Source organism: Phycisphaerae bacterium, assembly GCA_041652575.1.
Lineage (GTDB): Bacteria > Planctomycetota > Phycisphaerae > Sedimentisphaerales > UBA12454 > UBA12454.
This window is the reverse complement of sequence record JBAZHC010000011.1, coordinates 57,305-111,679: the sequence shown is the minus strand read 5'-3', so window position 1 is coordinate 111,679 and position 54,375 is coordinate 57,305. Positions and strand designations below refer to the sequence as shown.

The following is a 54,375-nucleotide window of genomic DNA, read 5'->3' as shown; positions in this document are numbered from 1 at the left end:
GCTTATGATGATTACCAGCAGATATTCGATGCTGCTTCGATGGCATGGAACAAAATCTCATCAAATCAATTCCAAACAATCTGCAATGCCACGTGGTTAAAGCACGAAAATTAAATGGAAAGCGTATAAGTATCTAAGTATCTAAGTATCTATGCTCGTATGCAGTATACTGCATACGAGCATAGTAATATAAATTTATTGCTTAGTTGAAGCAATACTTCGTGTTTATTCGTGGTGAAATTTTCAATCTGTGTTGTTCCGTGTCTGAATATCTCTGTGTTCTCCGTGTTCGGCGCCTGCCCCGTGAGATGACGCTTCGGCTATCTCATCGGGGTGGCTAAATAATTCATGTCCATTTTTATCCGCTGCAGGTGGACGTGGTGAATTAAATCCGCATAATCCGCGCAACTTGTCCGCCATAGTCCCTTAGCGACGGTGGATCGTGGTTAATTTCACGATATAATTTCTTGACTTCAAATAGGTATTGGAATACATTATAGGGCTTGAAATTGTTGCGAATCTTCGCAATTAACCATAAGCTATAAATATTTGTCAGAAAAGGAATTAGCGAAAGTACACAGTAGTCAGAATACAGTAGCCAGTAGGCATAAAAAATCATTCCGACTTTTCGGGATTCCTTATTCTGTGTTCTGAATTCTAATGGATTGAACTATGGACGAACCAAAAAAAACGGAACGGGTTGAAGACATACGGATTCTCGAAGAGATGAAGAATTCGTATATGAATTACGCGATGAGCGTTATAGTTTCGCGTGCATTGCCGGACGTTAGGGACGGCTTGAAGCCCTCGCAGAGGCGAATAATGGTCGCGATGAACGACTTGAATCTCGGCCCTCGCAGCAAGCACAGAAAATGCGCAAAAATCGTCGGCGATACCGGCGGTAATTATCACCCGCATGGGGACCAGGCGACGTATGGGACGCTGGTTCGAATGGGTCAGGACTGGAATATGCGGCATACACTGGTCGACCCGCAGGGAAATTTTGGAAGTATCGACAATGACCCGCCGGCAGCGATGCGATATACCGAAGCTCGGATGTCGGCAGAAGCGATGGAAATGCTCGACGATTTGAATCGCGATACAGTAGATTTCGTACCTAATTACGATGAAACGAGGACCGAGCCAACGGTTCTGCCGTCGAGGTTTCCGAATTTACTGGTAAACGGCTCGACGGGCATCGCGGTTGGAATGGCGACGAATCTTGCGCCTCACAATTTAGGCGAGGTCTGCGATGCACTGCTATTGGAGATAAAAGACCCGAACTGCGGGTTTAAGGATATTATGAAGGTACTGCCCGCACCGGATTTTCCGACCGGCGGAATCATTTGCGGCAGAAAAGGAGTTCGCGATGCGTATTCGACCGGCAAAGGACATTTGACCGTTCGCGGCAAGGCTGATATCGAAGAGACCAAGAAGGGCCGAAAGCATATCGTCATCACCGAAATTCCTTATATGGTCGTCAAGACATCGATTGTGGCGAAAATTGCGGAATTGGTGGAAAATGATTTGCTGCCGGAAGTCAGCGACGTCAGAGATGAGTCGGACAGAAACGGAATGCGAATCGTCGTCGAACTTAAAAAAGACGCCGAAGAACAGGTCGCAATCAATAAACTTTATAAGTACACGCCGCTGCAAAGCACTTTCGCGGTATCAAATGTCGCACTGGTCAATAACAGGCCGGAAACACTCAATATAAAACAGATGCTCGGACTGTTTATCGACCATCGCAAAGATGTAATCCGCAGACGCACGAGATTCCTTCTGAAAAAATGCAGGAACAGGGCACATATCCTTGAAGGCCTAATCCTGGCGGTAAGCGATATCGACGAGATAATAGAGCTGATAAAGAAATCGCCTGACGCACCGACGGCAAAACTGAATTTGATGAAAAAGCCACTGCGGCTGGTCGAATCAGAAACGCTGAAAAAACTGCTGCCGGCAGAATTCGCAAAACAGGCGACTTCGGAAGACCAGTTTTTGACGGGGCCGCAGGCCGACGCGATTTTGAGTATGCAGCTTCAAAGACTGACAGGTCTTGAAATCGAAAAACTCGGCAAAGAATACGCCGATATTGTCGAGGAAATACGCGGCTACGAGGCGATTCTGGCCGATGAGAAACTCGTGCTGGATATTATCACCGAAGACCTTTACGAAATTAAGGAAAAATACGCGGATAAACGCAGGACGGAAATCGCCGAAGAAAACGAAGAATTCAACGTCGAGGATTTTATCGCCGACGAGGAAGTTCTCGTTACGGTAAGTCACGGCGGATACGTCAAACGAATGCCGGTCGATACCTACCGCAAACAGGGAAGAGGCGGCAAGGGAATAATCGGCTCGGATACGCGCGAAGGCGATTTTATCGAATCGCTGTTCACGGCGTCAACACACGATTACCTGATGGTGTTCACAAATCGCGGCAAGTGCTACTGGCTGAAGGTGTATAATATTCCGCAGCTTACGCGGCAGAGCAAGGGCAGAAGCATCGCCAATCTTCTGAATATGGGCGACCAGAAAATCGCGTCGATTATAAACGTCAACAAATTCGACGAACGAAACCTCGTGATGGCAACGCGAAACGGCGTTATTAAAAAATCTGCGCTGGAACTTTACGCAAATCCGCGGGCAAGCGGAATCATCGCGATAAAACTCGACCCGAACGACGACCTTATAAGCGTCGCACTGACAAACGGTCAAAACCATATTATTCTCGGCACCAAAGACGGAATGGCCGTGCGATTCGAAGAATCACAGGCAAGACCAATGGGACGCTCGGCACGAGGCGTTAAAGGAATTAATCTTCGCAAAGGCGATTGCGTCGTGGATATGGTTGTGGCGGAACAACAGGCATCGCTTCTGACGGTCTGCGAAAAAGGATACGGAAAACGAACGGAACTGGAAGATTACCGGGCGCAGCATCGAGGCGGTATCGGACTAATCAATATCAAGACCTCCGACCGCAACGGGAGCGTTGTCGCGATAAAGACCGTTAAAGACGACGATGATATTATGATTATCACCGCAAAGGGAATTATCATCCGAACAGGACTGGATGAACTTCGTGAAATAGGCAGAAATACGCAGGGCGTACGCCTTATAAAACTCGACGAAGACGATAAAGTCGTCGCTGTCGAACGAGTTGTCAAAGAAGATAAAGACGAAGCAGGCGAAACGGCAGCGGCGGAAACGAATGAGCCGACTTCAGCAGAATCAGTCGAGGAACAGCCGAATGATGAGGCTGACGAAAAGCCGGAAGTAAAGGAATAAGTAAGGTGCTTCTTGGGACGAATTTTTTTCACCACAGAGGCACCCCCTCTGAATTTTATTTTCAAGGAATAAAATTCCAGAAGATTCGGGGGCTTCCGCTTCGCTTCAGCGAAGACACGAAAAAAATTTTTAATTCTTATTTTTTAATTTTAAATTGTGGAATTCGGCCTTTGGCCGAGGCCTGATTTTATTGTTTTTAGCCACAGAGAACACAGAGCGCACAGAGGAATATTAAATGAGTGTTAAGATAAGAAGTTCAGAATTTGTAATTCCTAAAGATAATCCTTTTGCCAACGATAAACTTGATAGGAAAAAATGTGCGGACTCTCTGACAAATTTAGTACAAAATATATCCGGCCAATTAGTTATCAATATAAATGGCGGATGGGGTACAGGTAAAACGGTTTTTTTGAAGATGTGGAAACAAAGCTTGCAAAATAGCGGTTTTACCACAATTTACTTTAGTGCATGGGAAGATGATTATTGCGATGATGCTCTCATAGCCCTAATTGGCCAAATATGGAAAGACCTTAAAAACTCAGATTTTAAGGAAATTGCCCAAACAGTAAAAAATTGTGTGGCTCCAATATTCAAAAATACTGTTTTTAATGCCGTACGAACAATGAGTGCAGGTGTAATTGATTTAGACGAAAAACAATTACATTCAATTTCTGAAAAGGCAGTTGATGAATATCTTGTTGCCGGCGAAAAACTACAGGATTTAATGAAACGTCTTGAGGAACTTGCTCAAAAAATATCCAAGGATGGCAAACCACTTGTTATTATTGTTGATGAACTTGATAGGTGCAAACCAATATTTGCCATAGAACTACTCGAGAAGATTAAGCATTTGTTTAGTATCGCAGGTATAGTATTTGTTCTTGGGACAGATAGGGAGCAACTTGGCCATTCGATAAAATGCATCTATGGCCAAGATATGGATGTAAATGGTTACCTGAGGCGTTTCATTGATATGGAATTCATTTTACCGGTACCAAATATTGAAGTTTTTTGTTCACATATTTTTAACCAATTTGGCCTTAATGAGTATTTTCAAAAGCGTCTTCAAGCAACCAAGGGACAGTTGGATGATAAGCGTATTTTGAGCGATATCTTTGCAAAACTTTGTGCTTGTTTTCAATTCTCACTAAGAGATATTGAACATTGCTGTAAAATGTTTGTTCTTGCCTATATGAACACAAAGGAGGATCATTTCATATATCCACCTCTACTTGCTGTTTTGGCAGTATTAAAGTTGGCTAACAGTAAATTATACCATCGATATGTTACTGGAAAATGTAATAGCGAAAAAATAATGGAGTATATTCTTGAACAACCTCAAGGAGAAGTTCTCCTAAATACACGTCAAGGTATTTTTGTTGAAGCGTATCTTTTTGCAGCTTCTCCCCAAAATTGGCGTGATATTGCACATTATCAGATGACATTGTTGTATACAAAAAAGGAACTGACACAACCCGAATATTTGTCAGAGAGGATTAAAAAGATGTCTTCTGAAAATTTGGGGGAATTATTGGACAGATCTATGCGTCTGATTAATAATTTTGAAGGTGAAATTACAAATTCTACACTCGGTTATCTTAGTAGCAAGATAGAACTTGTCTCGCTGATGCTTGGATATATAGAATAGAAAGAACAACGCCGCCCCGAGTGGCGGCGGCTAAATGAGATTACAGGCGGGGCAAGTTTTCAATTGAGTTTGAAAGAAAAAGAGATATAATTCGGGCAAATCCGCCATGGAATGGCTGGTTAAATATCCTCGCCTCAAGCGGCGGGGGCTAAATATATTATTCTCCCTGCGCTATCGCTTGGGCTCTGAACCCAGAAATAACGTCATAGATATATCATTGACAATTCTGATTTCCTGCCGATAATATCAATTAAAACAGGTAAATGATTGAATCCTGATGAAATAAAAGGAGTGAAATTATGAAAAAACTGATGGTGATTTTTGCGGCGATATTTGGCATTTTCTGTATGGTGCAGGAAGTCGCGGCAGGGGAAAATATCAAAATCAAAGTAATAAATCCTCTGAATGAAAGCAGAAGCTGTGAGACGATTTCAATCGATTTAAGCAAACTGGCGGATTCGACAAGCTCACCGCAGGCCGGTTTTGAAAAAATTAAACCCGCTGTTTACAGCGATAATCTGAAAAAATTCATTCCCTGTCAGTTAATGGACGAAAACGGCGACGGGACAAACGATGAATTAATCTTTCAATCGGATTTCAAAGCGAAACAGGTTCAGTTGTTCGAGATAACCGAGGCTAACGCAACGAATCAGGTTCAACTCGAATACGGAGCGGTCGCCAATTATATACCGCAGCGAAAAGACGATTTCGCGTGGGAAAACGATAAACTTGGGTTCAGAATGTACGGGCAGGAACTGCAGAGGACCGAACTGACAAGCAGCGGAATCGATGTCTGGATGAAAAAGGCCAAAAGGCCGGTGATGCTGGATTTGTACGCCAAGGGGCACGATTATTATCACCATGATAACCCAATGGCTATCGATTTTTATAATATCGGGTCAACGCTCGGATGCGGAGGACTGGGAGTATGGTTCGATGGTAAACTGCTGATGTCGGAAAATTATTATCAGTGGAAAATAATCGCAAACGGGCCAATCAGGACGATTTTCGAACTGAGCTACAAGCCGTGGGATATGGGCGGCAAAAAAATCGGCGAAGTAAAGAGAATCAGTCTCGATATAAGCTCGAATTTTAACCGTATCGAAAGCAGATTCGGCGCTGATGTGAAAGATATTACGTTTGCGGTCGGAGTTACGAAAAAAGAAAGAAACAGAAAAGCAGCGTATTCGAAAAATAAACGCGTACTTAGTACATGGGAAGACGCGGAGCCGAGGTTTGGCATAATCGGATGTGGAGTTATCCTGCCGAAAGAGGCGGCGATGGGAAAAACCGCGGATGACGGGGAAAATTACCTTTTACTTGCGAAAGCGAAAAATAATTCGATTGTCTATTATGCCGGCGCCGGCTGGAACAGAACAGCAGGGTTCGAAACAAAAGAGAAATGGAACGCGTTCGCTGAAAATACCGCAAAACTGATTGCGAATCCATTAGTTATTAAAATTAAATAAAACCATGAAAATTCAGTCACAGATTTCACAGATTTTAAAATAAAAAGTAGAAAAAATGTCATTGATGAAAAAAACAGATACAAAGCCGATATACGTCGTCGCGGGCAAGGATGAATTTCTTGTCGCCGAGCAGGTAACGGCACTGGTTAATCAACTGCTGACGCCTGAACAGATGCAGATGTGTCTTTGGCGGGCCGAGGCCGATAAGGTTACGGCGGTGGAGATTTTCGATGAGCTGAGGACTCTGCCGTTTCTGGCGGAAAAACGCGTGGTTGTTCTTGCCGATGCCGATGATTTTGTCAGCGATAACCGGGAGCTTCTCGAAAAATATTTTGAAAATCCTGCGGCCAGCGGTATTTTAATCCTGACGGTCGGGAAATGGGCGTCGAATACCCGGCTTGCGAAAATTCTGCCGAAGAAGGGGCAACTGCTCGAAGTTTCCGAATTAAAATCAAGCTCTCTTGTTTCTTATATACGCGATTACGCCAAGGACAGGCAGGGCAAAAATCTTTCTTACGACGCGGCGCAAATGCTTATCGAACTTTCCGGCGACGAGCCGGGGATGCTTCGGTGCGAAATAGATAAACTGGCGGCGTATACCGGTTCGGCGAAAATAATAACTGAAAAGGATATCGCCGAGCTTGTCGGACGAAACAGGGTGTTCGGGGCGTTCGAGGTTATCGATTCGATGATGGCGGGGGATATAGGAAGGGCGATTGAGCAGCTTCGCAGAATGTTCCAGGCTGATAAGGAAGCCGAATATACGGTGGTGGGGGCGTTCGCATGGCAGTTTCGCAGGATGTTCAGCGCGGCGGCGCTTGTGCAGAAAGGCGAAAAGCCGGACGCGATAGCGAGAAAATTGCGTATCTGGAACCAGCAGGAGTTTTTTAGTATTATTAAGAAGACGGGTCTGAAGAGAATCGGCGATTTGCTGAGGCAGCTTGCCGAGATAGATTACGGAATTAAGACCGGCAGGGCAACGGCACAAACGGCAATCGAATCGATGATTGTTCAGTTCGCAGGAAAATAAAGTCTAACCAAACCCCCGGCACCCGCCTTCGATAAATCTACGGACGGACAGGCAGGTCCGGGGGCTAAACAAAAAATATGGCAGAAGAAAAACGAGAAAGAAAACGCAATAAACGCAAAAAGACTGTTGCCGAACAGTGGCTTGTCTATGTGCTGCTGCGCATTTTGCTGTTCTTTATCTGCCTGTTTCCGGTCGAAAAGGTTTTAAAATTCGCACGATTTCTCGGCAGGGCGATGTGGAAACATTACACCAGAGGAAGAGAACGGGCGATTGAAAACCTGCGGACGAGTTTTCCGGATAAAGACGATAAATGGATTGAGGAAACGGGAATACGCAGTTTTGAAAATCTCGTAATGCTGACGGTAGATATTGTTTTTTCACCAAGGCTGATACGAAAAGAAAACTGGGAGCAGTATTCCTGCTACAAAAACGTCGAGCGTGTAAAATGGATGATGCGGGGCAAACAGCCTTTGCTGCTCGCGGCGGCGCATTACGGCAATTTCGAGATTATGGGATACCTGATGGGCGAATTCGGATTCGATATTTACAGTATCGCAAGGCCTTTCGATAATAAATTTCTGAATAAATACCTTTATGACGTCCGGCAGAGAAACGGGCAGAAAATCATCGATAAAAAAGGCGCTTCGGAAAAGATGGAGCAGATTGTCAAACAAGGCTCGGCACTGTGTTTTATCGCGGACCAGAACGCGGGCAAAAAAGGAATATTCGTGGACTTTTTCGGCAGAAAGGCAAGTACATACAAAAGCCTCGGACTGCTGGCGATTCAATATAACCTGCCGATAGGCGTCGGCGTCAGCAGGAGGGTCGGCGACCGGTTCTTTTTCGAGATTGAAATTGCCCGGCTGATTATGCCGGACGAATGGAAAGATAAGGACGACCCGCTGCTGTGGATTACGCAGGAATATACGAGGGCGTTCGAGGATTCGATTCGCAAAGACCCGACACAATACTGGTGGATTCACCGCAGGTGGAAAACAAGGCCGAAAAATGAGCCACAGAGATAATTTATTTTTTAGCCACAGAGAACACAGAGCTCACAGAGATATATTTTAAAAAATTTGTGTTTATTCATATTAATTTAAGGTTATAATTTCTCATAAATACATTTAAACGGAGAAAATTATGGCTGAACCACAAAAAAGCTGGGAACATCGCCTGGGCAAACCTACCGATTCATTGGCTGTCGATTTTGTCGAATCGCTTTCGTTCGATAAGCGGCTCTATAAATACGACATCGTCGGCTCAATCGCCCATGCGGAGATGCTCTGCGAACAAAAACTCCTGACGAAAGACGAATTCAAACAGATTAAAGAAGCCCTGATTGAGATTTCGCACCAGATAGCCGAGGGCAAATTCAAATTCGATAAGACCTACGAAGATATTCATATGGCGATTGAGGCTGCGCTGATTGCGAAAATCGGCGATGCGGGAAAGAAACTGCATACTGGCCGAAGCCGGAACGACCAGGTCGCAACCGATATGCGGCTGTGGATGCGGGACGAAATAGAAATAATCCAGGCTAAAATCGCGCTGCTGCAAAAAGCATTCGTAAAACTCGCTGAAAAATATGCCAGCGACATTATGCCTGCATATACGCATTTTCAGCGGGCCCAGCCGATTTCCATCGCGGCGTATATTTTAAGTTTTGTCGAACAACTCAACCGGGATTTTCTGCGTTTGAAAAACTGCCGACTGCTTTTGAATCTTTCGCCGCTCGGAAGCGGGGCGATAGCGGGCTCATCACTGCCTCTGGATAGAAAGCAGGTCTGCGGACTGCTGGGCTTTTCGGATATTACATATAATACGATGGATTCAGTGTCGGACAGAGATTTTTGCGCGGAATTTATCTTCGATTGCAGTTTGATTTCGGTGCATTTGTCGAAACTGGCGGAAGACTGGATTGTTTTCTCGACGACAGAGTTCGATTTTATTCATATCGATGACGCGTTCTGCACATCTTCGAGTATGATGCCGCAGAAGCGCAATCCCGATATGCTCGAACTTATCCGCGGCAAAACGGGGAGCGTTTACGGTTCGCTGATGGCGATTATGACGATTCTTAAGGCGCAGCCAAGCGGCTACAACCGCGATTTGCAGGAAGATAAGGTTCATACCTTTAAGGCTTCGGATACGATAGAGGCCTGTATCGATATGGCGCGGGCGATAGTCGAGAACACGACCTTTAAGACGGAAAAGATTTCAGCAGGTCTGGACAGGGGATTTCTCGACGCGACTGCGATGGCGGAATATCTCGTTAAGAAGGGCATACCGTTCCGCACGGCACACGGGATAGTCGGCAGTCTTGTCGCTCAATGCGAAAAAGAAAACAAAAGCCTTGCCCAGACAAGCATCGAAGAATTCAGGAAACATTCCGAAGTTATCGGTGAAGATATTTATCAGTGTTTGGGCGGAAAAAATGTGGCGAATTCTTATGCGACCGCAGCGGCGGCGTCTCCTGCGCAAATGGCCGAGCAGATAAATTACTGGAAAAAACAGTTGGAAAAATAAACGCGTGGGCTAAAGCCCACCCTACATGGGTATGTAAATATTTTGGGCTTGAACTAATTAATAAACGTAAGAAAAGGTAAATTTAACATGCGGATTCCTATTCCCATATCCCTAATTATAGGATTATTTTTAGTATTGATAGTTACAATGCAACTGTTTAATAAACGGCTTGCGGAGATATATCGTACCTTCAAACACAAAAGGGCAAAAATAAAAAGACGTAAAAAAGCCGAGGCAATTATTGTCGGGAAATTAAGTTTGAAAGACCAAGAATTTTCAGACTTGCTAACGGAGATAATGATAGATTGCAAAGAAGAGAGGGGCTCTAATGCTAATGAAGCAGTTTTACAAAAAAATGCTGAACTGCTAAAAAAATTATTTGATATTGATACAAAAAAAGACTAATGATTGTAGGGTGGGCTTTAGCCCACGCGGATTTTTAAATAACAAGAATTATCCAATGAGTAATTATCGCAGAGCAAATTTTCCAGGCGGCTACTATTTTTTTACAGTTGTAACATATAATCGTAAGAACCTGTTTCATCAGGAATCCGCAAGAAATTGTTTACATTGTGCCTGGCAGCAAGCACAATATAAACGTTATTTTGAAACAGTCGCTCTTTGTCTTTTACCTGATCACCTGCATTGCGTCTGGAAATTACCCGATAATGATGCAGATTTTTCGACCAGATGGGCTTTAATAAAAGCTTTATTTACAAGGGCATATTTAAAGCAGATGGACACCAATACTGTAATTAATAAATCGAGAGCAAAACATAGAGAGGCAACTATATGGCAAAGAAGGTTCTGGGAACATCAAATACGAGATGAAACCGATTTACAAAACCACATCAATTACATTCATTACAATCCTGTTAAGCATAATCTTACAACAAATGCCAATGATTGGCCTTGGTCAACATATCCTCGATTTACAGGACAGAACTGTTATAATGTCATAGAAGTGAAATATCAAATACCCGATGATATAAATTTTGGAGAATAAATGTTCCGCGTGGGCTAAAGCCCACCCTACATAAATTAAAAATGAGCAGCGGTGAAACAGAGCTTGTTCGGTATTTTGCGGCTAAAGGAAAATTAAATTCCGCGAAATTTCCCATTGGTATCGGCGACGATATGGCGCAAATCAAATTGCCAAATGGCGATTCTGTTCTTATTACCACAGATATGCTGCTTGACAGTGTGCACTTCGATACGAAAAAAGCGACTCTCGAACAAATCGGCTACAAATCAATGGCGGCAAGTTTAAGCGATTGTGCGGCGATGGCGACAATTCCACTTGCGGCGGTCGTGTCGGTCGCGCTGCCGAGGCAAACGCGTGGGCTAAAGCCCACCCTACTACTTAAAAGACTGCACAAGGGAATACTTGCCGCGGCGAAAAAATATGACTGTCCGCTTATCGGCGGGGATATGACAAGCTGGAACAAGCCATTGGCGATAAGCGTGGCGATGTTAAGCACTGTCGGCAAAACAAAACCTGTAAAACGCAGCACGGCTAAAACCGGCGATGTAATTTGTGTAACCGGAACACTCGGCGGGTCTCTGGCAGGGAAACATCTTAAATTCGAGCCGCGGATAAAAGAGGCACTTGCGATTGCCCGCGCCGGTGCAAATTCGATGATGGATATAAGCGATGGGCTTAGCACAGACTTAAATCATATATGCAGATTAAGCAAAAAGGGCGCAATTGTCGAAGCTGATAAAATTCCGGTTTCGAGAAATACCAAAACATTGAGTAATGCTCTCAATGACGGCGAAGATTTTGAGCTGTTGTTTACGATACGAAAGAAAAATTTCGAACGATTAAGAAAACAGTGGCGGTTTAAAACAAAACTTACCGCTATTGGGGAAATTACCGGCGGAAATTCTGTAAAAATAAAAATGCTTAATAAAAAAATAATAGACCTGAAACCAAGTGGATACGATCATTTAGTAAATGAATAAAACAACAGAAATAATTTCAGATTCGGCGGAAAAGACTTTTGAGATTGGCAAAAAAATCGGGTCATTGCTCGAAGGCGGGGAAGTCGTATGTTTCACGGGGCCTTTGGGCAGCGGGAAAACCACTTTGATAAAAGGCATCGCGGCGGGGGCGGGAGCGGCAAATCCGCAGCATGTTAACAGCCCGACTTTCGTAATGGTCAACGAATACCAGGGCAGATTTACTATTTTTCACATTGACGCTTATCGAATAAATAAGATTTCGGAATTCGAGGCTTTGGGGTTCGAAGAATTTATCGGGCCTGAGTCGGTTGTTCTTGTCGAATGGGCCGATAAAGTGGCGGGGGCGTTTGAGGGACTTGACTGCATATATATAGATATGCGGCATAATGGAGAAACGAGCCGGCGAATCAAAATTACCGGCCTGAACATACATCCCGATAAACAGGGATTGGATATCTGATTTTTTTCATACCGATTTGGCATTTCAGTTTTTATTTCGTACGTATTTACCCGGTGTCCATTGCATCTGGAGAGTTTGTTTTCGGACTTATTTTAAAATAACAATTGAAGTTTTATGGGGCGTTAAAGAATGATTTTTAATCAAAAAAGGGCAAATAAAACAACAGATTAAGTCCTTTGGCAGTCTAACCGATAGCAATTACAGCAATATTAAGAGCAAAAAGTGTCGTTTGAAATTTAATAATAATTAAAACCTTTACTAGTATAGGAGAAGAACAAATGAAAAAGAAAAATGGTTTTACATTAGTGGAAATTTTGATTGTCGTGGTCATCCTCGGCATACTTGCTGCGATAGTAATACCGCAGTTCAGCGATGCGAGCGAAGAGGCCAAGCTGTCAAGCCTTGTAAGCGACCTGCAAACCGCTCGTTCGCAGATTCAGCTTTATAAGGTTCAGCACAGCGGCGGACTGCCTGCTACGGTAAGCGGCGTTACTTTCGCTCAGGCGATGACAGGTTACACAAAGTCTGACGGCTCACTTGCCTCGACACAGGCTCCGGGCGTCGGCGTTTACGGTCCTTATCTGCAGCAGATACCCAAGAATCCGTTCGTCAGCGACAGTAATACCGCAGGAACGGTAACTTCAGGTACGGGTACACCTGCCGGAGATGCGAGCAGCGGATGGTATTTCAATACCACAACCGGCGCGTTTAACGCGAACGATAGTTCTGCTCACGCTGCTCTGTAAGAACCCAGACGGCGAAGCTCCGGCGGATAAAACCGGAGAAAACATACAGGCTGGTCGGTCTGGCAATTGCAAGACTGACCAGCCATTTTTTTTATGTTAGCCACGAAGGCATCCGCCGTCGTCTCTAAGGGACTATGGCGGGACAGGCCAAGGCACGAAGTTAAAAGAAGATTATGATAAAAACTACGACAAAAAATGAGGGGTTTACTCTTGCTGAGGCGCTTATCGCCCTTGTTATTCTGACGATAGCGGCAGCGGGACTGATTCTTCCATTCGCATCTAGCGCCGCTGTTCAGCAGCAGGGCTGCAATGAGACAATTGCCGCCAAACTGGCGGCCGACCTTGCCGAACAAATTATCAACACGAGCTTCAGCCAGATAGTTCCCACTTACGGCAGCTATTCAGAATCCAAAGGGCAGGTAAAAAACGCATCAGGCGTTGTTTTCACCGACTCTATTTACGCTAATTTCAGCAGAGGAGCCGTTTGCGAATATGTGTATATGCCACAGCAGACCAATATCGGAACGCCGACTTTTATCAGGATAACCGTCAGTGTCTATTATGACGGCCTTAAACTTGTCGAAGTTGTGAGACTGAAAAGCAAAGGGCAATGAAAAGAACGAATAAATACAGAGGTTTTACGCTTGCCGAACTGCTTATGGCGGTATGGGTGACGAGTATAATCCTTGCCGCTGTGGCGACATTGTCTTTCGCGCTTGGTTCAGCAAACACTTCTTCTGATAATACTTCAGACCTCTACAGCAGAATACGTTATACGACTGTGCGCGTATCGGAGATTTTAAGGAGCAGTAAGCTGATATGCGCAACCTTCGGCAGCAGTGCAGCAATATGGCGGGCGGACGACAACGGCGACAACCAGATAAATCCGGGCGAAATAATCTATCTTGAAACTGTTAACGGTAATTTAAATCTGGTTAGTTTTCAGCCGCCTGCGGCCTTGGTCGGAATAACGGGGTCGCTTACAGATATATCAAACGGTCAGGCCAGGACATGGCTTGGAGCAGCCTGCCAGGTAAATACTGTTACCCTGGTTAATAATTGCAATAATGTTTCTTTTACGACGGACCAGGCGCCGCCGTTTTCGAAACAGCTCAATATCTTTTTCAGCGTCAATCAGAACGGCATCGCCCGGAATTATCAGATAAGCGGCAAGCTTCGATGTTACGCCGATTATCTGCTCGACAGCAGCGGCCTGATTGATTCTGCAGATGACGATAACTGATGAAATACGAAAAAAGACAAACCCGCAGCAAAGGAATTGCTCTTTTAATTATCCTCGTACTCGTGGCGACAATAGCCATTGTGGGACTTGGTTTCATAGTCCGCGGGGATACGGAACTGCTTTGCGGACAGAATATGGAGCTCAAGGCCGATATGGATTATCTTGCCGAGTCCGGTCTCGAACAGGCCAAAGGACTTATTATGTATCCGCACGACCTTGCGGATGAATATTTTACAGGAGCATCGGCCCAGCAATTAGTCAGCGGGAATGATTATTACGATGTAAGCGTAACGAAACTTTCGGAACTTAACTGGCAGATAACATCGTCGGCGTACAGGCGAGTCGGCGGTGTCAATGCCGCTCAAAGCAGCTTTACCGCCAATATGAGGCTCGACCCCGATGTGGGATTCTGGTCGGGGGCTGCTGTTATGCTTTATCAGGGTATGAATATAGCAGGCGATGCCTACTGCAACGGCGCCGTCAAAAATAACGGCGTATTGAACGGCGATTGTTTCGCGGATTCGCTTTCGGGCAACGCGATAACCGGTCAGATAAAAGCTAAAACCGCTTTGCAGCTCAATAAACCTGATATTACCTGCAATTTGCTTACCTCGAACTTTTCAACACAAACGATAATCGCAAATAATCTAAATAATATAACTTTAGGCAGCCCATATCAGGTTTTTTATAAAAACGGCGATTTGGCTATCTTAAGTAATGTTACCATCAACGGCTGTCTTGCGGTAAACGGCAATTTGACAATTACCGGCACAACAAACGTTATTACTGCCGCGAAAAATACTCCGGCCATTTACATAAGCGGCAACCTTATAATAAAAGAAGGAGCTTCGATTACAGCTACCGGCCTGGTTTCCGCTGACGGACGAATTGAAACGCCGATTTATAATACATCCGCAAGCATAACAGGCGTACTTTTTACAGATGATGGAATCAGATATATTATTTCTGATTATTCAGGTTCCGGCTACGATGGTATTGTAAACGGCGATTGTACATGGGTGGACGGCATTTTGAACGGTGCGGTTAATTTTGATGGCGATGGCGATTTTGTAGATATAGGAAATCCATCGGAACTTAATATTAATAAGAAAATCAGTGTTATGGCATATATAAAAGTAAACGCCTTTGACCGCAGTTATCAGGCGATAGTTACCAAGGGCAATTCGAGCTGGCGATTGCAAAGGTACGCAAATACGAACTATATAGAATTTACCTGTTCAGGTACTTACGGCGGCTCTATTCACAGCAGTATAAGCGTCAATGATGGTTTATGGCATCATGTCGCCGGTGTTCGTGATGACAGCAGGATTCGGCTTTATATCGATGGGGTATTAGATACGTGGCAATTCACCGCTGGTGAGTTCAATACAAATTCATATCCGGTATATATAGGCGAAAATTCCGAGCAGACGGGAAGATATTTTAACGGCGCCATTGATAGTGTACGTATTTATAAGAGAGCACTGTCAGCGTCTGATGTTTGGAATGTTGTTTACGGTATTGGTTCGACAAGCGAGATCGTTGGTTTTTGGTATATGAACGGCGGGAATTGCAGCACGACAGTAACTGCCGCTCCGGTAAAGGCGGCGGTCTATCATTGGCCCGGCGGCGTGAAGGACAGATGGTCACCCGCGGCAGGAGCATTTTACAAAACGATAACGAGAAATCCGTAAAATCCTGTTTTGTTATCGGGCATTCCGAATAAACATTTCAGAATCGGTTCTTAATTACACAACATCGAAGAATTCCATATCAAAAAAATCTCACTGCGGCCTTTAATGACTTTGCAGAGTCTAACGGTTTTGCCCCGTAAACAGGCCGCCAGGCACCCTGCAGACGCTATGGTAAAAGATTTTTTTTGCCGCCGCGAGGACCGATAATAAATTCTGAAAATACATTCCTGCGATAAAAAACCGCCATTAAGGCAGTTAAGCTGAAGTTCTCATAAGACGAAAAATATAATGTGTTAATGCGGATTTTCTGCATTTAGAGATTGAAATATGGGAAAAAACCATAGAAACGCTTTAACGGCATTTACCCCGTTAGAGAAAGCTGCTGATTTTAGTCAACGGTCATTACCGTATGACTTAAATCCGCTATTATCACAGATTTTTATAAAAAGAAAATCTCTAACGGGGTTTACGCTGTTAGAGGTGATTATTGTGTTGATGATAGTCGGCATCGTCGCGGCGATAGCAGTACCGATGTATGTCTCTGCCGCTTCGGTGCAGTTAAGAACGGCGGCCGATATGGTCGCATCTGACCTTGAGTATGCGAAAAGTATGGCGATAAGTACAGGTAAAACTCATTCTGTTGTTTTCGATACCGTGGCGGAAAGCTATTGCATTAAGGATTCCGCCGGGCAGGTGATAGCTCATCCTGTTCGTATCGGGACTAATTACGTTATAAATTTTGCCGGCGACAACAGGCTTAACAAGGTTGATATTGCAATAACTAATTTCGCCCCGTCGAACACGGTTAAGTTCGATAACATCGGGGCGCCTTTTGACGGTTCGGGCAACAGCATGGTTGACGGTTTTGTGCAATTGCGCTGCGAGGGCAATATGATGAAAGTGAAAATTGCACCGGTAACGGGATATGTAAGTATTGAATAGCGGATTAAAAATATGCTTGATTTTCTAAAAACAAAAACAAGTCCGATAGGACTGGACATCGGCAGGAATTCGATAAAGATGCTGCAACTGCATTCCGAGGGCGGCAAGATAATCGTTACCGCAGCCGACGAGGCGCATATAGCCCCTGAAAACTCGGATGACAGTCAGGAAAGGACCGAAGCCGTGATTGCGGCAATCAGCGATATCCTGGCCAGGAACCGATTCCAGAAAAGGGAAGTTATTTCCTGCCTGCCGAGTTCGGATTTAATTATCAAAAGTCTCAGGCTGGATAGCTGCAACGAGGATGAAATCGAAAAATCACTCAAGGCGGGTATGATTGAACGTTCGGGCCTTAAAGCGGAAACTCACGAGATAAGATTTATTTCCGCCGGAAGTATCCGGCAGGGCGAAGAAGTTAAAAACGAAGTTATTCTGTTTGCCGTCGATAAGGAGGCTCTCAGTAACCATATCGATATGCTTGAAAAAGCCGGCGTAACTCCTGTAGCGATTGATACAGTACCGTCGGCACTATTCAGGAGCCTGCAGCGGTCGCTTCGCAGAACCGCCGACCAGGAAAAGGCAAATGTTTTTGTAGATATAGGGGCAAGCTGCACCACCGTCATTATCGGCAGGGCAGGCGAAATCATTTTCGCAAAACAGATAAATATTGCCGGCGAGCAGATAAACGGTCAGATTGCTTCCAGACTCGGTATCGGTATCGAAGAGGCGATACACCTGAGAAGCAAACTCAGAGATGAAGCCGAATCGCAGGAGATAGAGCCTGCCACAAGACAGGTTGTTATAGACAGTATGTATTCGGTTATCGATGAGCTTGCCAAGGAAATATCGCTTTGCTTCAGATATTACGCGGTGACGTTCAGAGGACAGCGGCCGAGCCAGATTGTTTTCGCCGGCGGCGAAGCTTATGAAGAAACTCTTATAAACGCCATTAAACGTCATTTGGGAGTGGAAATAGAAATTACCGAACCTTTAAGAGGATTCGATGTTTCGAATGTTCAGTTTCCTGCGGATAAAAGAGCGATGCTGTGTGAGTGGGCCGTGGCCGCAGGTTTGTGTCTTAAGGGTTTGCATTTGACAGATAAACAGAGGGCGTATGAAAGAAATTGATTTTCTACCGGACTGGTATCGACAGGGACGCATGCAGCAAAGGAAGCACCGCGAGTTCTATATCGCGCTGGGCCTGATTGTGTTTATTATGTTTGTCTGGAGCGCGTTCGCCAACGGCAGGGTCGCGATAGTCAAGGCCAGAAACGCTACGCTGCAAAACGCAAGGCTTATACAGGCCCGTTCGGAAGAAGAATATGCTGTGGCCGAAACGGAATATCAGCAGTTAAAGTTGAAATCCGATGTTCTTAAGTCGGTCGGGTCCAGAGTTGTCGTTTCGAATATACTTGCGGAACTTACAAATTTGCTCGACGGGAAGGTTGTTCTGAAAAAAATCGAGATAAAAGCGGAGCCTTTCGAATATCAGGACAAGCAGACGGGCATAACAGCCGTCGCGGCGGGGCAGAGTTCGCCTTTCGAAAAAACTGAAAGATTTAAAATTGCTGTTAATGGTTTCGCCCCTGACGCGACAGAGGTCGCCGAAATTATTAACAGGCTCGAACAGTCGGATTATTTCTTTCAGATTGTGCCGGGTTATTCGAGAAATGTAACAGTCGGAGAGTATCAGGCAAGCGAATTTGAAATAAGCTGCTATCTTGCGAATTACAAACGGAATTAAAGGGTTATGCAGGTAATAAAAAATAAACAATTTGTTATGTCGATTGCGGTAGTGACACTGGCGGTGGCTTTTGTGTTCCTGCAGTATCTGCCCCTGAGCAAAAAAGCCAAAAGTCTGAGTACCGCCAACGCGCAGCTTATAGCGGATAACACTGCTATCAACGCACGTGTCGATGTATTGCCGCAGCTATATGTGCAGATTGAAGAAATGAAACAGCAGATAGGAAATTTCGACGCGAAAATACCGCTCGGAAGGTCGCACGGCACATTTCTGCAGAAGCTTGCCGAGGTAATGCAGCAGCATGGTCTGACGGAACTTGTTATTCAGCCGGGCAGTGAAATCGAGACTCCAAGCCTGTCAGGCATACCCGTTAATATCCGATGCAGCGGAAAACTGGTACAGATTTTCAGGTTTTTCAAGGCGATGGAATCCTTCGAAAGAGTTGTCCGCGTCTCGGAAGTTTCGCTGGCTAACGACAATAAACTCGATGGTATTCTGATAATGAACGCAAAGGTGGAAATGTTCTACAGGACACAATAAATGAAACCGCCGGTACATAAAAATATTGACAGACAAAAGTCGGCGACAGCCAGAAATACGGCTCAGCGTAAAAAGCTGATTGTGGCCCTGCTGCTGATGGCTGTTATGGCTGTGATGTGGATAAGGGTTTTTGCGGGCAAAAATAAACCTGCCTCGGCATCGGCGGCTGTTTCGAGTGTTGTCAATCCGCTTTTGCCGCAGGCGCAGAGCCAGAAAATGGAATATATAGAATTGCCGTATATACCTCAAAGACATGATATTATCGCAAACGATTTCTTTACGACCAAAAACTTCAAAAAGTTTAAAAGACAGGACCAGTACACAACGAATAACCGGCAGGTCAATCTGGCAGAGACAATGGATGAAAAATTCGATACTCCTGCCGCTGCAGCCGCCGCAAGTCTGCGGCTTATTGCGATTGTTAACGATAAAAAACCGCAGGCGTTTATTGAAAACAGACTTTTCGAAAAGGGGCAGAGCTTCAGATTTAAATTTGACGGCCAGGTTTACCGTTTCAGGGTTACCAAGATTCTGGCCGACAGAGTCGAACTCGATTGTAACGGAATAATTATTACCAAGAAAATTCCTCAGCCTTTTTAAGGACTGAATAGTAAAGGAAGAGAATATGAAACGGAAAAAAATAAAAGTAAAAAGAAAAATGAAGATAGACCGCGGAAATCTGATATTCCTGTGCGTAATCGCATTGACCGCTTCGGTTGCAATCGTAATCGCTCAGACAGAACCGAACGATTTGCCTGCCGAAGATGAATCTGTACTGCTCGACCAGCAGGATAGCGGTCTTGTATTCGCAGATGAAATACAGCATTCAGAGCCGGGCGAAACATTCAACAATCAGACGGTTCAGTCTATTAATTTCAGGCAGGATATGTCGGTAAGAGACGCGTTGCGGTTCCTCGCCGCCAAGTACAGGAAAAACATAATCCCGTCGGCGAAAGTCAACGGCAGCCTTAACGTTACCAATCTTTACGAGGTCACTTTCGAAGAGGCATTGGGCGCCGTACTCGGAAGAGATTACCGCTACGAAATCGGCGACAACTTTATTAAGGTTTATGCCGCCGATGAATACAACCAAATGATTAACGATAATTCCCGAATGACCAGCAGAGTTTTTATCCTGAACTATGTCAACGCCGCTGAAATAAAGGCGCTGATAACGCCGGTACTCAGCGAAGCGGGCAAGGTCGGCACGACAAGCGCCGCCAGTACTGATACCGAAGCCGGCAAAGGCGGCGATTCGATGAGTATGAAGGATTCGGTTGTCGTTTACGATTTTCCCGAAAGACTCGACCAGATTGGAGCGATGATTAAGGAAGTGGACGTAAAGCCGCAGCAGATAATGATTGAAGTTACGATTCTAAAGGCGACGCTTACCGAGACAACGCAGTTCGGCATCAACTGGAATACTATAGGCGGCGTTACCGTAACCCAGGCAACCAATGGCATAACGGTCGGATTTGCAAGCGCCCCGGCAGATATACCCACTGGAACCGGCCTCAATGTCGGTTTTACCAATGACAATCTCGTATCATATATTACCGCCCTTGAGGGCATTACCGATGCGACGGTTCTTGCCAATCCGAAAATTATGTCTCTTAACAAGCAGGCCGGCCATATAAATATCGGCAATGAAACCGGCTATACCGAGAGCACAACGCAAAGCGGAACCAGTACGACATCGTCAATAAAATTCCTTGAAAGCGGTACGCTTTTGAAATTCAGGCCCTTCATCTGCGACAATGGATATGTCCGTATGGAGATTAATCCGGAAGAGAGCACCGCCTCTACCACAACTTCCGATGACGGCAGTATTGTTATACCGTCAAAGACCATTACGCAGGTTAAGACCAATATAATGGTAAAGGACGGCAAGACTATAATTATCGGGGGCCTGTTCAAGGAAGACCTTACCAGTGCCGATTCGCAGGTGCCTGTTGTGGGCGATGTGCCTGTGCTCGGGTCGCTTTTCAAAAAGACCAAGGATACGAACATTCGTTCGGAACTTATTATATTGATAACACCGCATATTATCAATGACCCTGAAGAACTTGCGGCCGCATCGGAAGAAAAAGCAAAAGATGTCAGCCGGCTCGTTGAAGGTTCGAGAAAGAGAATCAGCTCAATCGCGAGAGAACGTATTTACGAAGAAAACTACGCAAAAGCCGTCAGGTATTATTCCGAAAAGAATTACGACAAGGCTCTTGCCGAGCTGAACTGGATTATAGGATTCAGGCCTGATGTTCTTGAGGCCGTCCAGTTGAAGGAAAAAATTCTCGCGGAAACCAAACCGGATGAATACGAAACGCTCGAAAGAATTATGCTCGATAATATCCGTAAAGAGCAGGATGTTATGTGGAAACGGAGATAAGGAGCAGTTATGGCCGGCATAAGAAAAATTAAGATAACAATTATTGCTTTGAGCCTTGTTGTTTTGACAGGCTGCCAGGGCAGTCATCTGCAGAAGAAACAGGAGATGCAGTCGAAATGGCAGAAAAGCAGTTCTGAAATCAGACTTTCCGCGGCAGAGGCGCAAATCGAATCCGGCCAATACGCCCAGGCCGAGGCCGCCGTAAGAAAAAGCCTTGATATGGGATTGAACCTGCCGCAGGCAAACCTGCTGATGGGCAAGATTGAACTTGCCAGGAGCAATTTCGAACAGGCGAAACGCTATTTACAGAACTATGTGCGTTTAGATGAAAAGGACGACAACGGCTGGTTTTTGCTCGGGCTTTCCTGTGAACGTCTCGGCGACGATTTGTCAGCGATGAAATGGTATAAAAAGGCATTTGAAATCTCGCCGAACAATACCGATTACATACTTGCCGTCGGCCGAATATATATGGCGGACGGGAATTTCGAGCAGGCTGAATCTTTTTATTTGGAGAAGATGGCGTCAAATCCTGCCGATACTGAATTAAAAGTTGCTGCCGCGCAGATGTATCTTGCGCAGGACAAAAAAGACAGGGCTTTGCAGCTTTATGAGCAGGCTTCAATGCTAAGGCCGCAGAGCGGCGATCTGCTTGAAGCGCTTGGCTCGTGTTATATTATGACAAAACAATGGGACAAAGCGTTTAATGTCCAGCATAAATTATATTCACGCTGCGTTTTGCGTGAAGAAAAAACAAGGTATCTGAAAACTATGGCGATTACAGCGATGAATGCCGGCAATTACAGTAACGCGGTGAAATATTATTCATCACTTACCTCTCAGGATAGAAATAACGCCGGGCTTTGGCTTTCGACGGGACAGGCCGCTCTCGGCGCCGGTTTACTGCGTCAGGCGATTACCTGCAGTCAGAAAGTTCTCGAACTTTCGCCTGAGACGAAAGAGGCCTGGCTTTTAAGCGGCTCGGCAAATTACAAAAACGGTAATTTCCTCCAGGCGGCCGCCGATTTTCAAAAAGCCGCCGACGTTTCTCAGTACGCTAATTTTGCCTGGCTGATGACCGGCCGATGCTATGAAAAGCTCGGCAGGGCTCAACAGGCACAAACTGCTTATAAAAAAGCCGAACAATTTGAAGCCGACAGCGAACTTGGACAGCTTCTTGCCAGCGCGAATGGAAAGGGTTAATAGTGTTTAATAAAAATTACATCTTCCTTGCGGTACTTGCATTTGTGATATTGATTTTTATTGTCGCAATGCCCCTTGGCGGTACGAATAAGTACGAGACAATAGCCTGCCTGGCGGGTATTGGTACTGCCGGATGGCTTGGCTGGAAACTTTTTGTTCAGACGAAAACATTCATTGCTCAAATTGCCAACCTGCAGAACGACCACAAAAGTCATCGCGAAAAGACTTCGCAGAGCACAAAGGACGTCAAGGACCTCAGGCTGCAGCTTCAGCTTTTGAAAAGACAGAAACGAAACACCGAAGCCATTATTTACAGTATTTCAGATGCCGTTATCGTTACCGATGCCAGCGACAGATTGATTATGGCCAACGAGCCGGCGGGAAATCTCTTCGATTTCGATGCCAAGCTGGCCGTGCTGAAACCGCTCGAAGAACTCGTCCATAACAAGGAACTGATAAAACTTATCGAAAACAGCAGGAACAGCAGGACAAGGCATGTAAAACACGAACTGCAGTTCGATTCCGGAGAAAATACCGAGACCTATGATTGTATTATCTCGTGCATTTACGACGATGACGACCATGTCTGCGGAGTCGTATCGGTTCTGCATGACATCACGCGCGAAAAGGAAATATCGCAGATGAAGAACGATTTCGTCAGTCATGTCTCGCACGAGCTTAAAACGCCGCTTGCCTCAATCACCGCTTATTCCGAAATGCTTGTTGACGGCGAGGCGAATGATGAAAAAACGAGAAAGGAATTTTATTCGATTATACAGAATCAGGCGCAGAGGCTTAACCGTCTCATCGAAGACATTTTGAATATATCCAGAATCGAATCGGGACTTATCAAGGTAAACAAGGAAACGCTCAGTACCGCCCTGATAGTGAGGGACGCGGTGCAGATGATTAAGAGCTACGCTGCTGAAAAGAAGATAACTGTCGAAGACCAGACGGCAATAGTATTCGACCAGGTCGTCGCCGACAAGGATATGATTTCACAGGTCGTGATAAACCTTTTGAGCAATGCGGTTAAATATACGCCTAACGGCGGTAAAGTGACCGTTAACAGTGAAGTTGATGAAGCCGAACAGGTTGTCAGGGTGGCCATAGCGGATACAGGCGTCGGTATTCCAGCCGACGAATTGCCTCACGTCTTTGAAAAATTCTACCGGGTAAAGGCCAATAATAAATGCGCGAAGGGCACAGGATTGGGCCTGAATCTCGTAAAGCAGATTATCGAAAAAATCCATGGCGGACAGATATTTGTTACAAGCGAAGTTGGAAAAGGAAGCTGCTTCAGTTTTGAATTGCCGCTCGCATCAGCGACAAAATCGGCAAAACCGGCAAAAGCGGCTGCGAAATAATTTTTGAAGGGTGACTAAAATGGAAAACAAAAAAGTACTTGTTGCTGACGATGAAATTCACATTGTACAGGTGGTTGCGATGAAGTTCCGGAATAACGGCTTCGAAGTCGTAACGGCCGATAACGGTACGGACGCTTACAGCCTTTGCTGTGAGGAAAAACCGGATATTGTTATTACAGATTACCAAATGCCGGGCATGACAGGAATCGAATTGATTGAAAAGATGCGGCAGAACCCCGAACTTGTGGATATTCCGGTGATAATGCTCACGGCAAGAGGCTTTGCTATAGAAGACGACCAGAAGGAAAAACTTCACGTCGCAGAATGTCTCAGCAAACCTTTCAGTCCGAAAGAGCTTTTAGCTCATGTAGAGAACGTATTAGCGAATTCGACGGTAAAATAGAAAATAGGGTCAGGCTCCAATGTTGAAAACAGCGAAAAATCGTCTAAGTTCCGGTCAGTTGAAACAGGTTAAGGATTTTGGCAGAGATATGGCGGATCTCGGTGTCAATTTTCTTGTTTACGATACCGATCTGAACATAATTATCCAGTTCAACGGTGAAAAATTTATCAGCGACTATGAAGCCGCCGCTGCCTGCGCCAAACAGGTGTGCGAATCGGAAGCGCCCGCGATATACAGATTCGGTAAATCCGGGCAGATAGTCGCTTCTGACATAACAATCAACGAAATGACCGCGGCAGTTATAGTTATTGACTGCGGTACGGATTCGCCGCTGCTGCAGGAGTCGATTGCCTATGTTGAGCAAATACTCAAAATGTTCCTCAAAACTCTTCAGAATGAACTTAGAAGCTCGCAGCAGATGGAATTAATCAGCAATGAGCTTGCGCAGACTTATGAGGAACTTATGCTGCTTTACAAGATGAGCACCAATATGAAGGTCAGCCAGTCCGACTCGAATTATCTCCAGATGGCCTGCGACAGTCTTATTGAGCTTGTCAATGTAGAGGGAATCGCGATATTTCTCGAAAAGAAAATTAACAATTCCAAAAAACTTGTCCTTACCGCAGGTACGGGGCTTATCGCGCTGGACCATAAAAATGGAAATATGCACGAAGTGCTTTTTGAAAGACTTCTTTCCGAACTTCAGACTGGTTCGGACGCTTTGCTCGACAGCGAAGTTGACGCTCCTTTCAAATACGACTGGTTCGGCAGGGTCAGAAACATCATCGCCGTTCCGCTGCACAGTAATGACAAGACTATCGGCATGATGGTTGCCACGAATCGTCTCGACAAAGCCGATTTTGACAGCATAGATGTAAAACTATTCAACTCCGTAGCGACCGAATGTGCCGTTTTTATCGAAAACCAGAGCCTCTTCAGGGACCTGAAGGAATTATTTATCGGTTCGCTGAAAGCTCTTACTAATAGTATCGATGCCAAAGACCAGTACACAAGGGGACATTCGGAACGGGTCGCGTTCATATCAAAGTGGATTGCCGAACAATATGCCCAGACCGAAAATATGTCCGCAGATGACATACAAAAAATTTATCTTGCGGGTCTGCTGCACGATATCGGCAAAATCGGCATATCCGAAGCGGTACTGAGAAAGCCGGGCAAACTTACCGATGAAGAGTACGACCAGATAAAAACTCATCCGGCCATAAGCGCAGGCATCCTTTCTGAAATCCGTCAGATGGCCGATATCGTTCCGGGCGTTCTGTGTCATCATGAAAGATATGACGGCAGAGGATATCCCAAGGGCGTCAAGGGCGATGATATTCCTGTCGCAGGGAAAATCGTTATGATTGCCGATACCTTCGATGCCATGACTTCGAAAAGAACTTACAGGGATGCCTTGAGCATCGAAACCGCGATAGAGGAAATCAGAAGAGGATTAGGCACGCAATTCGACCCGAAAATCGGTTCGTTATTTATAAACAGTGACGTTGAGAAACTGTGGGCGATTATGCAGAACGGCGGAACAGACGATTTGGATTCCGAAAGTTTCAACGATTACGGCACTGTCGCGGTGGGAGCGCTTTTAAGATGAAAATAAAACAGCAGGATTATAATGATGTTACCGTCGTGGAACTCCACGGCGAATTTGTAGATGAGTACTGCAAACTTTTGCAGGACACGATTACAGAGCTTATCAGGCGGCAAAGAACGGGAATAGTGCTTGATATGGCCCAGGTTACGGTTATCGACAGCAAGGGACTCGAACAATTGCTTTGGATAAGGGATTACTGCCACGAAAATAAGAGCCAGCTTAAGATTGCCGGCCTTGAAGATAATATCAAAAAGATTCTCGAAGTTACCCGGCTCGACAGCAAGCTGGACCAGTATCGTGAACTCAGTGAAGCGGTTAAAAGTTTTACATAACGGTTAAAGAAAAGATATGAAAACCAATACGGCAAATAAATTACAGCTCGGCGAGATATTGCAGGCCAGGGGAATTGTAACTGCCGAGCAGATTGAACAGGCCCTTTCACAGCAGAACAGCAACGGCCATCAGAAACTGATGGGCGAACTGCTGATAGAAAAAGGTTTATGCACAGAGAACGACATAGCTTCCGCTCTTGCCGATACCTATGGCGTGCCGTATGCGCAGATAAGCCCGAAAATATGCGACCCCAATATTATCGAGATTCTGCCGAGAGATTTTCTCGAGGAACATTGCGTCCTGCCGCTGTTCAAGGTTTACGATACCCTGACGGTAGCCGTAAGTGAACCGACGAATGTTTTTCTGCTCGATGAAATCGAACGGCTCAGCGGCTGCAATGTGCAGGTTGTCTGCGCGACCGCCAAGGACATACTGGCGACTCTGCAGGCTTATATGCCCGCTTCGAATGTTTTTGTCATCGATGATATCATTGACGAAACCGGGCTCGATGATTTTACGCTGATTGAGAATATTTCCGAGGACATAACCAATCTTCAGGAAGTAGCGGGGCAGTCGCCCGTTGTGAAACTTGTCAATTACCTTGTTTATAACGCTGTTACTGAAAACGCCAGCGATATTCATATTGAGCCGGACAATAAAAAACTGCGGGTCAGGTATCGCGTTGACGGAAAATTGTATGAAAAAATCCGTCCGCCGTTCCAGATGCTCTCGGCCATCGTTTCGCGTATAAAAATAATGGCTGAACTTGACATCGCCCAGCGAAGAACGCCGCAGGACGGCGGAATCCATGTAATGGTTGACGGGCGGCCGATTGATTTGAGAGTCTCGGTTATGCCAGGCAGCTTCGGCGAAAAAGTCGTTATAAGAATTATCGACGCCAAGCGAATGCTTTTCAATCTCGAAACTCTTGGTTTCAGCTATGAGAACCTTAAGCTGCTGAAGGAAAAAATACGTTCGCCCAACGGCGTAGTGCTTGTTACAGGCCCGACCGGTTCTGGAAAAAATACGACTCTCTACGCGATGCTTGCAGAACTTAATAATGACGAAGTTAATATATGCACGGTCGAAGACCCTGTTGAAGCTAATATTTCAGGGATAAATCAGTTTGGAGTTAATGATGCCGCCGGTTTTACTTTTGCCTCGGCGCTTAGAAGTCTGCTTCGCCAGGACCCGGATATCGTAATGATAGGCGAAATTCGAGATGATGAAACTGCCAACATTGCTGTTCAGGCCGCTCTTACCGGCCATCTGGTTTTTTCGACATTGCATACCAACGATGCTCCCGGCGCGGTAACGAGACTTATCGACCTCGGAGTCGCTCCATACCTGATTGGCGCCTCTCTTGTCGGCGTACTGGCACAGAGACTCGTCAGGAAAGTTTGTTCCAACTGCAGGGAGGAATACGAACCGGCCTCGTCAATCAGAAAAATGGTCGAGAAACAAATTAACTCGACGGCAAAATTCTTCCACGGCGTAGGCTGCAAAAAATGCAGAAACACAGGCTATATCGGCAGAATTGCCGTGCACGAATTGTTTATACCGAATCAGGAAGTGCAGGACCTTATCACGGCAAACGCCACCCTCAAAAAAATAAGAGAAGCCGCGGTAAGAGGCGGAATGATTCCTCTGCGGCTTGACGGCCTGCAAAAAGTCAAAGCCGGCATAACTTCCATCGACGAGATTTTGAGGGTAACGACCTCGGAGGATATGAGCAATGACGGCACTGCTTGATTTATTGCTTCCCGCCAAATCGGCCAATGTCGCTTCGATTTCGAATGTGAAACAGGCTGACCTGCTTCATTTCACAAGTCAGTTATCGGTAATGCTCTCCAGCGGCGTTGTTATCAGCGATGCCGTCGAAGCGATTGCCGAACAAACAAAACCGGGACCGTTACAGGATGTGCTTTTCGGCATATCGGACAGATTACAGAGCGGTGAAAGTTTTTCCTCTGCGCTGTCGGCCTTTCCGAAGGTCTTTAATACGATGTTCATAGGCACTGTCGAGGCGTCCGAAGCATCGGGCAGAATGCCGGAAATGCTCGAAGTGGTGCAAAAGTATATTGAAGGGGAGGTCGAGACGAAAAAACAAATCAAAGGCGCGATGATTTACCCGGTGATTATGATGGTAATGGCGGTTATCGCGACCGTAACGCTGCTGTTTTTCGTTTTGCCGAAGTTTACGAAAATTTACGAATCCCGCGGACAGGCACTGCCTAAACTTACGCAGATGCTCGTAAGTTTCAGTAATGCTGTAAGAGATTTCAAGTCCGCCAGTCTGATACTTGCTGTGCTTGTTATGGCGGCAGGTGGAATTTATTATGCCGTTACTACTCCGTGGGGCAAAAGAATCATCGACTGGTGCAAAATACACACGCCGGTTCTCGGAATAATGTTTACCGATACCATAATGACACGAAGTATGAGAATTATGGCTACGATGCTCAATACCGGTGTTACTTTGTTCGAGGCCCTGCAGATTGTGAAAGATTCCGCTGATAACCAGTATTTCAGCCAGTTCTGGCGGGAGACAAGCGACAAGGTCGAATCCGGCTTCCAGCTTTCAGAGGCTATGAAGGCCTCGGTCAACAGCGAATTGATTTCGCCGTCAATTATCCAGATGATAAAGGCCGGCGAAAGGGGCGGCAATCTCGGCTATGTCTGTGAAAAAGTGAGTGATTTCTATGACAAAAAGCTGAAGGTTTCAATCAAAAACGTAACCAGTATGATTGAGCCTTTGATGATTGTCGTGATGGGATGCATTATTGGTACTATTGCCATTGCCCTTTTACTGCCTATATTCAAAATTTCTTCGGTAATGGGGCATTAAAACAGTTAACTTGTGTCAGCATAACGACATACGAACAAAACAGCCATCCATCTCCAAAATTGCCGATATAATCTTTCGCAAAACTATTGCATTAAAGAATTTAGCTGTTATAATCGCCAAATCCATCAGACTTAGAGTTTGGGATAAATAAATATAGATTTCGAAAGGTAATAATTAAAGATGTTGACGAAGGAAAAAAAAGGTAACGTTATTAAGGAATTCAGAGCTTCGGAAAAGGACACTGGTTCATCGGAAGTCCAGATAGCAATTCTTACCACAAGGATTAACGAACTTACTGATCACTTCAAGGCCCACCCAAAGGACCATTCATCAAGGAGAGGTTTGCTGAAAATGGTCGGCAACAGGTCCGCACTGCTTAAGTACATCAGTAAAAAAGACATTAAGAAGTACAAAGAGATTATTACTCGTCTCGGGCTCCGCAAATAAACTATCCGGTCCGTAAGTCTTTTTATGGTTTCGGGTATTTTTAACCTATTTATATTGTTTAGCTGAAGTATTCCTACTTCATGAGGTAATTATGGCAGATGTATTGAGAGTAGAAAAGCAGATTGGTGAAAAGAAATTAATTTTAGAAACGGGTAAAATAGCGAAACAGGCAGATGGTGCAGTTGTTGTTACTTATGGTGAAACAATGGTTCTGGCGACGGTTGTCTCTGCGGCGCCGACGAGAGAACTCGATTATTTCCCGCTGAGTGTTGAGTATCGCGAAAAATTAAGCGCCGCCGGTAAATTCCCGGGCGGCTTTATGAAAAGAGAAGGCAGGCCGAGCACAAAAGAAGTCCTGACTTCGAGAATGATTGACAGACCTCTGCGGCCGCTTTTCCCCGATGGTTATTTTGACGAGGTTCAGATTGTTGTCAACGTAATCAGCGCAGACCCGGAAAATGACCCTGATGTTCTTGCGATGGTTGGTGCCAGTGCCGCTCTTGCGATAAGCACGGTACCGTTCAACGGCCCGGTAGGGGCGGTAAGATTAAGCAGGGTTGACGGTCAATTCCTTATCAATCCGACTTATGAAAAACGCGAACTGAGCGATTTCAATCTCATCCTGACTGGCGGCCCCGATGCGATAAATATGATTGAAGTCGATGCCAAACAGATTCCTGAAGACGTTGCGGCACAGGCGATTAAAGTTGCCCAGCAGTCGATAAAAGATACTTGCGATTTGATTGAAGAACTGGTCGCGAAATGCGGCAAAGAAAAACAGGTTCCAGTCCTCGAATGGGACCAGGTCCTTGCAGATGAAATAAGCGGAAAATATTCCGATAATATGAGAAAAGCTTTCGCGATTAAATTGAAAAGCGAAAGAAACAATACCCTCAGGGATATTGCAAAGGAAATCAGGGAATTGTACTGTCCGGCAGAAAAGCCGGAGGATGCCCGCTGCTCGGCACGTCTGCTTGGCAGAATTATCGACAGCGTCCAGAGAACGATTGTAAGAGAGATGATACTTAAAGGTGAGAGACCTGACGGACGCTCTTTTACCGATATAAGGCCGATAGCATGCGAAGTAGGTTTGCTGCCGCGTGCTCACGGTTCGGCCCTTTTCACAAGAGGCGAAACGCAGTCCCTTGTTGCGGTAACTCTCGGAACAAGCGGTGACGAACAGATTGTCGATGGTCTTATGGCAGAGTACGGCCAGAAGTTTATGCTGCATTATAACTTCCCGCCTTACAGTGTCGGCGAAGTCAAGCCGATGCGAGGACCGGGCCGCCGTGAAATAGGTCACGGTGCACTGGCAGAAAAAGCACTCGAACAGGTCAGACCGAAAATCGACGATTTTGCTTATACGATTAAAATTGTTTCCGATATTACCGAATCTAACGGCTCAAGTTCCATGGCCACAGTTTGCGGCGGAACTCTGGCGCTTATGGATGCAGGCGTTCCTCTTCTCGAACCTGTCGCGGGAATATCGATAGGTCTGGTAAAAGAGAAGGATAAACATGTCCTGCTTACCGATATAATCGGCGATGAGGACCATTTCGGCGATATGGATTTCAAGGTTGCCGGCACAAAGAACGGCATTACAGCAATTCAGCTCGATATAAAAGCGGAATCGCTGTCGTATGATATCGTGGTCGAATCGCTCGAAATGGCGAAACAGGCCCGTACTAAACTGCTTGCGATTATGGCGCAGACTATCGATAAGCCCAGAGAGAATTTAAGCGTATATGCTCCGAAACTTACGAGCATTGAAATCGACCCGGAATTTATCGGCAAGTTAATCGGCCCGGGCGGCAAAAACATAAAGGCCCTTCAGGAAAAGACAGGCACAAAGATAGAAATCGAAGAAGACGGTACAGTTTTCATAAGCTGTGTTGGCGGCGACGGACATCTCGAGGCAAAGAGACTTATCCAGGCTATGACAGAACCGCCGACAGTCGGACGTATCTATCCGAATTCGAAAGTTGTTTCCATTAAGGACTTCGGAGCGTTTGTCGAGATTATCCCCGGCGTCGAAGGCCTTTGCCATATAAGCGAACTGGCCGACGGTTACGTCAAAAATGTCGATAGTATTCTTAAAATCGGCGACGAAATACCGGTCAAGCTGCTTTTCATCGATGACCAGGGCAGGTTCAAGCTTTCTCGAAAAGCCGCTCTTGCTGAAATGAAAGTCGCTGCCGAAGCAAAGCCGAAAGAATAATTTACGGCCGGCACTGCAATTTTATCCGTCCGCTCATCTCGGACAGCGGACGGTTCTGAATTATATGTTGCACAATCGCAGAAAAAACGATCAGCAGCCGAAACTATCGGAGCTTGAGGAGCTTAGCCGTCTTACGGGCGGCCTGGCTCACGAAATAAAGAATCCGCTTTCGATTATCAAGGTCAATCTCAAATTGATAAGCGAGGAACTTAACTCCAAAGACGCAAACCCCGCAAGAGCCGCAAGGAAAATCGCTGTTGTTCAGAAGGAAACCGACCGGCTGGAGAAAATTCTCGAGGATTTTCTGCGATATATCAAAAAAACCGAATTGCATCCTGTCCCTGTCGATATCAATCGGCTCGTAACGGATATGACGGATTTTTATTCGCCCCAGGCCGTCAGCCGTGCGATTACTCTCAGGACCTCTCTTTGCGACGAACCTTTGATTTGCAAAGCCGACGCCGATTCGTTAAAACAGGTTCTGCTTAATCTTTTTATAAACGCTCAGCAGGCAATGCCCGACGGCGGTGAACTGATGATAAGAACCCAGAAAAACTGCTCGAATGCGGTAATCATCGTAAGCGATACCGGCAAAGGGATTGAGCCTGAAAATACGGATAAAATTTTCGATGCTTATTATTCGACAAAATCCGGCGGCAGCGGCTTGGGTCTTTCGACCTCAAGGAAAATTATCAAAGCCCATCACGGCTCGATAAAGGTTGACAGCGTGCCGCAAAAAGGTACTTCATTTACTATCCAGTTGCCGATTGAAGAAAAAATAGTATAACGTAATGAAAAAGACGCAGATTTACACTGTTTATAAAAAAATATATTTACTCTGTGGCTATTATGTCTGATAAACCTGTAATACTGATTATTGATGACGAAGCTGGACATGCTGATGTCCTGGCCGAGGCCCTTTCGCAGACCGGCGGCGAAACGATAGCCGTCTATGACGCCAAAAATGCCATCGAGCTTCTCAGTACAAAACATATCGATGTTGTCATAACCGATTTGAACCTTAACGATAACAAAATCAACGGCCTCGATATTCTAAGAACCGCCAAAGAACAGAACCCTGCCAGCGATGTTATTCTTATCACGGCCTATGCCACGATAGACACCTGCAAAGAGGCTATGCGATGCGGCGCGTTCGATTATCTTGTCAAGCCTATCGACATCGACCAGCTTCGCGCGATGACGGAAAGGGCACTCAAAAAGTTTTTGGCCGCTTCCGCTGCCGCAAGAGGCAGAGATAATTTCAAATTCGATGGCGTAATCGGCGAAAGCCCCGCGATGCAGTCGGTAATCGCCGTTCTAAAACGTGTCGCGCCGACAAATATAACCGTTCTGATAGAGGGCCAGTCCGGTACAGGCAAGGAACTGCTCGCCCAGGCCATTCACGAAAATTCTCTGCGCAGAAATAATGCATTTAAGCCGCTGAACTGCGCAGGCCTTACAGAATCGCTGCTCGAAAGCGAACTTTTCGGTCATTCCAAAGGCTCTTTTACAGGAGCTACAGAGGCACGAAAGGGACTTTTTGAAATCGCAGACAAAGGCACGCTCTTCCTCGATGAAATCGGCGATATGCCGCTTACGATGCAGGCCAAACTCTTAAGGGTTCTCGAAGACGGCGTCGTAGTACCCGTAGGCTCGAACAAATCCACCGTCGTTAACGTCCGTGTTATCAGCGCTACCAATCACGACCTTGCCAAACTTGTCGAACAGGATAAATTCAGACAGGACCTTTATTTCAGAATCAAGGGCGTCAGCGTAACCGTTCCGGCCCTTAAGGACAGACCCGAAGATATTCCCCGGCTTGTCGATTATTTTTTAACTCAGGCCGCCGACGAATTGGGAACGCCGAAAAAAGATGTTTCCGACAGCGTATTGAAAATTCTAAAATCTTACAGTTGGCCCGGCAATATCCGCCAGTTGAAAAACTGCATCAGGACGATGGCCGTTATGACCGATTCGGAAACTCTCGATATGAAGGATATCCCCGCCGAGATTCATCAGGTAAGACAGTTATCCGGACAGGTAACCGCTGGCGTTTCGCTCAACGACCTTGAGCGGCAGGCCATTATTGATACGCTTACGAAGGTGGATAATAATCGTGAAAAGGCCGCCAAACTGCTTGGCATTGGCGAACGAACCCTTTATCGTAAAATTAAAGAATACGATATTCAGTTTTAATCATCCTAAAGCCCCCAACTTTATGTTGGGGGTTCGTCATCCCTGATTGTCGCCCATATCATTCACAACGCAACAGAGCCCAAGCGATAGCGCAGGGAGAATTTATTTAGCCCGCCGTTTCACGGCGGGTTCGTTTAGCCTTGTCATTCCCGCGAAAGAATGTCACCCCAGCGCAGACGCAGGCGGGAATCCATTGTATTTAGCCTGCCGGCCTGTCCTGAACACAGTTGAAGGATTCACGGCAGGTTTTTCTTTTTGGTTAGCCCTGCCAACACCTTGGCAGGGTTCGCTTACCCCGTTAGATGCGTAAATTAGCTTCTTGAAGATACTTTAGCTGTCTAACTGAGGTGTTTTCCTATGAGACTTATCTCATCGGGATCCGCCTCCGGCGGACTTAAATTAAAACCTCACAAAATAAAATTCCTGCATTCTCCCAAGAGGTTGATTGACGTTCGTCAATTGCACATTTTAAGGGGTAAATTAAATGGATCAGATGTTTTTCTTTCCGAACTCAACCAATTTTATTTGTTTAAATAAATCCATATAATCTGCGGTTACTTGTGGCATAGCTATCTGCGATTAAAAAATTCTCTTTTTCTTTTCAAACTTTACCCGCCTATGGAGGGCAGGCGGGTCAACGAAAAAATTCATCCGTCTCTGGCGGTTCCACATTCAGAGTTCGACGTTCAGTGTTCAATGTTGGAAGTTAGAATTTAAATCTTCATTCTTCATTCTTAACTCTTTAAAACCCCCGCTAACAAAAACTTTAAGTATCTATACTCGTATACAGTATATCGTCGGGAGATGGCTTACGCCACTGCATACAAGCATAGTGAATAAATACTAAAAAATCCGTGAAATCTGCGTAATCAGTGATAAAAAAAGTTTTGTGTCGGAGCTTGTCCGCCATAGTCCCTTAGGGACGACGGCGGATGCCTTCGTGGCTATTTTATTAAGTTTTTAGTATATATTTTTTTTCTTAGTGTCTTTGTGCCTTCGTGGCTATTTTATCCAAAATTAAGCCCTCAAACTTACTATGGCATTATTGGCTCAAATCTGTATAATAATATGACTGTTTTTGTTTTCGAATAAAACTATACAGGCAGGGAGATAAAAATGAGCGATAAGTACGTCTTACTTACCAAAAAGCAAATCGAGCAGCTTGAAAACCAGAATTGTATTTGCGGCGACTGGCAGCAAGTTCTTGTCAGTTCTGACTTTAAGCCCGGCAACATTAAAAACACGACCTTTTCAGGTAAAATTAGGCTCGGCAAATTCGACAAAATGATAAGTTTTTACGGCGACGTAACCAAGCCCGCCGGCATTTACAACGCGTATCTTCACAACTGCACGGTAGGCGATAATGTTTATATTTCCAATGTAAACAACCACATCGCCAACTACGTCATCGAGGACGATTGCGTAATCGACCACATAGACCTGCTTGCCGTTGAGGGCCGGACGACATTTGGCAATGGCATCAAGGCCGTGGTTATTAACGAAGGCGGCGGCAGGGAAGTTATAATATTTGACAAGCTCACTGCCCAGATTGCGTATGTCCTTGCCCTGCACAGACATCGAACGAAGGTTCGCGAAAAAATTGAAAAGCTTATAGCTCAATATACCGACAGCGTTAAGACCGACATAGGCATCGTTGGCAAAGGCTCGCATTTATCGAATTGCGGAACGATTAAAAACGTCAAAATCGGTACTGCCGCCATTATCGGCAATGTAAAGCGTCTTGAGAATGGCACCGTTAAAAGCTGTTCCGAGGACCGGACTGAGGTTGGCGCCAGCGTTGTTGCGAAGGATTTTATCATTGCCGAGGGCGTTAAAATCAGTGAAGGCTCGATTATTTCCGATTGTTTTATCGGCCAGGCGACGAAGATGACCAAGCAGTTTTCTGCGGAGAATTCGGTTTGTTTCGCAAATTGCGGTTTCCATCACGGCGAAATATGTTCCATTTTCGCCGGCCCTTATACTGTCAGCCATCACAAATCCACATTGCTCATCGCCGGCTTATTTAGTTTCTTTAACGCCGGAAGTGGAACGAATCAGAGCAATCACATGTACAAAGTCGGCTCCGTTCATCAGGGCATTTTCGAGCGCGGCGCGAAAATGACCAGCGACGGCTACGTTATGTATCCCGCGAGGATTGGTGCGTTTTGCGTTGTGATGGGCAGACATTACGCCCATCCGGATACCGGCGATCTGCCATTCTCATACCTGTTCGAAGAAGAAGATAAAAGCTACGTCGTGCCCGGCGTAAACCTGCGAACCGTAGGAACCGTCCGCGACGGCGAAAAATGGCCCAAACGCGACGAAAGAAAAGCACCGGAAAAATCAGATTTGATTATTTTTGATGTACTAAGTCCCTATACCGTACAGAAAATTATCAAAGGACTCGATATGCTGCTCAACCTTCAGCCAGCTAATACCCATACCTCCAAGGAAGTGGTATGCAATAACCTGCACTTCAACGCAGGCGCCCTGAACAAAGGCATAGAATATTACACTATCGCCATAAATAAATTCCTCGGCGATTGCCTCATCGACAAACTTAAAAATTCAAAGCCCAATACCTCCGCCGAACTCCAGAAAATCTTTCAATCGACAAACCCCGACGGCCTGGGCAAATGGCTCGATATCGCCGGCCTGCTCGTACCTGAAAAATGCGTAAATACTCTGCTGGACGATATCGAATCTGGCAAACTGGCGACCATCGAGGAAATCATCAAAAGACTGAAAAAATATCATTCCGGCTATTCCGAATATAAATGGTCATGGGCCTGTGAAAAAATCCAAAATATAATGCAGAAACAGCCGCAGCAGTCTATAACCGAAAAAGTGCTTAAACTAATCGGCGACTGGTCCGCGGCGTGCAAAAAATTAAACGCACTCATTCTGTCCGACGCTGAAAAGGAATTCGGAGAGGTGCCGCGAATCGGGTTCGGCGTCGATGGCGATGAAGAAACAAGAGATGCCGACTTCGATGCGGTAAGAGGTACTTACGAAGGTAATAGCCTTGTAAAACAGCTTAAAGGACAGCAGGAAGTTATAACAAAAACCACCCAGGAATGGACGGATAAAGTTAAATCCCTTTCGTAAAAGACGCAAAGCTGAACTTTAGATAGCCACCAAGGCATCCGCCGTCGCTGCGAGCTATGGCGGACAGGCTCCGACACGAAACTTTATCAATTTAATTATTGTTAGCAGGAGATAAACAAAATGGGTTTTCTCAGAATGATTAGTTCAATCGCCTGTGTTATTGCCGGACTTGCTGCCGGCTGGTTCGGATTTATGCAATGTGTGTTCAGCTACATCCCTCCGGGCGGATATTTGTTCATTGGCAGGCAGGCAAGCGTTCGCACTCTGGATGGGAAAATGGACTGGGGAAAGTTAGTTCTGGGTATCCTGCTCCTGTGCGTTGCAATCGGGGCGTTTATTGTTGCCTGGAAACTATGGCCGTAGGGAAGCAACCGCAAAAACACGAAGATTGGATTTGATTAACGAACCCCGGCAAACAATGGGCGCCACCCCCTCCAAAGTTTTTATTCAAGGTTAAAAACTTTCTAAATAACTCGGGAGTTGATTATATGGACTTAAAAAGTCCACATAATCAAAAGCGCGCAATAAAAAAATTGCGCAAATGTGAAAAATAAGATTTTTTGAAAATTTTTAACTCCAAACCATACAAGCAGTTATAAATTCAGGCCAAAAAATTTTTGCGAAAAACTCGTCAAAAGCGCGCAAGTTTTCAGTAAGGGTGGAGGCACTTATATGGCCACCAAGACACGAAGTCACAAAGAAAAAATATATATATTTTAAAATTTAGTGTCCTGGTGACTTAGTGGCTAAAATTATGCAAAAAACTTATATGCCATTATATTATCCCGATTTTATCGCGCACATCGGCGTTGCGATTCTGCTTTGTTATCGCAAAATCAAATACGGCCTTGCATTCCGCAAAATCAAACTGACGCAGGAAAAATACGCGATGGTCAGTCAGGAGGATTTCGAGGAAATAAACAAACATAAATGGTCGGCAGTAAATAACCATAATGAAACTTATTACGCAATCCGCGGGATATATATTAACAGGAGAAAAAAACGGATAATAATGCACCGGGAGATTATGAAGCCGAAGGCCGGTTTTGTCGTTGACCATAAAGACGGAGACGGACTAAATAATACGAGAGAAAATCTGCGAATAGTTACGGCGGCTGAAAATGCCTATAACAGAAAGAAACATAAAAATAAATGCAGTTCTAAATATAAGGGAGTGTCCCGCGAGAAAGACAGTAAAAAATGGCGGGCAATTATCAATTATAAAGGTATTCCAATACGGCTCGGGTTTTTCGACAGTGAGATAGAGGCGGCAAAGGCATACGATGACGCGGCTAAAGAACTGTATAGGGAATACGCGAAACTGAATTTTGGGTAAAACGAAATCACTGATATCGCAGATTACGCAGATTTTTTAGCATTTATTCACTATGCTCGTATGCAGTATACTTCATACGAGCATAGATACTTAAAATTTTTGTTAACGGAGGGTTTTACGTTGGGGATTTTAGATTATGGTCATTTCGATAATGAAATCGACGCCGCAAAGGCATACGATGAGGCGGCAAGAGAACTGTATAGAGAATACGCGCATTTAAATTTTGGTTAAACAGAGCCGCGACAGTAATGGAGCGGTCAAAATCTTTTCATTGACATCAAAAATTATAAAAGATAGAATAAGTCTGTATTCTTTCGAAGCTGTATAATATGAGGAAATAGAGCGTAAAATATGGGGCAATATTTACAAAACCAACAAAGCTGGATAAGGTAACGAAAAGAAATACCGCTCCATTACTGTCGCGGGACATAAAAAGAATGACCGCTCCATTACTGTCGCGGGACGTAAAAAGAAAGACTGCTCCATTACTGTCGCGGGACATAAAAAGAATGACCGCTCCATTACTGTCGCGGGACATAAAAAGAATGACCGCTCTATTACTGTCGCGAGACATAAAAAGAAAGATCGCTCTATTACTGTCGCGGGACGTAAAAAGAATGACCGCTCCATTACTGTCGCGGGACGTAAAAAGAAATACCGCTCCATTACTGTCGCGGGACATAAAAAGAATGACCGCTCTATTACTGTCGCGGGACGTAAAAAGAAATACCGCTCCATTACTGTCGCGGGACATAAAAAGAATGACCGCTCCATTACTGTCGCGGCTCTGTAGTCATTTTCGCGCTTTCTACCGTATTGAAAAGAAGCATAGTAATTGTCATAGGTCCTACGCCGCCGGGGACGGGAGTAATCAAACTTGCCTTTTCTTTCAATCCCTCGAAATCCACATCGCCAACAAGTCTGAACCCGTTTTTCTTCGTCGCATCTGCAATGCGATTCACGCCGACATCGATAACGACAACGCCGTCTTTTACCATATCCGCTGTAATCGTATTCGGCCTTCCTGCCGCGGCGATAACTATATCAGCACGTCTCGTATGGGCGGCTGTATCCTTTGTTCTCGTATGGCAGACGGTAACGGTAGCGTTGCCGGTAGGTGACTTTTGAATCAGCATATTGGCGAGCGGCTTACCGACGATATTGCTCCTGCCGACAATAACGACCTCGGCGCCGTCGAGTTTGACGCCGCTGCGAATCAGCAGTTGAATAACGCCGTGAGGCGTGCAGGGCAGGAACGCTTTTTGACCGACGCACATTTTGCCGACACTTACCGGATGAAAGCCGTCAACGTCTTTGTCGGGGTCGATTGCCAATAAAACTTTTTGTTCGTCGATATGTTTCGGCAATGGCAATTGTACGAGAATGCCGTTGATTTTAGGGTCTTTATTCATTTTATTGACGAGTGCGAGCAAATCCTTTTCGCTCGTATCTGCGGGCAGGCGGTTATCATCGGAATAGATTCCGATTTCTGCGCAGGCTTTTTCTTTTGCGGTAACATAGGAGATAGAGGCGGGGTCTGCTCCGACGAGGATTACGCCCATACCTGGCGTTATGCCTTTGGCCTTGAGTTTTTCAACTTCTGTTTTAAGTTCTGCGCGGATATCCGCAGCGACCTGTTTACCGTCAATAATCTTTGCTGCCATAATTTCTCCAAAAATACGAAATACGAAACCCGAAATACGAAACAAATTCAAAATTAAAATGTTTCAAACAGTTTTGAGCATTTCAAGTTTGGTAATTCGATATTGTTTCGGATTTCGATATTAGAATTTAGAATTTCTTAAAATAGTCCTTTAACTTTTCCTGTTTCGGTATCGACGTCGATATTTCTGAACGCCGGATTCGAGGCTGTACCGGGCATAAGTTTAATATCGCCTGCGACAGGTACGATAAAGCCTGCGCCTTTGTAAATCATAATATCTCTGACCGGAAGTGTCCAGCCTTTTGGTCTGCCTTTTATGGTCGGGTCGTGCGAAAGTGAAAGATGCGTCTTGACCATACAGGTTCCGAGTTTCTGTGCCTGGGGGTCATTTTCAATCGCCTTTGCTTTTTCCATCGCGATGGGCGTGTATTCGACTCCATCGGCGCCGTAAACTTCTTTTGCGATAAGTTCGATTCGTTTGCGAAGCGGGGTCGTCAGTTCGTAGAGGAATTTGAAGTTATTTTTTTCTTCGCATACTGATATGACTGCCTCGGCCAGTTCTTTTGCGCCTTCGCCGCCTTTGAGCCAATGCTCCGAGACAGCGCAGAGGGCTCCGTTTTGCTCGGCTATCTTTTTAACGAGCTGGGTTTCTGCTTTTGTATCGGTATAGAAGCTGTTGATGCAGACGATGGGTTTAACGCCGCTTTTTTTGACGATTTCGATGTGTGCCAGAAGGTTTTCGCAGCCTTTTTCGACGAGCGGGAGATTTTCGCTGGTGTATTCTTCGCTCAGTGGTGCGCCGGGCTTGACGGCTGGGCCTCCGCCGTGCATTTTTAATGCCCTTATTGTCGCGACAATCACGACCGCGTTTGGCTTAAGGCCGGACATTCTGCATTTTAAGTTCCAGAATTTCTCGAAGCCGATATCGGCGGCGAACCCGCTTTCGGTTATATGGTAATCGGCAAGTTTCGTTCCGAGCATATCGGCGATAATCGAGCTTTGGCCGATAGCGATATTTGCGAATGGCCCTGCGTGTACGAAAACGGGCTGGCCTTCGATTGTCTGAAGCAGATTCGGATTTATCGTTTTTGCCATTAATGCGGTCATCGCGCCATCAACTTCGAGGTCGGCAGTGGTAACTTCGCGGCCGGATTTGCTGTAGGCGACGACGATTTTCGACATTCGTTTACGCATATCGGCAAGGTCCTTCGAAACAGCGAGAATAGCCATGACTTCGCTGGATACTGAAATGGCGAAGCCTGACTTCATTTCAAAGCCGTCCATTTTTCCGCCTCTGCCGATGACGATATCACGAAGAGACTGGGCACAAAAATCCATGACCCATTTCATCTGTACCGTATCGGGGTCGATGTCGAGACGTTTCAATTTGCTTTTTGCAAGTCTTGCGTCGTCGTAATTATTCTCGTGCTGAAGCCTGCTGGTCAGCGCGACCATAGCGAGATTGTTTGCGTTTGTGATGCAATCGATGTCGCCTGTAAGGCCGAGAGAAAGCGGAGCAAGGGGAATACATTGAGCCAGGCCGCCTCCTGCAGCGGAACCTTTGACGTTAAATGTCGGGCCGCCGCTGGGCTGACGTATGGCGCCGCAAACTTTTTTTCCGAGTTTGCCAAGACCCTGGACAAGACCGATTGTAGTGGTCGTTTTGCCTTCGCCAAGAGGAGTAGGCGTTATCGCGGTAACGTCGATATATTTTGCTCTTTGCACCGAGCCGAGCCGATTGAGAACTTTTTTGTAGTCGATTTTGGCGAGGAGTCTGCCCATAGGAATGATTTCATCGTCTTTAAGGCCGAGTTCGGCGGCGAGCTCTACGATTGGTCTTGCATCCTTTTCGGCTTCTTCGGCAACCTGCCAGTCTTTGAGTTTTGTCGGGTCAAGCATTTGTAAGTCCTTTAGCCACAGAGGGCACAGAGTTCACAGAGATATTATTACTATAACGGCAATTTTCGCGTAAAAACGTGAAATTAGATATAAACAGAGAGTGTTTTTTTTGAACTATCGTGCTATTTGATGGGGGAAAATGGGAGGTTGGCCAAGGATTTCACTGAAATCAAAAGAATCCGGCTATGGTGATTCCTTGCAGCACCCAAACGTCCCATAATTGGCTCCATATTTTCTTGATTTTCAGCAGAAAACGTCTATAATAATAGATTACTTTTAGATAAGAAGGAAGAAAATGCAATTGTTTTTGAGGATTACGAGTACCCTTTTCAGATTATTAATTTAAGGAATATTTTGGTATAATTGTGGAAATGGAAAGCTCGGTTATGTGATCAATCGTTTGATAAGGGCAATCCCGGTAATTTTTGGAGGAGTGGAAAATGGAACGGGAAACAAGAGATGTTTCTATAGGCAAAAACATATTTGGTAAACAAGTAAGGCGTGTTTTTGCCGGATGTGCCGCCATCCTGGCAGTTCTTTCGCTGGCGTCGCCGGCACACGGAGCGGAATATTCACTAATCACAAATGACTTTCGCGCGGATGCTATTGTCCGTGCTGCGGAGCTTTCGCTTCCGAACAACTTTCCGCCATCGCGGCGGTCTCGCCCTGTAACGCTTACCCCTTTCATCGCTGCTGAGAAGGGCCTGTCCCATGGTGACACGCTTACCCTCAACCTTTTTAATGACAAGGTCTATACCGCTCATATTGACAAGGTTTCCGTGAACATCAACGGTACGGTTACTGTACGGGGCCGAATAGAGGGTTATCCCCTCGGCTATGTGCTCATATCCACTACCGGAGATAGTAGTCTCGGCTCTGTCCGTATTCCCGAGAAAGACGAATACTACGTCATTCAGAGTCAACCCGACGTCCAGCAACATTATCTGTTAGAAGTGGACGTCACCCAACTCAAAAAATTGAATGACGGGCCGACGCCGATTCCGCCGCTTATTATGCCCCACCAGGAATCCGCCGAGAAGGAGATGCCCACAGCCACAGTCCAAGGTGGGCCGCTGGACCCTGCCACCATTGATGTGATGATTGTTTACACCCCGGCAGCTCTTAATCGGATCGGCGGTCTCAACAATATCAACAGTTTCATCGGGAATACCATTGCAAACGCGAATCTTGTCCTCAATAACAGCAATACCACTCTAACTGTGGATCTCGTTTACTCCGCCGAGGTCAGCTACACAGAGAGCGGCAGTTCCTATACCGACCTTGACCAGTTGACTTACACCGGCGGCGGATACTCGTCCATGGACGAAGTTCATACCTGGCGTAATCAATATGGAGCGGACCTGGTGGTGTTGTTTGCCGATGTTGAAGACGTCGGCGGGTTAGGCTGGCTTCTTAACACAACGTCGGGTTTGCCGGAATATGGTTTTTCGCTTACAAGTGTGCGGTGGGGAACCTGGGCTATAGATGATTTTGTAACTATTCACGAAATGGGTCATAATATGGGCTGCCATCACTACAAGTGGCAGACTACCCAGCCCGGCCCCGGATTGTTCAGTTATTCTGCTGGTTGGCGATGGGTGGCGAACTCTGTCAATTACTGCTCGGTGATGTCCTACGGGCAAGATGGAAGTTATAGCGGCACTCGATTAGGATACTTCTCCAACCCGGATGTTTACAACCAGGGAGTTGCTACCGGTAATGCTGCCGATGGTGATAATGCCCGTACTATTCGTGAAACAAAGAATATTATTGCTGCCTACAGACCGACGGCGCCCCCTTATAATGACATGTTTGCAAATGCAATTACGATGTCTGGTACCAGTTGGCAGGCTACGGGCAGGAATATTTGCGCGACAAAAGAATCCGGAGAGCCGAGTCATGCAGGCAATGCAGGCGGAGCATCTGTATGGTGGTACTGGACGGCACCGTTTAACGGCCAAATGACTATAGACACGTTTGGCAGCAGTTTTGATACACTGCTGGCAGTCTATACAGGAACTTCTTTCCCCTTGACAGAAATAGCATCCAATGATGATTCAGGCAGTCCGCAAAGCCAGGTTACGTTTACAGCAATTTCGGGCACTACATATCGAATTGCAGTAGATGGGCACGACGGGGCTACAGGTAATATTACTCTGAATTTATATGCCGCCGGAGAAATTGTGGCCTGGGGAAGCAACGATAACGGTGAAAGCACTGTGCCGCTGCCTAATACAGGTTTTGTCGCTATTGCGGCCGGCTGGAACCAATCGCTTGGCCTGAAACAAGATGGCTCGATTGCGGCCTGGGGGAACAACGCAAATGGTCAATGCACTGTGCCGTCGCCCAATACAGATTTTGTTGCTATTGCGTCCAACTGGGAGGACTCTCTTGGCCTGAAACAAAATAGCTCACTTGTGGCATGGGGAAACAATAATTCCGGTCAATGTACTATTCCGCTGCCTAATACAGGTTTTGTCGCCATCGCGGACGGCGGGGATCACTCGCTTGGCCTGAAGACCAACGGCTCAATTGTGGCATGGGGAAGCAACTATTACGGTCAACGCACTGTGCCTTTGCCCAATACAGGCTTTAAGGCTATTGCGGCTGGCGCGTGGCATTCGCTTGGTCTGAAACAGGATGGCTCGATTTTGGCCTGGGGAGATAACGGGTACGGTCAATGTACTTTGCCGTCTCCCAATACGGATTTTGTCGCCATTGCGGCGGGCATGTATCACTCTCTTGGCCTGAAGGCCGATGGCTCGATTGTGGCCTGGGGAGCTGGACAACCGGGACAGTCGGACTATCCGAACTACGGTCAATGCATTTTGCCGTCGCCCAATACTGGTTTTGTAGCTATTGCGGCCGGCCATACTCACTCTCTTGGCCTGAAACAAGATGGCTCAATTGCAGCATGGGGAGACGACTGGTACGGTCAATGCACAGTTCCACTGCCTAATACTGCTTTTACGGCCATCTCGGCCGGCGGGAATCACTCGCTTGGCCTGAAAGGGTGTCAGTATGCTCTAACTGTGAACTCATCCGGGACAGAGTCGGTTGGCATTAGCAGCTTCACCGGACATGAGGGAACAACAAATTATACTTACACCGTAACAAGCGGGACGACTATACTGCTGACGGCGCCTTCGACGGCGGGCGGAAAAATATTTGCCGGGTGGACGGGCGATGTAACGAGCAGCAATCAGACTATTTTCTTCCTGATAAATGGAGACAAAACGGTTATAGCGAATTTTTTACCGCCTGTGGAATTAACAATGGCAGTATCGCCGTCTGAAGGAGGAACAACAACACCTCCTATAGGAACATCATCTTTCGAAAATGGTTCGACGATACCGATTGAAGCCCATGCAAATGCAGGTTATGGTTTCCTGTCGTGGACGGCTATTCCTCAGGAGAGCGCTGTTTTCGGTAATCCCAATATCGCATCGACAACAGTTATCCTTTCAGATAATGCCGCAATAACAGCTAATTTCAATGCGCAGCCCCTGGCCGATATAAACGCAACATCAAATATAGTAATTCTGAATGAATCTAATTCGATAACGCTTGATGCAAACTCGTCAACTGATGATGGGCTGCCAAATCCTCCCGGAACTTTAACCTATCATTGGCAGAAAGTTTCAGGGCCGAATACCTGCCTGATTAAAAATCCAAATGATGTAAATACTGTTGTTGTTTTTTCGGGTTGCGGTTCATTCGAATTCAGTTTAACTATTTCCGACGGCCAGTTGCAGGATACACAATCTGTAAATGTTAGTGTGGTTTTAGATATTGTATATGTTTCAAAGTCCGGAAACGATATTACCGGCTCAGGTACCATCAACAATCCTTTTGCGTCAATAACCAAAGGTATGGATATTGTCCAGGACGACGGAAGAGTAATCGTTTTGCCGGGGACTTATTATGAGAATGTAAACTTTGACGGCAAAAGTGCAATCCTCAGCAGTGTAAATCCAGACGATATGAATGTTGTAGAAACAACGATAATAGATGCAAATAATTCAGGTTCCGCAGTTACATTTGATTCAGGTGAGGATTCAAATAGTATTCTTGCCGGTTTTACAATAACTGGCGGCAACACAGAATTAGGAGGCGGAATATATATCGATGGAGCATCGCCGATTATTGAGAAAAATATAATTACAGGCAACAGTTCGAACACCGAAGGCGGTGGAATATACTGCCAGGGAGGCTCCGCAACAATAAGATATAATAAAATCAGTGATAATTACTCTGTTTTTATAGGCGGGGTTAGTTTCGAGAGCAGCTTTGCTGTTTTGCAGAACAATCTGATAGTCGGCAATAGTGCGGATTATGATTCCGGTATAGCTTGTGTTGAGGGTCAGCCCAAAATAATTAACAACACGATATCAGGTAACGCAGCGGTATATGTTGATGATTCATCGGGTTTGGTTATAGCATCAAGTTCACTGTCACCGATAATCAGCAATAACATAATAGCGTTTAATTATGGAGCACCCGGAGTAGCCGATTTTGGCGGCTTTGACCCGAATTATTTTAGCTATAATGATGTTAATGGTCATCCAAACGGTGACTACGTTAGCCTGTATTTACTGACGCCAAACCAGACCGGCGTCAATGGTAATATATCCGAGGATCCGCTTTTTGCTGATACGGACGCTAATGATTATCATTTGCTTCCAGAGTCTCTGTTAATCGATGCAGGCGACCCGAATTCAGATTGGAGCAACGAACCTCGGCCTAATGGCGGTCGAATCAATATAGGGGCTTATGGAAATACGTCAGAGGCATCGTGCAGCGCTGCAGGTGATATTACATGGGACAAGAAAGTAGATTTTAAAGATTTTGCAAAACTTGCTTTCTACTGGCTGCAAAATGAACCATCAGTAGATATTGCCCCGTTAGTTAGTGGTGATAATATAGTTGATATAAAGGACTTGTCGGTTTTGGCAGACCACTGGCTTGAAGGGCAGTAATACTGCCTTAGGCGGATAAATTCTTTAAAATGGCGTCGATATCGACGTTGTCCTTGAGCAATTCATAAGTTCTGGCGATTTTGTCATGGTCGTCAGCACGGATTTTAAAGTGCAAATCCTTCATTTTTGCCGTGACAGTAAAAGTATCCTCATCCGTAAGAAGTACGGGAATCGTACCTTTCAAAAGAAGGGCCAATATAGTCGAATCGGGCTTGAGTCCGCCGGTGAGAATCAGTCCGCCGCTGCATAATTTATCGTGATAGTCTTTCGATTGAGACAGGGCAAGGGTAAGCAGAATATTATCGATGCGGTCGCCGGGCGTAATTATCAGCGTGTTTCTTTCGATATACTTGAGCACGTTCTGCGGCTCCATCGCGGCGACAACGGTATGCTCGATTTTATTCGAAAGAGATTCGTTGCCGCAGACAACCTTATAGCCGAATTCCTCGGCTATCTGGCCGACGGAGAAAAATGAAAGATTGGAATCGTAAGGAATATTTCCCACGAGTTTTGTGCCGATAAGCTCCAGTCCCTTCGGGGCGATGGATTTAATCTTCTCGTATTTCTGCGGGTAAATCTTATTCAGAATCACACCTGTTACGTTGACGTTATATTGTTTGAAAAGGGCAAGAGATAACGAAATTTCGTCAATGGGTCTGCCGATACCGCCGGAGGCGACTATTACCACGTTCGCATCGAGCATTTGCGCGACGCGGGCGTTCGACAGGCCGAAACAGCTTCCAACGCCGGCATGGCCGGTACCTTCAATAATTACCATTTGATGCTTTTCCTGAAGCCTGGCGAAACTGTCTCGTATCTGCTTTTCGAGCGGTGAAACATCCGGGTTTGCGATGAATTTGGCTGTGAAACCTTCCGCGACGGCGATGGGACTCATATCCTCGGGACGGTCCTTGAAGTCGAAAACCTTGTGGGCAAGTACGGCGTCTTCGTCAATGCTGTGGTTGTTATACATAACATATCGCTGGCCGACAGGTTTGCAGTAGCCGGGATTGTGGCCGTGGCTTCGCAGATACTGAATCAGGCCGCAAATTACGGCGGTCTTGCCGCTGTCCTGTCCAGTCGCGCTAATATAAAGGGGTTTCATACAGGTATTTATAGCGAACAAATGTAAATTTAACAAGTATAAGCTAAGGTTCGGCAAATAAAGTTTAATGATATATAACTCTTTATGTTTAAAGAAATTACAATAATTTTAGCAAAATAGTGCTAAAATTCATTTCATAGGGTATAATTAGCCGAAAATACCTATTAGTGAATAGATGGAAAATTCATTACTTACAAAAAAGGATTTTACACGGATAGAAACTGCCTTTCGCGGCAATTTCGGATTGTCTATCGAAACGACCGATTTGCAGGGCAGAAATCTGTCCGATGTATGCAGCAAAGATTGTCATCCTGAATTCTGCAAAATAGTCCGCAACAGCCCGGCCGGTTTGAAACGCTGCCTGCAGGACAGACTCAGGAGTATGAAGATGGCATTCGAGACCGGCCAGCCATATATAAGCATCTGCCATGCCGGGATTGTTCTTGCCTGTGTGCCCGCTATGGACAGGGAGAAACCTTTGGGCGGAATATTCTTCGGCAAATGTCTCTGGGATAAGCCTGATGAGACAGTAATTGAAGATATCGACAAACGCCTCAAAGGCATACGCATTAACAGGACAAAACTGAAACAGTCGGTAATGAAGCTGCCTGTTTTGGCGGGCAGGAAAATTCATGAAGCGGCGGAATTTTTGTTCGTTCTTTTTTATGAAGTTACCAACCTTGACCCGTATGTTATGCAATGGCGAAGACAGAGAAGTCAGCAGCAGTCGGAAATAGGCGAACTGATACGCGAGCATAAGGAAATAACAGGGGCGGGTCAATATCCGCTCGATTCTGAAAAGCAGCTTATGGATAAGGTCAAAATCGGCGACCGGATGGGCGCAAGAGAAGTCCTTAATATGATACTGGCAAAGATTATGCTCAAGGACCCGGGAGACCTTTCGGTTCTCAAGGCGAGAATGCTCGAACTGCTGAGCGTCCTGAGCAGAAGCGCGGTGGAAGGCGGAGTCGATATAAACTTTCTGCTGGAAAAGAACCTCGATTATATGAATAAGGTTCTGCAGATAGATAATCAGCAGGACTTGTGCGTCTGGATAACCAACGCTTTGAACGATTTTATCGAACTTGTTTATTCCATACAGGACAAGAAAAGAGTTTCGCAGATAAAACCGTCGATAGATTATATTCAGCAGCATTATGTTGAGCCGCTCTCTCTCGATGAGATTGCACACAGCGCCCATTTGAGCGTTTCGCGTCTGAGTCATATCTTCAAGGAACAAACCGGTATGACAGTAATAGATTATCTGACAAACGTTCGCATTGAACACGCGAAAGAACTTTTAATTTCCACTAATAAGAACTGTACCGAAATATGCTTCGATGCCGGCTATAACAACCAGAGTTATTTTACGCGGACATTCAAGGAAATCGTCGGCGTTACTCCCAGACTGTTCAGGGATATGAACAGAAGAAAATAAATGATAAAGAAAATAGCGATACTCGGTTCGACAGGTTCGATAGGCAGAAACGCCTTGCGCGTTATAGAAGCTCTCGGCGCCGATTATAAGGTCGTCGCTCTTACGGCTCACAATAATGTCGAACTGCTGGCCGAGCAGGTTAAAAAATTCAGGCCTTCAATCGCAGTTGTTACCAATCCGGAGAAAGTAGATAATTTCAAAAAACTACTGGATGAACCGCGTGGGCTAAAGCCCACCCTACACGGCACAGAAATACATTCCGGCAACAGCGGTCTTTCAATCGCGGCTTCAAATGAAAATGTCGATGTCGTAATAGCTGCGGTTGTCGGAGCGGCGGGACTTGAGGCTATTTTAGCGGCTGCAAAAGCGGGCAAGACTCTTGCCATCGCCAATAAAGAGCCGCTTGTTATAGCCGGAGCGCTTTTGACAAAGGTCGCCAAACAGAATAACGCTAAAATATTACCCGTTGACAGTGAACACTCGGCGGTCTTCCAGGCATTACAGGCTGGAAACTCCAGCGAGGTTAACAGGATAATCCTGACGGCAAGCGGGGGGCCGTTCAGAGGCGCAACGAAAGAACAGATTCAAAACGCGACAATCGAACAGGCACTTGCTCATCCGACGTGGAATATGGGCAAAAAAATAACAATAGACTCGGCCACAATGATGAACAAGGCTCTTGAGATAATCGAAGCGAAATGGCTGTTCGATGTGCCGGTAGAAAAAATCGAAGTGCTTGTCCATCCGGAATCGATAGTTCATTCGATGGTTGAATTCGTCGACGGTTCTGTAATAGCGCAGATGTCTGGGCCGGACATGTGCCTGCCGATTCAGTACGCACTGACGTTTCCGCACAGGGTCAGGGGAATAACGAAACATCTGCGGCTGGAAGAGATAGGGAATCTTACTTTCGAGAAACCCGACATGGAAGTCTTTAAAGCCCTGAAAATCGGTTACGAGGTCGCAAAGACCAACGGTACGGCCGCAGCGGTATTTAACGCGGCAAATGAAGCTGCGGTCAAAGAATTTCTGGAAGGAAAGATAAAATTTGTTAATATAGTCGAACTTATAGAACATTGTCTCGATAAACATAAAGTCAAAACAGAAGCGAGCCTGGAAGATTTGATTTCAGCGGATAACTGGGCAAGAAATGAGGTTAAAGAATGTCTGAACAAAGTAATTTAAAATCGAAAAATTATATAAACGCCCTGATACTTTTGGTGATAGTTGCATTGGCAATTTATTACATTTCAGGACACTTCAGCAAAAGCAGCAGTATAATTATGTCGTTAGTCGGGCTTGGCACGGTGATTTTCATTCATGAACTGGGCCATTTTATCGCGGGCAAATTATCCGATGTCAGAGTTGAAGCATTCGCGGTAGGATTCGGAACGGTTGTAGTGGGTTTTAAGAAATGCGAAAATTATCTTAGATTCAGAATCTTTCCCACTATCCTGCTGAAAGAAAACGACCCTGACGAAGAGGGACTGTTGTGTATTAAAGTACCATTCGGCGGCAAGGCCGGCGAGACAGAATATCAGTTGCGGATTTTCCCCGTGGGCGGCTTCGTAAAACTTCTCGGTCAGGAAGATGTCGGCTCCGACAAGCCAAGCGACGACCCGCGTTCATTTTTGAACAAACCGATATGGAAAAGAATCATTGTCGGTTCGGCAGGCGTAGCGATGAACGTTATACTGGCGGGAATACTTTTCGTTATTGTTTTTACGGTAGGTATCAGGATGATGCCCGCGGTCGTAGGCGATTGTATTCCGGGGTATCCCGCGGACAAGGCCGGACTGAAAGCAGGCGATGAAATAATCGAGGTCGATGGAAAAAGAAATCTCGACTTCAGGGGAATGGCTATCGCCGCGGCTTTTTCAGGAAGAAACGAGCCTGTCAGTTTGAAGGTACAACGGACGGACGGCAGTATCGAGGATATTTCAATCGTAGCGGAAAATATGCCGGGGCTTGGATTCAGAGGATTCGGCATAATGCCGGCAAGTTCTCTTGAAATAGCAAAGGTTGAAACCCCGGAAGTTTTATTAGAGCAAACCGGACTCAAAGAAGGCGATGTGCTGGCCGATATCGACGGCGAAAAGATAGAAAAGTTCTGGCAATACAGCGATAAGATGCAGGCTGTTTTCGAGCCGATGGTAACGCTGTCATTTCAAAGGCCCGGACAGACCGAGCCTGTAGTATTTAAAGACAGGCTCGAATATATCGCTTATATGGAATATCAGGAGGACGGCACTTTTGTTCCGGCCCAGTTCTGCGGCCTTATACCGAGACTTAAAATTATCAGCATTGAAAAATCAGACGTAAACGAAATACTGCACAAGGGAGATGTCATCGTACAGATCGAGGATGTTCCCAATCCTACTTATAAGGAATTGCGGCAGGCGACGGTCGCTAATCTGGGAGAAGAACTCAGTATGGTGGTTTTGCGGGATAACGAACTTGTCGAAGCAAAAGTAACGCCCAGAGACGAGCAGGGCAGAGCTGTTATCGGGATTGGCGTCGGGCTGGATGTGAATAGTCCCGTCATAGCATCTGCGGCGGATATGAATTCGCCGGTGTTTACCAATTTGCCCAGAGGTGCGGAAATAGTTACTATCGCCGGTGAGAAAGTTAATAATTATTTCGATATCGTCGCGGTACTCGAAAAGAACAGGGGCAAAACCGTAAAAGTTGACTACAGCAGCGTAATCAATGACGGCGATATTCGTTTGGCAGTGCCGAGCGAAGGCGACTTATATGCTGTCAGGGGCTTAACTTTTTACGATATACCGTTTAAGCCGATGACGAAACTTTTCAGGGCGGCGGGAAAGGCTGACGCGCTGAAAATGGGAGCGAGAAAAACAGTTGAGTTTATCGCCCAGACGTATATGACAATCAAAGGCCTGATTATAGGCGACGTAAGTCCAAAGAGCCTTATGGGGCCGGTGGGTATGATTGCGGCAAGTTCGAAAATTATAGCCGATAAAGATTATATTCAGTATATACACTTTATGGGAATTATCAGCGCCTGTCTTGCGGTGATGAATTTTCTTCCGCTGCCGATACTGGACGGCGGACTTGTCGTACTGCTGATAATCGAGAAAATCAAAGGCTCGCCTGTACATTCGAAAGTGCAGGAAGGGCTGGTTTATATCGGGCTTGCGCTTATAGGCGCCTTGTTTATAATGATTACATATAACGATATTATCAGGGTGTTCTTCAGCAGATAGATTCTCCTTTATAAAAGGATACGATATGTATAAGAATAAAAGCGTTTGTGTGGTAGTGCCCGCGTATAACGAAGAAGTGCTTATATGCAGGGTAATAGAGACAATGCCTGATTTTGTCGATAAGATTGTCATTGTGGACGACAGGAGCAGCGACAGAACCGCCGAGGTTGTCAGGCAGTATGCCGAAAAGCAGGGCGGCAGAATCGTCCTTATAGTCCACGAGAAAAATCAGGGAGTAGGCGCGGCGATTGCCACAGGCTATAAGTGGGCGAAAGAAAATAAAATATTCGCGACGGCTGTAATGGCCGGCGATGCGCAGATGGATCCTAAGGATTTGCCTGCACTGCTTGACCCTGTTGTGAACGGTGAAATCGACTATTCCAAAGGCAATCGTCTGTTTACCGGAAACGCATGGAACATAATTCCCAAAGTCAGGTATCTTGGTAATTCGTTTCTTTCGCTATTTACTAAAATCGCAAGCGGATACTGGCATATCGCGGATTCACAGACCGGTTATACCGTGATGAATCTTAAGGCGCTGGAACTTATAGACATCGACAAAATATATAAGCGTTATGGTATGCCGAACGATGTGCTTGTAAAACTTAACATTTACAATATGAAGGTTCGCGATGTGCCGATAAAACCGATTTATAACATCGGCGAAGACAGCGGAATAAAAATTCACGCGGTCGTGCCGAAACTTTCATGGCTCCTGCTGAAATGCTTTTTATACAGGATGAAGGAAAAATATATTATCAGAGATTTTCATCCGCTGATTTTCTTTTATGCTTTCGGTTTGTTATTCGATATTGCGACGGTGGCGCTGTTTGTCAGGGTGTTTTATAAATGGTTTACCGATGGACATATTCCGCCGATAAATGCGCTGGCGGCGATGTTCTGCTTTATCACGGCAATACAGTTTACGCTTTTCGCGATGTGGTTCGATATGGAATCCAACAAGGATTTGAAATGAGATTTATTTTCGACCTTGGACATCCTGCGCATTTTCATCTTTTTAAAAATGCAATAATCGAGCTGGAAAAAGCCGGTCATGAAGTACATATAGTCGCCCGCCAGAAGGACTGCCTGACCTCTCTTCTCGACAAAGCAGGCTTAAAATACATCGCTATACCCCGCAGCAAAACCGGACTTTTGGCTTCGGGCATACAAAATATCAGGACCTTTCGGACGGTGTATAAAATCGCCAGGCAAAAACCGACGGATTTTATTGTCGGCACATCTTTGGTGGCGCCTTACGCCGCAGGGCTTGTCGGGGCGAAATCAATAATATTTAACGCAGATGACT

Annotated in this window: 44 protein-coding genes (1 of these 44 running past the window's edge); 40 read left to right on the top strand and 4 right to left on the bottom strand. The window is 45.6% G+C overall.

Annotated elements, in window-relative coordinates; genetic code table 11:
- Window positions 1-672: 672 nt before the first annotated feature.
- The 34 genes from gyrA (at window position 673) to WC496_09190 (ending at window position 38,755) form a co-directional block, all read left to right on the top strand.
- Window positions 673-3,288: a DNA gyrase subunit A gene (gene gyrA / locus WC496_09355; GenBank protein MFA5293226.1), complete on the top strand. Its 2,616-nt coding sequence runs from the start codon at window positions 673-675 to the stop codon at window positions 3,286-3,288.
- A 235-nt stretch (window positions 3,289-3,523) separates the two neighbouring features.
- A complete protein-coding gene (locus WC496_09350; GenBank protein MFA5293225.1) occupies window positions 3,524-4,936 on the top strand; it encodes a P-loop NTPase fold protein in 1,413 nt (470 codons plus the stop codon).
- Window positions 4,937-5,235: 299 nt separating this feature from the next.
- Window positions 5,236-6,405, top strand: a complete 1,170-nt coding sequence (locus tag WC496_09345) for a DUF4861 domain-containing protein (GenBank protein ID MFA5293224.1) — start codon at window positions 5,236-5,238, stop codon at window positions 6,403-6,405.
- Window positions 6,406-6,469: 64 nt separating this feature from the next.
- The gene (holA, locus tag WC496_09340) at window positions 6,470-7,435 is read left to right on the top strand and encodes a DNA polymerase III subunit delta (GenBank protein MFA5293223.1); all 966 of its coding nucleotides are present in this window, start codon (window positions 6,470-6,472) and stop codon (window positions 7,433-7,435) included.
- Window positions 7,436-7,512: 77 nt separating this feature from the next.
- Complete coding sequence (locus WC496_09335; protein MFA5293222.1) at window positions 7,513-8,460, top strand: hypothetical protein; 948 nt, start codon at window positions 7,513-7,515, stop codon at window positions 8,458-8,460.
- A 118-nt stretch (window positions 8,461-8,578) separates the two neighbouring features.
- Entirely contained in the window at window positions 8,579-9,964 is a 1,386-nt protein-coding gene (gene argH, locus WC496_09330; GenBank protein ID MFA5293221.1) for an argininosuccinate lyase, read from the top strand.
- An 87-nt stretch (window positions 9,965-10,051) separates the two neighbouring features.
- A complete protein-coding gene (locus tag WC496_09325; GenBank protein MFA5293220.1) occupies window positions 10,052-10,369 on the top strand; it encodes a hypothetical protein in 318 nt (105 codons plus the stop codon).
- Window positions 10,370-10,424: 55 nt separating this feature from the next.
- Entirely contained in the window at window positions 10,425-10,970 is a 546-nt protein-coding gene (locus WC496_09320; protein MFA5293219.1) for a transposase, read from the top strand.
- A gap of 41 nt (window positions 10,971-11,011) precedes the next feature.
- On the top strand, window positions 11,012-11,929 hold the full coding sequence (locus WC496_09315; GenBank protein ID MFA5293218.1) for a thiamine-phosphate kinase: 918 nt from the start codon (window positions 11,012-11,014) through the stop codon (window positions 11,927-11,929).
- Complete coding sequence (gene tsaE, locus WC496_09310; GenBank protein ID MFA5293217.1) at window positions 11,922-12,389, top strand: tRNA (adenosine(37)-N6)-threonylcarbamoyltransferase complex ATPase subunit type 1 TsaE; 468 nt, start codon at window positions 11,922-11,924, stop codon at window positions 12,387-12,389. The genes WC496_09315 and tsaE overlap by 8 nt, the downstream gene beginning before the upstream one ends.
- Before the next feature lie 278 nt (window positions 12,390-12,667).
- Window positions 12,668-13,135: a type II secretion system protein gene (locus tag WC496_09305; protein MFA5293216.1), complete on the top strand. Its 468-nt coding sequence runs from the start codon at window positions 12,668-12,670 to the stop codon at window positions 13,133-13,135.
- Between the two features lie 173 nt (window positions 13,136-13,308).
- Window positions 13,309-13,749, top strand: a complete 441-nt coding sequence (locus WC496_09300; GenBank protein MFA5293215.1) for a prepilin-type N-terminal cleavage/methylation domain-containing protein — start codon at window positions 13,309-13,311, stop codon at window positions 13,747-13,749.
- The gene (locus WC496_09295) at window positions 13,746-14,378 is read left to right on the top strand and encodes a prepilin-type N-terminal cleavage/methylation domain-containing protein (GenBank protein ID MFA5293214.1); all 633 of its coding nucleotides are present in this window, start codon (window positions 13,746-13,748) and stop codon (window positions 14,376-14,378) included. Before WC496_09300 ends, WC496_09295 begins: the two co-directional genes overlap by 4 nt.
- Window positions 14,378-16,072, top strand: a complete 1,695-nt coding sequence (locus WC496_09290) for a LamG domain-containing protein (protein MFA5293213.1) — start codon at window positions 14,378-14,380, stop codon at window positions 16,070-16,072. Before WC496_09295 ends, WC496_09290 begins: the two co-directional genes overlap by 1 nt.
- Before the next feature lie 327 nt (window positions 16,073-16,399).
- The gene (locus WC496_09285) at window positions 16,400-17,014 is read left to right on the top strand and encodes a prepilin-type N-terminal cleavage/methylation domain-containing protein (protein ID MFA5293212.1); all 615 of its coding nucleotides are present in this window, start codon (window positions 16,400-16,402) and stop codon (window positions 17,012-17,014) included.
- Between the two features lie 12 nt (window positions 17,015-17,026).
- Window positions 17,027-18,142: a type IV pilus assembly protein PilM gene (gene pilM, locus WC496_09280; protein MFA5293211.1), complete on the top strand. Its 1,116-nt coding sequence runs from the start codon at window positions 17,027-17,029 to the stop codon at window positions 18,140-18,142.
- Window positions 18,129-18,758, top strand: a complete 630-nt coding sequence (locus WC496_09275; GenBank protein MFA5293210.1) for a PilN domain-containing protein — start codon at window positions 18,129-18,131, stop codon at window positions 18,756-18,758. The genes pilM and WC496_09275 overlap by 14 nt, the downstream gene beginning before the upstream one ends.
- A gap of 6 nt (window positions 18,759-18,764) precedes the next feature.
- Window positions 18,765-19,298, top strand: a complete 534-nt coding sequence (pilO, locus tag WC496_09270; GenBank protein MFA5293209.1) for a type 4a pilus biogenesis protein PilO — start codon at window positions 18,765-18,767, stop codon at window positions 19,296-19,298.
- Entirely contained in the window at window positions 19,299-19,898 is a 600-nt protein-coding gene (locus WC496_09265; GenBank protein ID MFA5293208.1) for a hypothetical protein, read from the top strand. It abuts the gene before it with no gap.
- A gap of 25 nt (window positions 19,899-19,923) precedes the next feature.
- Window positions 19,924-21,684, top strand: a complete 1,761-nt coding sequence (locus WC496_09260) for a hypothetical protein (protein MFA5293207.1) — start codon at window positions 19,924-19,926, stop codon at window positions 21,682-21,684.
- Window positions 21,685-21,693: 9 nt separating this feature from the next.
- Window positions 21,694-22,887: a tetratricopeptide repeat protein gene (locus tag WC496_09255; GenBank protein MFA5293206.1), complete on the top strand. Its 1,194-nt coding sequence runs from the start codon at window positions 21,694-21,696 to the stop codon at window positions 22,885-22,887.
- A 2-nt stretch (window positions 22,888-22,889) separates the two neighbouring features.
- Window positions 22,890-24,254 carry an ATP-binding protein gene (locus tag WC496_09250; GenBank protein MFA5293205.1) on the top strand — a complete coding sequence of 455 codons (1,365 nt, stop codon included), beginning with the start codon at window positions 22,890-22,892 and terminating at the stop codon, window positions 24,252-24,254.
- A 19-nt stretch (window positions 24,255-24,273) separates the two neighbouring features.
- Window positions 24,274-24,657, top strand: coding sequence for a response regulator (locus WC496_09245; protein ID MFA5293204.1), 384 nt, complete (start codon window positions 24,274-24,276; stop codon window positions 24,655-24,657).
- 19 nt (window positions 24,658-24,676) lie between these two features.
- Window positions 24,677-26,269: an HD domain-containing phosphohydrolase gene (locus WC496_09240; GenBank protein MFA5293203.1), complete on the top strand. Its 1,593-nt coding sequence runs from the start codon at window positions 24,677-24,679 to the stop codon at window positions 26,267-26,269.
- The gene (locus WC496_09235) at window positions 26,266-26,601 is read left to right on the top strand and encodes an STAS domain-containing protein (GenBank protein ID MFA5293202.1); all 336 of its coding nucleotides are present in this window, start codon (window positions 26,266-26,268) and stop codon (window positions 26,599-26,601) included. The genes WC496_09240 and WC496_09235 overlap by 4 nt, the downstream gene beginning before the upstream one ends.
- A gap of 16 nt (window positions 26,602-26,617) precedes the next feature.
- Entirely contained in the window at window positions 26,618-28,354 is a 1,737-nt protein-coding gene (locus WC496_09230; protein MFA5293201.1) for an ATPase, T2SS/T4P/T4SS family, read from the top strand.
- Window positions 28,338-29,450 carry a type II secretion system F family protein gene (locus tag WC496_09225; protein MFA5293200.1) on the top strand — a complete coding sequence of 371 codons (1,113 nt, stop codon included), beginning with the start codon at window positions 28,338-28,340 and terminating at the stop codon, window positions 29,448-29,450. The genes WC496_09230 and WC496_09225 overlap by 17 nt, the downstream gene beginning before the upstream one ends.
- Window positions 29,451-29,630: 180 nt before the next feature.
- On the top strand, window positions 29,631-29,897 hold the full coding sequence (rpsO, locus tag WC496_09220) for a 30S ribosomal protein S15 (protein MFA5293199.1): 267 nt from the start codon (window positions 29,631-29,633) through the stop codon (window positions 29,895-29,897).
- 91 nt (window positions 29,898-29,988) lie between these two features.
- Window positions 29,989-32,115: a polyribonucleotide nucleotidyltransferase gene (gene pnp / locus WC496_09215; protein ID MFA5293198.1), complete on the top strand. Its 2,127-nt coding sequence runs from the start codon at window positions 29,989-29,991 to the stop codon at window positions 32,113-32,115.
- Between the two features lie 64 nt (window positions 32,116-32,179).
- Entirely contained in the window at window positions 32,180-32,902 is a 723-nt protein-coding gene (locus tag WC496_09210; GenBank protein MFA5293197.1) for an ATP-binding protein, read from the top strand.
- A 62-nt stretch (window positions 32,903-32,964) separates the two neighbouring features.
- Window positions 32,965-34,311, top strand: a complete 1,347-nt coding sequence (locus tag WC496_09205; GenBank protein MFA5293196.1) for a sigma-54 dependent transcriptional regulator — start codon at window positions 32,965-32,967, stop codon at window positions 34,309-34,311.
- A 1,116-nt stretch (window positions 34,312-35,427) separates the two neighbouring features.
- The gene (locus WC496_09200; GenBank protein ID MFA5293195.1) at window positions 35,428-37,419 is read left to right on the top strand and encodes a DUF4954 family protein; all 1,992 of its coding nucleotides are present in this window, start codon (window positions 35,428-35,430) and stop codon (window positions 37,417-37,419) included.
- Window positions 37,420-37,539: 120 nt separating this feature from the next.
- Entirely contained in the window at window positions 37,540-37,782 is a 243-nt protein-coding gene (locus WC496_09195) for a hypothetical protein (GenBank protein MFA5293194.1), read from the top strand.
- A 379-nt stretch (window positions 37,783-38,161) separates the two neighbouring features.
- Entirely contained in the window at window positions 38,162-38,755 is a 594-nt protein-coding gene (locus WC496_09190; GenBank protein ID MFA5293193.1) for an HNH endonuclease, read from the top strand.
- 277 nt (window positions 38,756-39,032) lie between these two features.
- On the opposite strand, the gene WC496_09185 is transcribed toward WC496_09190, so the two are convergent.
- From WC496_09185 to WC496_09175, 3 genes are all read right to left on the bottom strand, one after another.
- Window positions 39,033-39,509, bottom strand: a complete 477-nt coding sequence (locus tag WC496_09185) for a hypothetical protein (protein ID MFA5293192.1) — start codon at window positions 39,507-39,509, stop codon at window positions 39,033-39,035.
- Between the two features lie 19 nt (window positions 39,510-39,528).
- The gene (gene folD / locus WC496_09180; GenBank protein MFA5293191.1) at window positions 39,529-40,419 is read right to left on the bottom strand and encodes a bifunctional methylenetetrahydrofolate dehydrogenase/methenyltetrahydrofolate cyclohydrolase FolD; all 891 of its coding nucleotides are present in this window, start codon (window positions 40,417-40,419) and stop codon (window positions 39,529-39,531) included.
- 137 nt (window positions 40,420-40,556) lie between these two features.
- A complete protein-coding gene (locus WC496_09175) occupies window positions 40,557-42,317 on the bottom strand; it encodes a formate--tetrahydrofolate ligase (GenBank protein ID MFA5293190.1) in 1,761 nt (586 codons plus the stop codon).
- Window positions 42,318-42,757: 440 nt separating this feature from the next.
- Here WC496_09175 and WC496_09170 point away from each other — a divergent pair, with 440 nt between their 5' ends.
- Entirely contained in the window at window positions 42,758-47,296 is a 4,539-nt protein-coding gene (locus tag WC496_09170) for a M12 family metallo-peptidase (protein ID MFA5293189.1), read from the top strand.
- 7 nt (window positions 47,297-47,303) lie between these two features.
- Here WC496_09170 and WC496_09165 read toward each other — a convergent pair whose 3' ends face one another.
- On the bottom strand, window positions 47,304-48,401 hold the full coding sequence (locus WC496_09165) for an AAA family ATPase (protein MFA5293188.1): 1,098 nt from the start codon (window positions 48,399-48,401) through the stop codon (window positions 47,304-47,306).
- Window positions 48,402-48,576: 175 nt separating this feature from the next.
- Here WC496_09165 and WC496_09160 point away from each other — a divergent pair, with 175 nt between their 5' ends.
- The 5 genes in view from WC496_09160 to WC496_09140 are tightly spaced (at most 25 nt apart) and all read left to right on the top strand, a layout consistent with a single transcriptional unit that may run on beyond the window.
- Window positions 48,577-49,839: a PocR ligand-binding domain-containing protein gene (locus WC496_09160; GenBank protein ID MFA5293187.1), complete on the top strand. Its 1,263-nt coding sequence runs from the start codon at window positions 48,577-48,579 to the stop codon at window positions 49,837-49,839.
- 3 nt (window positions 49,840-49,842) lie between these two features.
- Window positions 49,843-51,024 carry a 1-deoxy-D-xylulose-5-phosphate reductoisomerase gene (locus WC496_09155; protein MFA5293186.1) on the top strand — a complete coding sequence of 394 codons (1,182 nt, stop codon included), beginning with the start codon at window positions 49,843-49,845 and terminating at the stop codon, window positions 51,022-51,024.
- Entirely contained in the window at window positions 51,003-53,066 is a 2,064-nt protein-coding gene (locus tag WC496_09150; protein ID MFA5293185.1) for a site-2 protease family protein, read from the top strand. Before WC496_09155 ends, WC496_09150 begins: the two co-directional genes overlap by 22 nt.
- A gap of 25 nt (window positions 53,067-53,091) precedes the next feature.
- Window positions 53,092-54,042: a glycosyltransferase family 2 protein gene (locus tag WC496_09145; protein ID MFA5293184.1), complete on the top strand. Its 951-nt coding sequence runs from the start codon at window positions 53,092-53,094 to the stop codon at window positions 54,040-54,042.
- Window positions 54,039-54,375 carry the 5' portion of a DUF354 domain-containing protein gene (locus tag WC496_09140; GenBank protein ID MFA5293183.1) on the top strand. It continues 722 nt past the right edge of the window, so the window shows 337 of its 1,059 coding nt (coding positions 1-337); its start codon is at window positions 54,039-54,041; its stop codon lies beyond the right edge, outside the window. The genes WC496_09145 and WC496_09140 overlap by 4 nt, the downstream gene beginning before the upstream one ends.

What these genes read in the sequence shown, in the direction of transcription:
- gyrA (MFA5293226.1), top strand. Translation starts at nt 673, where the DNA reads ATGGACGAACCAAAAAAAACGGAACGGGTTGAAGACATACGGATTCTC.
- WC496_09350 (MFA5293225.1), top strand. Translation starts at nt 3,524, where the DNA reads ATGAGTGTTAAGATAAGAAGTTCAGAATTTGTAATTCCTAAAGATAAT.
- WC496_09345 (MFA5293224.1), top strand. Translation starts at nt 5,236, where the DNA reads ATGAAAAAACTGATGGTGATTTTTGCGGCGATATTTGGCATTTTCTGT.
- holA (MFA5293223.1), top strand. Translation starts at nt 6,470, where the DNA reads ATGAAAAAAACAGATACAAAGCCGATATACGTCGTCGCGGGCAAGGAT.
- WC496_09335 (MFA5293222.1), top strand. Translation starts at nt 7,513, where the DNA reads ATGGCAGAAGAAAAACGAGAAAGAAAACGCAATAAACGCAAAAAGACT.
- argH (MFA5293221.1), top strand. Translation starts at nt 8,579, where the DNA reads ATGGCTGAACCACAAAAAAGCTGGGAACATCGCCTGGGCAAACCTACC.
- WC496_09325 (MFA5293220.1), top strand. Translation starts at nt 10,052, where the DNA reads ATGCGGATTCCTATTCCCATATCCCTAATTATAGGATTATTTTTAGTA.
- WC496_09320 (MFA5293219.1), top strand. Translation starts at nt 10,425, where the DNA reads ATGAGTAATTATCGCAGAGCAAATTTTCCAGGCGGCTACTATTTTTTT.
- WC496_09315 (MFA5293218.1), top strand. Translation starts at nt 11,012, where the DNA reads ATGAGCAGCGGTGAAACAGAGCTTGTTCGGTATTTTGCGGCTAAAGGA.
- tsaE (MFA5293217.1), top strand. Translation starts at nt 11,922, where the DNA reads ATGAATAAAACAACAGAAATAATTTCAGATTCGGCGGAAAAGACTTTT.
- WC496_09305 (MFA5293216.1), top strand. Translation starts at nt 12,668, where the DNA reads ATGAAAAAGAAAAATGGTTTTACATTAGTGGAAATTTTGATTGTCGTG.
- WC496_09300 (MFA5293215.1), top strand. Translation starts at nt 13,309, where the DNA reads ATGATAAAAACTACGACAAAAAATGAGGGGTTTACTCTTGCTGAGGCG.
- WC496_09295 (MFA5293214.1), top strand. Translation starts at nt 13,746, where the DNA reads ATGAAAAGAACGAATAAATACAGAGGTTTTACGCTTGCCGAACTGCTT.
- WC496_09290 (MFA5293213.1), top strand. Translation starts at nt 14,378, where the DNA reads ATGAAATACGAAAAAAGACAAACCCGCAGCAAAGGAATTGCTCTTTTA.
- WC496_09285 (MFA5293212.1), top strand. Translation starts at nt 16,400, where the DNA reads ATGGGAAAAAACCATAGAAACGCTTTAACGGCATTTACCCCGTTAGAG.
- pilM (MFA5293211.1), top strand. Translation starts at nt 17,027, where the DNA reads ATGCTTGATTTTCTAAAAACAAAAACAAGTCCGATAGGACTGGACATC.
- WC496_09275 (MFA5293210.1), top strand. Translation starts at nt 18,129, where the DNA reads ATGAAAGAAATTGATTTTCTACCGGACTGGTATCGACAGGGACGCATG.
- pilO (MFA5293209.1), top strand. Translation starts at nt 18,765, where the DNA reads ATGCAGGTAATAAAAAATAAACAATTTGTTATGTCGATTGCGGTAGTG.
- WC496_09265 (MFA5293208.1), top strand. Translation starts at nt 19,299, where the DNA reads ATGAAACCGCCGGTACATAAAAATATTGACAGACAAAAGTCGGCGACA.
- WC496_09260 (MFA5293207.1), top strand. Translation starts at nt 19,924, where the DNA reads ATGAAACGGAAAAAAATAAAAGTAAAAAGAAAAATGAAGATAGACCGC.
- WC496_09255 (MFA5293206.1), top strand. Translation starts at nt 21,694, where the DNA reads ATGGCCGGCATAAGAAAAATTAAGATAACAATTATTGCTTTGAGCCTT.
- WC496_09245 (MFA5293204.1), top strand. Translation starts at nt 24,274, where the DNA reads ATGGAAAACAAAAAAGTACTTGTTGCTGACGATGAAATTCACATTGTA.
- WC496_09240 (MFA5293203.1), top strand. Translation starts at nt 24,677, where the DNA reads ATGTTGAAAACAGCGAAAAATCGTCTAAGTTCCGGTCAGTTGAAACAG.
- WC496_09235 (MFA5293202.1), top strand. Translation starts at nt 26,266, where the DNA reads ATGAAAATAAAACAGCAGGATTATAATGATGTTACCGTCGTGGAACTC.
- WC496_09230 (MFA5293201.1), top strand. Translation starts at nt 26,618, where the DNA reads ATGAAAACCAATACGGCAAATAAATTACAGCTCGGCGAGATATTGCAG.
- WC496_09225 (MFA5293200.1), top strand. Translation starts at nt 28,338, where the DNA reads ATGACGGCACTGCTTGATTTATTGCTTCCCGCCAAATCGGCCAATGTC.
- rpsO (MFA5293199.1), top strand. Translation starts at nt 29,631, where the DNA reads ATGTTGACGAAGGAAAAAAAAGGTAACGTTATTAAGGAATTCAGAGCT.
- pnp (MFA5293198.1), top strand. Translation starts at nt 29,989, where the DNA reads ATGGCAGATGTATTGAGAGTAGAAAAGCAGATTGGTGAAAAGAAATTA.
- WC496_09210 (MFA5293197.1), top strand. Translation starts at nt 32,180, where the DNA reads ATGTTGCACAATCGCAGAAAAAACGATCAGCAGCCGAAACTATCGGAG.
- WC496_09205 (MFA5293196.1), top strand. Translation starts at nt 32,965, where the DNA reads ATGTCTGATAAACCTGTAATACTGATTATTGATGACGAAGCTGGACAT.
- WC496_09200 (MFA5293195.1), top strand. Translation starts at nt 35,428, where the DNA reads ATGAGCGATAAGTACGTCTTACTTACCAAAAAGCAAATCGAGCAGCTT.
- WC496_09195 (MFA5293194.1), top strand. Translation starts at nt 37,540, where the DNA reads ATGGGTTTTCTCAGAATGATTAGTTCAATCGCCTGTGTTATTGCCGGA.
- WC496_09185 (MFA5293192.1), bottom strand. Translation starts at nt 39,509, where the DNA reads ATGTCCCGCGACAGTAATGGAGCGGTATTTCTTTTTACGTCCCGCGAC.
- folD (MFA5293191.1), bottom strand. Translation starts at nt 40,419, where the DNA reads ATGGCAGCAAAGATTATTGACGGTAAACAGGTCGCTGCGGATATCCGC.
- WC496_09175 (MFA5293190.1), bottom strand. Translation starts at nt 42,317, where the DNA reads ATGCTTGACCCGACAAAACTCAAAGACTGGCAGGTTGCCGAAGAAGCC.
- WC496_09170 (MFA5293189.1), top strand. Translation starts at nt 42,758, where the DNA reads ATGGAACGGGAAACAAGAGATGTTTCTATAGGCAAAAACATATTTGGT.
- WC496_09165 (MFA5293188.1), bottom strand. Translation starts at nt 48,401, where the DNA reads ATGAAACCCCTTTATATTAGCGCGACTGGACAGGACAGCGGCAAGACC.
- WC496_09160 (MFA5293187.1), top strand. Translation starts at nt 48,577, where the DNA reads ATGGAAAATTCATTACTTACAAAAAAGGATTTTACACGGATAGAAACT.
- WC496_09150 (MFA5293185.1), top strand. Translation starts at nt 51,003, where the DNA reads ATGTCTGAACAAAGTAATTTAAAATCGAAAAATTATATAAACGCCCTG.
- WC496_09145 (MFA5293184.1), top strand. Translation starts at nt 53,092, where the DNA reads ATGTATAAGAATAAAAGCGTTTGTGTGGTAGTGCCCGCGTATAACGAA.